Origin of the sequence: Collimonas arenae (assembly GCF_000786695.1) — a bacterium.
Classification (GTDB): domain Bacteria; phylum Pseudomonadota; class Gammaproteobacteria; order Burkholderiales; family Burkholderiaceae_D; genus Collimonas; species Collimonas arenae_A.
Genome location: NZ_CP009962.1, coordinates 2,478,070 through 2,535,740, shown reverse-complemented (window position 1 = coordinate 2,535,740; position 57,671 = coordinate 2,478,070). Strand labels below are relative to the sequence as shown.

Sequence of the window (57,671 nt, the reverse complement as noted above, 5' to 3'; positions counted from 1 at the left end):
AGCCTGTCCGGTGAATCGCTGGTGGAATCACGTTGGCTACCGGCCTTCAACCAATCTTTGCTACACCTCAAACGCTTGCAGCAAAGCGCAGCGCAGGCCGTGGACATATTGCACGACACGCTACGCGACAATAGCCTTGCCTCTGCACAATTGAAGGCATTGCAAGACTCTCGCCAGCAGATTGACGCCTGCCAGAAAGTATTGGCAGAACGGCTAAGCGAACTGGAACTCTTCGAGCGCCGCAACAGTAGCCGTGCGCAACGCCTGTACGACCAGGCGCTGGCTTGCCGTATGCGCCCCTTTGCCGACCGTGTGGTGGGTTACGACCGCATGGTGCGCGATCTCGGGCGCAGCCTAGGCAAACAGGTAAGGCTTGAGATCAGCGGCGAAACTACCCAGGTAGACCGCGACATCTTGGAACAGCTTGATGCGCCGCTGGTGCATTTGCTGCGCAACGCACTCGATCACGGCATCGAACCAGCGCCGCAACGCCGCCTCGCCGGCAAGGCTGACGAAGGCGTGATCACGCTCAACGCACGGCATCATGCCGGTCTGCTGCAAATTACCGTCAGCGACGACGGCAACGGTATCGACCTCGAACAACTACGCGTCAGCATCGTTGCCCGCGGCCTGGTCGACAACGCCACCGCTGCGCGCCTGAGCGACACAGAGCTGCTGCATTTCCTGTTGCTGCCTGGCTTCAGTATGCGCGATACCGTCACCGAAATTTCAGGGCGTGGCGTCGGGCTGGACGTAGTACACAACATGCTCAAACGGATGCGCGGCACGATCCAGATTTTCAGCGAGAGCGGCCGCGGCATGCGCTTCCAGCTGCAACTGCCGTTGACGCTGTCGCTGGTGCGCAGCTTGCTGGTGAGCATCGGCGGTGAACCCTACGCCTTCCCGCTGGCCTATGTGAACCGTACCATGATTGTCGCGAAGGAACAGATCGAATGGCTGGAAGGACGCCAGCATTTCACCTTTGAAGGCCGCCAGATCGGCTTGGTCGCCGCTAGCCAGATTTTACAGAGCGGCGAGAGTGCGTCCAGCGAAGATGGCATCGCATTGGTGGTGATTGGCGACATGGCGCAAACTTTCGGCTTGCAGGTAGACCGTCTGCTGGGCGAGCATATGCTGGTGGTGCAGCCGCTGGATACGCGGCTGGGGAAAATCAAGGACGTTGCGGCAGCGGCGCTGATGGAAGACGGTACGCCGGTGCTGATACTGGACGTAGAGGACATGCTGCATTCGGTCGACAAGCTGATTGCCCATGGACAGCTCGACAAGATTCATGACAGCAGCAGCCAGCAACAAGTACAGGCCAGCAAGCGGGTGCTGGTGGTCGACGATTCGCTCACCGTGCGCGAGCTGGAACGCAAGCTGCTCAGCAGCCGCGGTTATACGGTCAGGATCGCGGTAGATGGCATGGATGGCTGGAACGCCTTGCGTAGTGAGCCGTTCGACCTGGTCATCACCGATATCGACATGCCGCGCATGGATGGTATCGAATTGGTAACATTAATAAAAAACAACCTCCAGTTGAAAGCGATTCCTGTGATGATCGTTTCTTATAAAGACCGGCAGGAAGACCGCCAGCGCGGGCTGGAGGCCGGCGCCGACTACTATCTCGCCAAGGCCAGCTTCCATGACGAGACCCTGCTGCAAGCGGTCGAAGACCTGATCGGAGAGGCGCACGAGTCCTAGAATTACCGGCAGAGTATATATTTTTGTCCAAAGAACCTGATGAACGCGTGTATATTTTCACACAATCAATGTTACCTGTTGAGTGGGGAGCGCTATCGGCGCGATTACACATTTTTTCAAGCAAGGAATCACGGACAATGAAAATAGGTATCGTCAACGATGCCCCGATAGCGGTAGAGGCGCTGCGCCGCACGCTCGCACTGCGCCAGGATCACGAAATCATCTGGATTGCGGAAGACGGCAAACGCGCCATCGAATTGTGCGCCTGGCAAGTGCCGGACCTGATTCTGATGGATCTGATGATGCCTGTGCTGGACGGCGTTGGCGCCACCCGCCACATCATGGCCCATACGCCATGTGCGATCCTGGTGGTGACCGGCGATGTCGGCGCCAATGTCTCGGCGGTATACGACGCCATGGCATACGGGGCGCTGGACGCCATCGACACGCCGACCGCCCTCGCCGGCCATCCTCGCAATGGCGTGAACTCCTTGCTGGCCAAGATCGATTCGATCGAAAAGCTGATTAATCAGCGCCAGAGTCCGTCTGACGACTTGGCCCAGAGTTCGGCGCCAGCCTCGGTTTCGGCCCCGGCAGGCATCGCGAGCAGGAAGCCATCGCCGCAAACGCCGAATTCGAAGCATCTGATTGCGATAGGCGCGTCAGCCGGCGGCCCGGCGGCGCTGGCAACCTTGCTATCGCAACTGCCGGCGGATTTTCCAGCTGCCTTGGTGGTGGTGCAGCACGTCGACGCCCAGTTCGCAGCCGGTATGGCCGACTGGCTGGGCAGCCAATCGAAATTGCCGGTACGGCTGGCGCTGGCTGGCGACAGTCCCACCCCAGGCACAGTATTGCTGGCCGGCACCGACGACCATTTGCGGCTTACCCGGCCGTTTCAACTAGGGTATACCGAACAGCCGAGCGGCTATCCGTACCGGCCGTCGATAGATGTGTTTTTCCAGAGCGTGGTGGAGTCGTGGGCCGGCAAGGCGATCGGCATACTGCTGACCGGCATGGGCCGGGACGGTGCGCTGGGCCTGAAAGCCATGCGCGACAAGGGTTATTACACAATCGCCCAGGATCGCGAGTCCAGTGCCGTATACGGCATGCCGAAGGCAGCGGCGCAGCTGAATGCGGCCGATGCCATCCTGCCGGTAAACAGAATTGCAGACAAACTGGTCAGCCTGATCAGTAAACATTAGCTATAGTGAATCCAGATACGGAGTATTTATGTATAACGAATTAAATCTCGATACCGATCAACCGCCAGACGATTATCCGGTCATGGTGCTGCTGGTTGACGATCAGGCCATGGTGGGCGAAGCCGTGAGACGCGCCCTGGCCAACCAGATCAATATCGATTTCCATTATTGCGCGCATCCCGACGAGGCGATCGAGGCCGCACAACGGACCCGACCCACCGTGATCCTGCAGGATCTGGTGATGCCCGGCATCGACGGCCTGACTTTGGTGCGCCAGTATCGCGCCAATCCCGGTACCCGCAACGTGCCGATCATTGTGCTCTCGACGCGCGAAGATCCCGCAGTCAAAAGTGCTGCATTTACCGCCGGGGCCAACGATTATCTGGTCAAGCTGCCGGACACCATCGAACTGGTGGCGCGTATCCGCTATCACTCGCGCTCCTATGTGAACCTGTTGCAACGCGACGAAGCCTACCGCGCGTTGCGGCAGAGCCAGCAGCAACTGCTGGAAACCAATCTCGAATTGCAACGGCTGACCAATTCGGATGGCCTGACCGGGCTCGCCAACCGCCGTTATTTCGACGAATATTTCAGCGCCGAATGGAAACGTGCCGAACGTGAACAAAGCCCGCTTTCGCTGCTGATGATCGACGTTGACGATTTCAAGCTGTACAACGACACCTACGGACATTTGGCCGGCGATACCGCCCTCAAGCAAGTTGCGGAAAGCATCGGCAATTTTGCGAGGCGCCCTACCGATCTCGCGGCCCGTATCGGCGGCGAAGAGTTTGTGCTGGTGCTGCCGTCGATGTCGCGCGAGCACATGGAAGCTCAGGGCGACAAGCTGCAAGCGGCAGTACATGCCTTGAACATCGCCCATGCGTCGTCCAGCAACGATACCAGGGTCACTATCAGCATTGGCGGCGCCAGCATGATGCCGCAACGCGGCAGTTCACAGGAAAAACTGGTGGAAGCGGCCGACCAGGCGCTCTACCGCGCCAAGCGTGGCGGCAAGAACCGGGTGGAAATCGCGCAAGAAACCTGATTGCGCAGATCTAGGGGACACGACTCGGCATCCTCGACTCGCCCCCTGCGAATTACGCCGCGCTCTTCCGGCCGATGGATTCCAGCTTGTGCGCGGCCTGCATGCGCGGCCCTTTGCGAGCCTAGATGATGACGTCTCAAACAGATCCGTCAATGACAGCTTTATCCATGCACATGCGATTCATCATGCGATTGTCCCGGAGCGCTGTAATTGCAGCCATCCTCTGTATACGCGCATGGCAAAGTCTCGAATTGCAGCGTGGTGTGATACACGGAAAATTGCGAGGCCAGGATTTCCTTCAGCGCCGGGAGCAATTGCTGCTCCGCAGAGTAAGCCGCATCGTAGACCACATGCGCCGTCAGGCTTGCCTTGCCACTGGTAACCGCCCACAGGTGGAAGTCATGCACACTCACCACACCCGGTACCGCGCGCATCGCCGCCTGGACTTTTTCGATATCCATGCCATCCGGCACGCCTTCCAACAAGATATTGACGCTTTCCTTCAACAACACCCAGGTGCGCGGCAGCACCCAGACACCGATCAATACGGCAACGGCGGAGTCGACCCAGGTCCAGCCTGTATAACGAATCAGCAAGGCGCCGGCGATAACCCCGACCGAGCCCAGCATATCGCTCCAGACTTCAAGATATGCCCCTTTGACGTTCAGGCTTGCATCCTTGCCGCTGCTGAGCAGGCGCATGCTGATCAGATTGACGATGAGGCCGACAGTCGCGATGATCAGCATGCCGGTCGACTGGATTTCGGCCGGACTGCGAAACCGTTGATATGCCTCGTACAAGATATAGATCGCCACCAGGAACAGCAACACGGCATTGAAAGCCGCCGCCAATATCTCAAAGCGATGATAGCCAAAGGTACGGCGTGAATCCGCCGCCCTTTTTGCGATACGGATCGCTGCCAGCGCGATCGCCAGCGCCATCGTATCGGTCAGCATATGGGCGGCATCCGAGATCAGCGCCAGGCTGCCGGTAACCAGGCCGCCGATCACCTCGACCACCAGGAAGGTCGAGGTCAGCCCGAGTGCAATCCAGATAAATCTTTCGTTATCGCCGCTAGGTAAGGCATGTGTGTGGCCTGCGCTCATGAACGATCCTTAAAATGTGGCTTGGAAGTAATGTACAGCGTTATTGCGGCATGCCACAATTACCGCAGAATTTCGCTCCGGCGATTTTTACAGCACCACAGCCACCGCAATTTTTCGGCAGCAGCGCGTTGCCGCATTGCTGGCAAAAGCGGGTCCCAGCCTGATTACCTGCATTGCAGTTGGCGCAGATGTTTTGATTGGCGGCGCTGTTCCCCCAATCATTCCGCAGACCGCCGCCATGCGACTGCGCCCTGCCGTGATGCTTCCCGCCTTGCTGATGAGATGTATTGCCGCCATCGTGATGCCCCCGGCCCAGCAGATTTTTAAAGAAACTCATTTGATGCTCCTTCACGGTTAAACAATTTGTGCTTTTTTGTCATGCATGGCGTCATTTAAAACCCTGTAGCTACTACAAGGTCAAGCACATACATAAAAGATTCCATAAAGCCCAAAGCGGACTACACTGTTAATTGCTTCTCCCCAAACAAAACCAAGGAAAACAAATGACTAAGCTGCTAAAAAATCTAAGGCTATCGTTATTCGCTTCTATCACCCTGGCTTTATTGCTGGGAGCATGCTCGACGATGTCGATGGATCAAAGCCATACCAGCGAGGTGACTTTGGATGGCGCCCATGAAGTACCGCCAACCGGTTCAGCGGCAAGCGGCAGCGGCACCATCATGATTGCAGCAGACAAATCCGTGAGCGGCACCGTCAATACGCGTGGCATACAAGGCAAAGTGGCGCATATCCACGAAGGCGCGCTTGGCAAGAACGGTCCGGTACTGATCCCTTTGCAAAAAACAGGGGATGACACATGGGTAGTGCCAGCCGGAGCCAAGTTGACCGATGCGCAATATGCCAGCTACATGGCCGGGAACCTGTATGTCAACGTCCACAGCGCCACTAATCCGGCCGGTGAAATTCGCGGGCAATTGCTGCCTTGATCCTGGCATCCGGTTTCATTTAGACTGTCACACTGCCCGCCAGGCTGTCGCTGCGTAGTTGGCGCCTGGCGGTCAACCAATTATTTTCAACCCACGTATGCATCCAACCGCCCGGATTTTTGCCGCCTTCCTACTTGCCATCGCGCTGGCCAGTGCGGTGCTGTATGCGATTGACCGTTCCATCACTCCCGCCAACGGAAAAGGCCCGGCTCCGGTTACCCAGGCCAAGGCAGATGCCGCCTCCCCTGTCCCCGCCATACACACAGCAGATCCCGTAGCGCCTGTGAAAGCGCCGGCGCCGGTCGCCGCCAGTAGCGCCCCAACGCCGCTACCGGCCGGCGTGCAGCCAACTGTGGCCGGTAACACTATCGTCAAATGCAGCATCGACGGCAAGATTGTCTATACCGACAAAGGTTGCCCCCAAGGCAGCAAGGCCAAGTCCTTGCAAATCATCGACAATGCAGTCATTCCGGGCTATGACCGGACGACGGTTGAAAATGCCTTTCGTCAGCAGCCGCCGGTCCAGGCCCAAGCCCGGCCAACTCCCTCAGGCGGGGTTATCGAACCGGTCACGTCGATCAGCACCGAACCGAGCGTCGATTGCGTGGCGCTGGGACGGCGTTATGACTGGCTGAACGGCATGAGCCATCGCCGCCAATTGCCACACGTGCGCGATCACATGCGGCGCGAACGGGATGAGCTGCAAACCAGGATGTTCTGGGCGCATTGCTAGCGCCTTACCGCACACCATCCATTGATGAAATAAAGACGCTTGTTATTTGTGCTGGAACTGGTGCACTATTCCCGTCCATGAATCGAACTGAAAAATATCAATGCTGCATGGTGATGGCCGGCGGCGGCTTTCGCTTTGGCTACTATCTAGGCATGTATGCAGCAGCGGTGGAAACCAATAACAAGCCGGATCTGCTGCTGGCCAGTTGCGGCGGCGCCATTGCGGCAGCAGTTATCCAAGCTTTACCCGACGATGCGCAGCGCAAGGCTTGGGTCAGTTCGGCGGCGATGTACCAGTTTCTATGCGGATTGCAATCTACCCCCAAGGCAGCTATCGGACGCGCATTTATCCATGCCGTAAAGCGCCGTCTGAATATACGGCCCGCCCCGTTGATTCCGGATTTATTCGACGATTATTTTTTCGACATCCCGTCGCAATTGCCCTTGCCCTCTCCAGTATCGCAGACAGAAAACCCACCCGCCGTCGCCATCATCGGCGGCAAGATGCTATTTTCAAAGGATGAAGTCGGACAACAAAGAGACCAGCGCAAATTGTTTACTGAAGTGGTATTCGGCAATCCACATACCGCAGCGCTACTACAAGGCATGCACTCTCCCCTAAGCGATACGAAATGGGGACAGAACGCCATCGCTCAACAGTTACAGACCGATACCGGCATGCCGCTCAGCGATGCCGTGCGGATTTCCATCTCGGACATGTATTATTTTCCCTGTCACGCGCATCAGGCCGAGCATTACACCGGCGGCGTGGTGGATCTGTTTCCTATCGAATTGGCTAAACGCCTGGCGCAACGCGTGATCATGGAACTGAAAGCGCCGTTCAACCAGGCGCTCTCTGTACCAGCCTGGCGCACGGTACTTGGCATCGACGCCAACCACAGATTGCGCCACGTACATGGTCAACATGCCGACGTCTGGATCGACGCCTCCGATGTCGACGGCCTGTTCGACAAGCGCGGCATGCAAATGAAGGTCTCCTGGATCAGAAACCGCTTTAGCCTGCTGATGCCGGCGCGCTACGAAACCTATCGTGAAGATGTCGAGGCCCAATGGCAGTACGGCTATCAACGCGGACTGGAAGCGTTTTCAAATCCTTCGCCCAATTACAAATTGCATATGCGCCATGCAACCCGACACAACCGGGGCCATCCTGCCACTGAATGAAAATCTGCGATCGTCCGGCTAGTTAGAAAACAAACCCGCCACCGCCATCCGGCGCGGCAAACCATCAATATCGCCACGCACCAGCGTAAGCGAGCGGGTTTCGATATAAGCGCGCATGCCCGGCGCCACCAATAAAGACTGCATCTGATGCAGCGAAGCGATCAATTGCGGCGTCAGCTGGTCCAGCACAGGCCGTACATCGCGGCCAAGATCTGGGGCGTCAGTGAACTTGCCCATGCCCTGCCGCCGCCATTGCGCGTGCAAGCCTAGCTGCAAGGCTTTGCTGGCGTCGAACTGGGCCTGGAAGAACCTCCGCACAAAAACCGCGTCCAAGCCGCTAGCCTGCGCCGTCACTGCATCCAGGATCAGTTGTTCACGCGGAGGATCGTTGATCGCTCCACCGGAATTCCATTTGGCCTTGGCTACCATGGGTGCGACATCCAGGCGCTGGTCGATCAATTGCAGTAGGTGATCCGCTTTCGCCGCATCGGCAGGATCTGGCCCCGGCGTCAGGTTTTGGCATGCCGTCAGCAAAAACAGTAGGCACAGGACAGCAAGAAATTGGCCAAAAAAATGTTTATCAGCAGTTCTCATATGTCCTTATTTAACATTTCTACACATAACAATCGTTCCCATCAAAAACCGGTTTGGTTAAACTGAACGTACACTATCGACTTTGCTTTTTATAAAACTTTACATGCTGTCAACACTAAAACTCATCGCCGCCGATCACAACTCTGACAATATCGATCATTTGGTGGCCTTGATCAATACATTGCGCCCGCGCAAACCGGAGTTCGCTGCAGAAGCGGCCGAGAACCTGCGTATCCTGGTACAGTTGCTGCATGGCGAACCCGCCCAGGCTAGCGCCTTGCGCCATTATGTCCTAAGGCTGTTTTCCACGCGACGCCAGATCAGTCTGTACACCGACACCGGTATCTTGCCGAACGCTGGTTTTTTTACCGAACTGTTCCAGCGCTTGTCGTTTCGCATGCTGCCTCCAGCGCTCGATGAAAACTATCTGCGCGATTGCCTCGACCGCCTGCTGCCAGCCGAAACCGACTACGTGTGGATCAATGCCATACCGACTGCGGACTGGCTCGGTTTTTTTGACCTGCTAAGCCATGCCGCGCCATACACCGACGCGGACAACAACGCTGCCAGCGAGGCCATCGACCGCCATAAGACTATTGGAGAATTGCTGGAAGCGATCCAGACCTTGTCTTACCGCATCAGCGCCATGGGCCTGGAGCCGGCGCTGTTGCGGCTCTATCCCAGCATCGACGAATTCGAATCGCCGTTCCTGATGCAAAACGTAGAATTGCATCTGTATCTGAACAGTTATCGGCATCACCTGGCGGCCGCAGATTCCCAGGTGCCGCTGGCCGATCTGCCGCCACTGGAAGATGCCCGCCACCTGTCGGTGATGCTGGACCAATGCGATACCATCGTCCTCAAGATCCGCAAAAATGCCCTGCGCATGGGCAGTAGCGTTGCGCTCACCTACCTGCTGGTCAGGCTGGAACAAAGCATCGCCCGCCTACGCAAACTGCTGAACCTGGTCGATGTCGGCGAAGTCAGCATCAGCGCGCCGAACACCGAAAAATGGGAGGGTCCGGTCGACCTCCATGAAGCAGAGGCGCTGGCTAGCGTGAAGCAACTGGCCAAGCGCACCCAGGCGCTGGAATTGGGCCGCGAGCTGATCGAAGGCCATAACCGCAAGTACGCGGTACGCGAACTGTTCGCAGACAATATCAACCTGCTGGCGCGTAATGTCACCGAAAACGCCAGTCGCACCGGCGAGCACTATATTGCCGAAGACCGCTCCGAGTACGGCGCCATGTTCCGCTCGGCCTCCGGCGCCGGGGTCATCATCGGCTTCATGTCGATGTTGAAGATCCTGGCTTCCTACCTGCGCGCTGCGCCGCTGGTCGAAGCATTCTTGTTCAGCATGAATTACTCGGTCGGATTCATGCTGATCCACATACTGCATTTCACGGTCGCCACCAAACAACCAGCCATGACCGCCTCGCGCATCGCTTCCGGGCTGCAAAGCCGTGACGGCAGCAACATCGACATCGACAGCCTGGTTGAGCTGATCGTCAAGGTGATACGCACGCAGTTCATCGCGGTGGCCGGCAATCTGTTGCTGGCGTTTCCTGTGGCCTACCTGATCGCGTTCGGCTATCACGCCTTGTTTGGCCACCATCTGGTGACGCCGGACAAGGCTATGCATCTGTTGCACGATATCGACCCGCTCGCCAGCCTGGCGCTGTTCCATGCGGCGATCGCCGGCGTCTGCCTGTTTTTGGCCGGCCTGATATCGGGCTACTACGATAACAAGGCGCTCTACACTCACATGGCGAAGCGGGTGACGCGCGCGCGCTGGCTCGGCAAACTCTTGGGCAAGCCGCGCCTGGCCCGCTTCGGCGAATACCTGGAGCGCAATCTTGGTGGCTTGATGGGGAATTTCTACTTCGGCATTCTGCTCGGCACCATCGGCACTATCGGTTTCATGCTCGGCTTGCCGATCGATATTCGTCATATTACGTTTTCGGCGACCAACTTTGCCACGGCCCTGGTTGGCCTCGATAATCACATGAGCTTGTATACCGCCGTCATCTCGGTAGTCGGGGTGCTGGCCATCGGTACGGTCAACCTGTGGGTGAGTTTCTCGCTTGCGCTATTCGTCGCCCTGCGTGCGCGCCAGGTGCGTTTCCAGCATGGCTTGATCTTGGCGAAGGCGGTCTTTTCACGTTTCCTGAAAAAGCCCAAGGATTTTTTCATTCCGCCCAAACGCGTTCCCATCCAGGAGGAAGACGAGAAGAAAACCAGCGCCTAGTTGGACTGTAACAGTGAAATAGGGGGTGAAGGACGCACAGGCGGCGTGCAGGGCAAGCGGATGGCCGCCCCCAGCGATAGCTGGCTATCGCGAGCATTTGCAACGCCGCCATGCGCGGCTCCTGTGTGGCAAGCACTCTCGATTTCACTGTTGCAGTCCACAAGTGTAGTGATTCGCACTCTTATGTATCGACGAGTGTGAATCACCGCACCAGTGATGTCGGCGGGCTATCTTGCGTTATGCTCGTTTACCCCAGCATCAATCAAGCAAAAATCGATACAACAAGGTAGTATCCGAACGGCAATACACGAAGAGCAATCTCATCAATGCGCGCGCGACATATGGAGCTACATGTTGAATAATCAGCTGCAGTGGCGTTTGCCGCGCCCTCTGCGGTTCTTCTTGGCGGTATTACTGGGCGTCCTGGCAGCAGCCTGCTCCACCTTGCCAGACGTCAGCAATTTGACCGCCACGCTACCCGACATCGCCACGTCTCACGCCGGCACGATGGATCCCTCATCCCAACTGAACACGCTGGCGGCCATGGAAGAAGCCGTCACTGGCAGCCCGCTCATCAAGGGTAACAAGGTCACCTTGCTATTCGATGGCCCACAAACCATGACGGCGATGATTGCGGCCATCGAAAATGCGAAAAGCACCATCAATTTTGAAACCTATATTTTCGACCAGGACCAGCTTGGCTTGCGCTTTGCGGATCTGCTGATCGAAAAGCAGCGCGCGGGCGTCCAGGTCAATATCATCTATGACAGCGTCGGCAGTATCGGTAGCTCTGTTGATTTTTTCGACCGTATGCGTGCAGCCGGCATCAAACTGGTTGAGTTCAATCCAGTCAATCCACTCAAACGCTTCGGTCGTTGGCAGTTGAACCACCGCGACCATCGCAAGATTCTGGTGGTGGATGGCAAGGTCGGCTTCACCGGCGGCGTCAACATCAGTGCGGCGTACGCCAACAGCTCCTTGTTCCGCTCGCGCCGCAAATCCAGCGAAGGCCCTGTAGGCTGGCGCGACACGCATGTGCAGATAGAGGGTCCGGCAGTCGCATCCTTGCAATTGTTGTTCATGCAAACCTGGGCCACGCAACATACGGAAGATTTGCCAGACCTCGCATATTTTCCGACGCTAACGCCAGCCGGTGACAAGACGGTACATGTACTGAGTACTCAACCAGACGGTGACTACAATCTATATAAAGCCTACATCCTGGCGATTCAGCAAGCGCGCAAAAGCATACACATCACCACCCCCTACTTCACACCCGACCGGCAACTGGCGAACGCACTGATCGCCGCCGCCCGGCGTGGCGTCGACGTCTCCTTGATCCTCCCTGGCGTGACCGATATCGGCTTGGCGTTCCATGCCGGCCAATCGTTTTATACGCAACTGCTCAGCGCCGGCATCCATATCTACCAATTACAGGTTTCCGTGCTCCACGCTAAAACCGCCGTCGTCGACGGCATCTGGTCTACGGTGGGCTCGGCTAACATGGATATTCGCAGCTTCCTGCACAACTACGAAGCCAATGTGGTGGTCATTGATGAGCAGTTTGGCCATCAGATGGAAAAGGCGTTCCGTGAAGATATTCGCGGCTCTGAGCAGATCACACCGGAACAATGGCGGCAACGGCCGTTTTCCGATCGGGTAAAGGAGTGGGCGGCTCGTTCGATAGAATATTGGTTATAGACCCAGGCCCGCCCACCTAATAAAATACTTAGAGGCTGTTGCAAACACACCTGACGTTGTTGCCCTTGCAGGGCGCGCCCGGGCTTGCAAGCCCGGGGCGTTCCGCAGGCAGACGACAATGTCGTCTGAAAACCCCGCTACACCCTTCTCGCCGTACTACTCGTACTGTCTTCGTCGGAGCGCCTAGCCATCTGTGTTCGCAACAGCCTCTTAGAACTTCAACCGTAAGCCAAGGCTGCCGCCGATGCCGTTATACTCCCTGCCTTGACCGCCGATACTGAACATGCCGTCGAGGCGCGCATAGATGCTGGTGTTTTGCGTCATCTGCGCTGTCATGCCGATACCGACCTGCCCCCAACTGGTTCCCGATTTGGTTTCGATACCGCCCGCTGTTCCATCTTCGCCGTAGGTCACTGTGTTTTTCGCCCCTGACAAGTTAGACCAAAGATTAGCGTGCAGGTAAGGCTGGAACAGCCTGCCTCCATCTTTCCCGGTATGCTGCAACCGCGCGCCGATACGGCCCAGCAGTGTATTGCTACTGCCAAACCTGACCTCGGAAGCGATGTCAGCCGTACGATCGAGCGACACGCCCTGCCACATCAGCTGCGCTTGCGGTTCCAGGCTCCAGAAGTTGCCCAGGTCAATCGGATAGCCGCCTTCTATCGACATCAACAAGCCCGATCCTTTGATCTTGATACCGGTGTTGTCGGTAGAGGCATTGCCACGGTAAGCGGTAGCTTGCAACACCGTGTCGACATACCAGCCAGATGGTCCGTAATGCGTCCAGTAAGCGCCACCGCTCCAGCCGTCCAGTTTGACCGCACCGGTACGCTGCCGCACATTGCCGGTCGGATTGAGCGATGCATTGATGGCTAGGCCGGAGACATAGCTGTCAGCATGCGCAACGCCAAAATATACGCCTGCATGGTCGCGACTCCCAGCGGCGTCCTGCCGGCGATAGACGTCGGTGCCAGCCTGGAATCCTGAGATGTTGGTACTGGCGGAAGATCCTACCTGGTTGGTATATTTTTCGCGTGAATCCTGGGCAATCACGCGGCCCCATGCACCATTGACGAAGGGATCCTGGGTGACGCCATCGGCCCGCAGGTTTTCCTGCTCACCGACGCGGCCGTGCAAGGTGCCTAGCGTGACCTGACCAAGCCGCATTGCAGTCGGCATCACCGTGCTATAGACCGACCTTTCGGGGCCATACAATTGGCCCCGGTCTGGCTTGATCTCTGGCTTGATCTCTGGCTCGGGATTGCTCGGGTCGACGGGCTTGAGCTCTGGCTCAGGCTCACCCGGCTTGACAGGTGGGTCGACTGGCTTGGGCGTATTCGGATCGACAGGAATTTCGTCAAGCGTGCTGCGCAAGTACCAGTTATCCGCCTGAGCGCTGCTGGCATTTCCTTTGAAGAGGAAATAGTCATAACCGCCGGCACGCACTATCCGGCCCAGCTTGAACGCGTCCGCTGTACTGGTGCCACCATTGACGGCCTGCACTACCATGATGCCGCTATTGGTTTGCGCTCCCGCACCACCCATGTTATTCACCAGCAGCGCCGTGTGACCGCTGGCATGGCCGCCGTCGATGATCAGCTTGTCGGTCGGCGATTTATCATCGCCTAGCCGGGTATTGATGGTAATTTTTCCGTTGTTGCCGACATAATTGTGCGTGGTAAGTGCCTTAAAACCAGCGTTCGGATTGACGCCGAAATTGATGCGACCGGCATTGGTGAGGGTATCTGTCACCGTCGAGCTTCCACTCAGGGTCCATTGGCTGCTGTCATCGATGTTGACACTGCCGACGCCATGGGTGGCGCCGGTCATGGACGCAGCATTCAGCAAACTAACATTCGCTTGCGCCACGGAAGGGTTAACGAAGACATCTCCGTTTAGGGAACTGTTATCCAGACTCAGGTTCAGTGTGCCGCTATCCACCACGACATTGCCACTCTTGAAATTTGAGCCGATGGCGTTAATGTTCGCAACGCCCATTGCGATCGTTGCCACTGAACCATCCGGTTTGGCGATAAGCGCATCCTTGACTCGAATGACATTCCCGTCTGGGGCCTGCAGCGCGACGCCTTTCAGGCTGATGTTTGCGCTGCCTCCCGCCACCGCCAAGGCATTTCCGCTTTGCACATTCAGCGCACCGCCGACGACGGTGACACTGTTGTTGTTGATCCCGTCCATGCTTGCGCCTATCCGCAACGCATCTCCCGCATCACCATTCACTGTGGTTGCCGTCAGCCGGGTGATGGCGTCATTACGACTGTCAACTCCAACACTGGCGGCACCGCTGGTATTGATGGCGCTGCCGGAAATGAACAGCTGCGTGCCGGCGCCGGTCGCCACCGCTCCGCGGCCACCATTGGCGCTGGCGATAAGCAAGGTATCGTCCGCTACACTGAGCGTGGCGGCAGATGCGTAAGCAGCAACCCCGGCCGCACCGTTGGCGGTGATATTGCTAGCGGCTATATTCAGCGTCGCACCACTGCCCGCGAACACGCCGGCTCCCGACGGACCGTTGGTGACAATGCTGCCCCCCGATATGTTCAGCTCGGCTCCTGAACCGGCATAAGCGCCATGTGCCTGTCCGTTGACAACAATGTCCGCATCCTTGACGCTCATCACGGCATGCATCATTTTGCCAGTGGAGTAATCCATCGAGTCTTGGGCATACACACCATGCGCGCTCGCACCATTGGTGGTGACAGTCCCGCCCGTAAAATCGATGCGGCCACCGAAATTGACCACGCCAACCGCACTCTTGCCATCCGTCTGTATATGGCTATTGTTCAACGTCATGCTGCTGGCGGCATCCCATATGTTCAAGCCGCGCGCACCATCACCCATGGTATGCACAGTCACTCCATCAAAAGTAACATTCGCATTTTTGTGAATATTGACACCGTAAGAATGGTCGCCAGCGGTGGTAATTTGTGCTCCTGTCAATTGACCGACTGCCATGGTTGTCGAGGTACCCGATCCAGCTGCAAAAAAGGTCACGGCATGATCCTGACCTGTCTTTACTATGCTGCCGCCATTCATCTCGAACGTGCTTCTCGCGCGTACTTGCACCGCTGCCAGCGGCCCGCCCTGGACAATGTTCACTTGATTCAGCCGGGCTCGAACGTCGTCAGCCAGGTCCAGTGCATAGCTGTTCTCAGCGCTTACTTTGGTCCCGGTCAGGATGGCGGAAGCGCCGTCATACAGTGAGACGGAAGACGCGCCTATGCCGACAGTTGAAATGCTGCCTCCATCTATCGCCAGGTGCGTACCATTACCCTTGCCATAGATGCCGTGAGCATATCCTCCTGTCGTGGCGATCGTACTGTCCAGCAAGCTGATGCCGCCACCGGTGCTGACAAAGGCGCCATGTGCCGCAGTACCGGCTGTAGAGACAGCGACGCGGCTGCCGACGACAAAGGAAGGATTCTTGCCTCCGGCGGCTTGCAGGGCGACGCTACGATTCCCTGCAGTCGTTACCGAACTGCTCTTGCCGGTGGCCGCATTATCCCAGTGGGCATTCAAGAAAATGCCCGCGCCATCGTCGGCCCATACGGCGATTGCATCGTTGCTGCGCGTGGCGAACGATATCCCGTCCAACGGCAGCGCTGCGCCGCCGATCATATGAATCGGATTATCTACCGCCAGCGTCGCGCCGGCAGTCGTTCCCGCTACGCCGAACAGAAAAACCCGTCCCAATTTTGCCAGCGGGCGCTTTGCGCGAGCAGATTTTCCTTTGGCCTTGGTCCGCTCCGATACGGCGACCCATGCGCCCAGCACCTCGTTCCAGATAATTCGATAAACGTTGTTCATTTTTATGCCTAAAAAAATACCGCCACATCACAGTAACGGTGCGGGAAATCAATCATAGTTATCAATATTGCAATTTATTGATTATACGATTGTTACCTACATTTTTAGTAATAAAAAACCAATATTAAGAAAAAGCTGATAATTGGAAATATCCCTTCAGGTCATCGGTGCGATCTGAGTTTGTTGATTTGGATATCGTGGAAAGAAACAGAAATCGAGTGAAATCTTGCGAAGCGGGAATTTCACGCCGTTATAGGAAATGCAGACGATACGTTCAACGACTGGAGGGCAAGATCAAACCAGTCATTTCAGTTCTTGGCCAGGCGGCCATGGTCTGATTTGCGAATAAGCGCAGAACGTAATTGGAGTGAGGGCAGGTAAAAAACTGGCGCGCTAAGCCTGTGCGACCAGCGCGGCCAAGGAATATGTGAAAACACAAGCAGGTCTTATAGCGCGTGAGTCCCGGCCCACGCCAGCATAACTTCAAGAAAGCGGCGCAAGGTCGGCTGCACCAAGGCGGCACGTTGCGGGTCGAAAGCAAACGGCAACTGCTCTTCCATATAAGTGATTTGCGCCTGCTCAAGCTGGACCGCATGGATGTTCTGCTCCGGCTTGCCGTAGTGGCGCGTGATATGACCGCCCTTGAAACGGCCGTTCAACGCGTGGCTGTAACCAGACGCCTCAGCGGCGACTTGCTGCAGCTGCTGCGCCAGTTCCGGTGCACATGAAGCACCCGAGGCTGTGCCCAGGTTCAAATCCGGCAGACGTCCCTCAAAAAAACGTGGCACCACCGACGCGATAGAGTGCGCATCCCACAACATGGCGATGCCATGTTCGGCGCGCATGCGCTGCAGCTCCTGTTCCAGTTGCTGGTGGTACGGCTGCCAATATAGGGTAACGCGGCGCTGTATTTCAGCGTCGTCGGGATTTCTCCCCACTTGATACAGTGGTTCCTTGTGAAAGGTATCCACAGGACAAAGGCCGGTTGTATCCTGGCCCGGGTAGAGATTCACATTATCCTGAGGGCGATTGAGGTCGACCACATAACGTGAATGGGTCGCCACCAACACTGAGGCGCCGAGTTCTTCCAGAAAATCGTACAGCAACGGCATATGCCAATCGGTATCGGCGATGTCCAGCGCCGGCGCGCTCATGTTCTTCCTGATGTCTTCGGGAATATGTTCTCCCGCATGCGGCATAGACACCAACAGCGGCAGGCTACCACGATGAAATATGAATTTTTCCATAAAAATCTCTGTAAATTTTACAATGCGCGTTTTCCGTGCAGGCGTAGCCAAATTACTTCAAGCAAGCAATTTTTTCAGTGTATTCGCATAGGCAGAAACGCTTTGTTCCTGCAGGCGATGTTTGCGGTCATTGATGACCCAATGCCCTCCCACCATGACATCCCGCACGGGGGTCTGTCCGTGATGTGAAAATACAAAACTGTCCAGCAACTGATCGCCAAGCTTACTCTCCACATCGGCGTGCTGCTGGTCCAGCACCAGCAGATCAGCACGTTGCCCAACCTGCAGCCCCGCCACCGGACGACCGCTGGCCGCAGCGCCGCCTTGCAGCGCCTGCCGGTACAGGTAAGAACCGACCGAAGTCCCTTGATTACCCACCAGCACATTGCGCTGACCGTGTTGCAGCCGCTGGCTATATTCATACAAGCGCAGCTCCTCGCTGACGCTGGTGCTGATATGGCTATCCGAGCCAATACCCCAGGCGCCTTGCGCAGCGGTGTACTCGACGCCGTTGAAAATGCCGTCACCCAGATTGGCTTCGGTTGTCGGACAAATACCTGCCACAGCGGCGCTACGCGCCAAGCCCCGGGTTTCTTCAGGCGTCATATGGGTAGCGTGCACCAGGCACCAATGGTAATCGACCGACACATTATCAAGCAGCCACGCCACCGGCCGCGTACCTAGCGCAGCGATACAGTCTTCGACCTCTTTGCGCTGCTCGGCGATGTGGATGTGGACTGGCGTCTGCGGGTCCCATTGCTTGAGCGCAGCCAGCAAACGCTGTAACGATTGCGGCGACACTGCGCGCAAGGAATGTGGCGCAACGCCGTAGCGCAGGCCCGCATGCTGCGGATGCCCGGTTTGGAGCCGCTGCAGCACATCCATGATCCATTCCGGCGAATTGATGAAACGCGCCTGACCGGCATGCGGCGCCTGGGCGCCAAAACCGCTGTACTGATACATCACCGGCAGCAAAGTCAGGCCGATGCCAACTTCCTGCGCTGCCTCGATCAGGCACACCAGATTTTCCGTCGGATTGGCATACGGCTTGCCGTCCTTGTCGTGATGCAGATAGTGAAATTCACAGACCGAAGTGTAACCGGCTTGCAGCATTTCAATATACAGCTGCACCGCTACCGCCTTCAAGTCTGCGGGCGATAATTTTCCGGCAAACTGGTACATCAGGGTGCGCCAGCTCCAGAAACTGTCGCTCGGATCGGAACGATATTCGGTCAGTCCCGCCATCGCCCTTTGGAAAGCATGCGAATGCAGATTCGCGATGCCGGGCAGTACCGTCGCGGCGGCGCGCGGGGCAAGCGCCAATACTTCGGCGTCCGGTTGAACAGCTGTGAGGATGCCTTGCTCATCCCACTCCAGCAAGACGTTGTTGCACCAGCCTTGCGCTAACAAGGCTCTGTCGGCGATCAATTGCCTGATGACCGGTTTCATGACCATGCTCCTTTTTTCGACGCCGGACTCAGGCGGCCGGCGCGCACGATCGCATCGCACGGATTGAGTCCGGACCAATAGGCCAGTTCGGCCAGCGACTCCACGTTCCAGAGGACAAAGTCAGCACCCCGCCCTGCTGCCAGCAGACCATGCTGGCCGGCCTTGCCCAACGCCAGCGCGGCATGAGATGTAACGCCCATCAACACTTCCGCCGTTGTCATGCGGAACAGCGTGCAAGACATGTTCAGCATCAACAGCAAGGATGTGGTCGGCGATGTACCGGGATTGCTGTCAGTGGAGATTGCTATGGGAATTTGATAGCGCCGCAGCAGTTCCAGCGGCGGCAGTTTGGTTTCGCGGATAAAGTAATAGGCGCCCGGCAGCAACACTGCGACTGTGCCGCTCTCGCGCATTGCCTGCACATCTGCTTCGCCCAGATGCTCCAGGTGATCCGCCGATATAGCTTTAAAGCGCGCCGCCAAGCGGGTGCCGCCAATATTCGAGAGCTGGTCGGCATGCATTTTTACAGGCAGCCCGAGCTTGCTTGCTGCAACGAATACTCTTTCGCTCTGCGCCACCGAAAAGCCGATGTTTTCACAAAATACATCGACCGCATCGACCAGCCCTTCCGCGTGCAGCGCCGGCAGCATCTCGTCGCACACCAAAGTTATGTAATCGTCGGCGCGGCCCTGGTATTCCGGCGGCAAGGCGTGCGCGCCAAGAAAAGTGGTGTAGACCGTGACTGGATAGTGTTCACCGAGACGCCGCGCAACCCGCAGCATCTTGCGTTCTGTCGCCAGATCAAGCCCGTACCCGGATTTTATTTCAATGGTCGTCACGCCTTCGGCCAGCAAGGCTTCCAGACGCCGCGCCGCCTGCCCGAACAGATCGTCTTCATCGGCCGCGCGCGTAGCCTGCACGGTCGAGACAATGCCGCCGCCATTGCGCGCGATTTCCTCGTAGCTGGCGCCGGCCAGACGCAAAGAAAATTCGTCGGCGCGGTTACCGCCGTACACCAGATGAGTGTGACAGTCGATCAAGCCTGGCGTAATCCAGCGATTACCGGCATCGTGCTGCGGCCAGTCTGCATTGTTGTACTCGGCAGGCAGATCGGCCGCGCTGCCGATCCAGGCGATCAGGCCATCGCGCACCGCCATGGCGCCGTCCAAGATGACTTGCGCAGGATTACCTGCCGGGGCAATCCTGGCGTTGGTCCAGATACCATCGCACATATCGTTGCACATATCGCCGCAGATACCGTCGGCTTGCCTGGTTTCACTATGCGCCATGTTAATTCCTATTGCAGATTGATATTGACGCCAATCAGAATACTGCCAGCGCTCAAAGAACGCAGGGACACTCTACCCGATGGTGCTTCCCAGACAAGACTCTGACGCGAATCTAGCGTGGCGTGCTCGCCATCTTCAGTCAAGACGTCCCAGCGGCCCCGCGCACAAAACAGCAGATTGCATCCCTGCGGCAGATTTTGGTCGCCGCGCCAGATCTCTACGGCGCCGATAGCAGCGCCGCGCCGTAGCATCAGATTAAAATCTTGGCAGGCACCACCTTCCAGCCGGGCGCTGATCTGCGCTTCGCCCCGAAAACGGTGCGGCTGCAACAATGACAACAAAGCGTGATTGCCGCTATCGTCAAGCAGTTGCATGCCCTCGCCTTCGAGCAAAGTGATGATCCGGTCGACGCCGGGAAAACTGGAAAAGGCACCAGACTGGCTGACGTCGGCAATACTCACACGCCACACAAAGTTGTCGAATGTGGAAGCCGCCGGATAGCTGTATAGCTCTCGCGTAATGCCACCGCCATTTTTCCATCGGGTGGCAGGCAGGTCTTCGAATTGGATTAATTTCATTTTCAGACCACTATTTTCGATTTACCGAGCGTACAGATCGGCAAACAAGGCTTTGCAGCTATCGCTGACTGCGCCTTGCAATACCAACTGCTTGGAGGCTTCGATATCCGGGGCAAAGAAACGGTCCTTGTCGTAGAACGCTACCTGCTCACGCAAGCGTTGTTGCACCTGTTTCAGCATCGGGGAAGTCGTCAGCGGCTGATGGCAATCTACGCCCTGTGCAGCGGCAAGCAGTTCAATCGCAACGATGGTTGCTGTATTGTGCGCCATTTCATGCAGGCGACGGCCAGCAAAGGTAGCCATGCTAACGTGGTCTTCCTGGTTAGCGGATGTGGGCAGGCTGTCAACGCTGGCCGGATGCGCCAGGGACTTGTTTTCCGAGGCCAGCGCGGCGGCAGTCACATGGGCAATCATGAAGCCGGAATTGAGGCCGGACGACTCGACCAGGAACGGCGGCAAGCCGGACAGCGAAGAGTCGATCAACAATGCAATACGGCGCTCGGACAAGGCGCCGACCTCCGCAATCGCCAGCGCCAGCGTATCTGCGGCAAACGCCACCGGTTCGGCATGGAAATTGCCGCCCGAAATGACTTCGTCGTGTTCCACATAGATCAGCGGATTGTCAGTCACAGCATTGGCTTCAATCAGCAAGGTGCGTGCAGCATTGCTGATGATGTCGACACAAGCCCCCATCACCTGCGGCTGACAGCGCAGGCAGTACGGGTCTTGCACACGCTCATCATTGACCAGGTGCGATTGGCGGATGACGCTGCCGCTCAGCAGCTGGCGATAAATCTTCGCAGTGGCGATCTGCCCTGGCTGACCACGCACTTCATGCACGCGCGGATCGAACGGTGCATCGCTGCCGCGTGCAGCGTCGACCGCCAGCGCGCCGGTCACGGTGGCCGCTTCCAGCACCCGTTCGGCCAGGAACAAGCCATTCAGTGTCAAGGCGGTTGAGACTTGCGTGCCGTTAATCAGCGCCAGGCCCTCTTTGGCCGCCAGCACGATTGGCGTGATGCCCGCCTTTGCCAGCGCGTCCTTGGCATCGACCAGCTTGCCATCCACCCTGACCTGGCCTTCGCCGAGTATCGCCAGCGTCATGTGCGACAAGGGCGCCAGGTCGCCGGAGGCGCCGACCGATCCCTTGACCGGAATGCAAGGCATGATGCCTGCGTTGTAAATCGCCAGCAAGGTATCGATGACTTGCGCACGGATGCCCGAAAAACCGCGCGCCAGGCTGCCGATCTTCATGGCCAGGATCAGACGCACTGCGGCGTCGTCGATCAAATCGCCGGTGCCGACCGAATGCGACAGGATCAGATTACGCTGCAACAGTTCCAGTTGCTCGTCCGGGATGCGGGTTTTGGCCAGTTTGCCAAAACCGGTATTGATGCCATAGGCAGCATCGCCGCGCTCAACGATGCGCGCCACGGTGGCCGCAGAAGCGTCGATTGCCGCATAAGCAGATGGCGGCAAAGCCAGCGGAACAGCTTCAGTCCAGATGCTGCGGATTTCTGCCAGGGACATTTTTCCCGGCTGCAAAGTCAACGTTGTTTTCATGGTCATTTCTTTCAAAAGATAGCGCGAAGAATAGTGCAAAAATAGTGTAAAAATCAGCAGGAACAATTATGGAAAAACAAAATCAATTTCGGAACAGGCTCAGTCCAGCGGCAGACCCGCCTTGTCTTGTATCAAGGGCAGCGACAGCAAGGCAATCACGGCGCAGCCGATGACATACCACGATGGTGCAAGATTGCTGCCGGAAAGCGCCATCAGTTCGGTCGCAAAAAACGGTGCGAAGCCGCCGAAGATGGAAACGCCGACACAATACACCACCGACATGCCGGTAACCCGTACCGGCCGCGGAAACATTTCCGGCAACATGACCAGGCTCGGCACCGCAATGAACGTTGTCAGGAAGGATAGCAAGGCAATGATCGGCAACAGTGCGTTGAGACTGGGATGCGCATTGATGATCGCGAATGCTGGGTAAATGACCAGAACCAGCAACATGCAGAATGCGCCGAACACTGCCTTGCGGCCTACCCGGTCAGACAATTTCCCTGCCAGCGGCGCGACCACGGCGGCGACCGCGGCGGCAACACAGGCCGCGGCCAGCCCGGCGGACATCGACATATGCAGTATCTTGGTGGCGTAAGTCGGGATGTAGTACAGGGTAATGTAGATGGCGGCGGTACTTCCCATGGTAAGCAGGATACCGGCGACGATCTGCTTTTTATGCTGCGCAAACACGGAGCGGATGACCCCGCCATGTGTCTGTTTGCCGGCGCCTGCGGGACCGTCGTCAAGCGTCTCATGCAGATTACGGCGAATGAAGACACCCAGCGGCCCCATCAGCAGACCGATCGCAAACGGAATGCGCCAGCCCCAGCTTTCCAGCGATGGCGTGGTCAGGATCGCTGTCAGCAGCAAACCGGTCAGCGCGCCCAGCAAGGCGCTCAGGTTCTGGCTGACTGCCTGCAAGCCGCCGTAAAACCCGCGCGAACGATCGTCGGCATACTCCATCAGCAAAGACGTCGAGGCGCCGATCTCGCCGCCCAGGGCAAAGCCCTGGATCAGGCGTGCCGCCACGATCAGCGCGGGGGCAGCCAATCCGATCTGCGCATAGGTGGGCGCAAACACGATCATCGCCGAACCCAACGCCATCAGTTGCAAAGTCAGAGTCATCGCCGCCTTGCGACCGGCGCGGTCGGCATAAGCGCCCAGCAGCAGGCCGCCAACCGGCCTTGCCACAAAGCCGATACCGAAGGTGGCTGTCACCAGCAGCAATTGGGCGATGTCACCGGTCGCGGGGAAATACAATTTGCCGATGATGATGGCGAAAAAACTATAGGAGGTGAACTCGAAGTACTCCAGTCCATTACCGATGGTAATTGCCGCAACCGCTTTGGCGCGTTTGATCTTCCCTGCAAGCGCCAACGGACGCACCGGCTCTGCTCCGGCATGCGCAAGCGCCGCACTACCCTGACTTATTTCCATACCTTGTCTCCTGCACATTGCTGAATATGCCGCGCCGTTGCCTGGTACTTTTCATGACTACCTTTACAACGGCGCAGGGCTGATCGCGCGGCTATCAGCGATTGATCATCGGCAAATTCAGATAATGGCGTTTGGCGCATTCAATCGCCGCTTCATAACCGGCATCCGCATGGCGCATGACGCCGGAAGCGCAATCGTTGACCAGCACCCGCGCCAGACGCTTGGCTGCTGCTTCAGTGCCGTCGGCGACAATCACCATCCCCGAATGTTGCGAGTACCCCATACCGACGCCACCGCCGTGGTGCAAGGAAACCCACGTAGCGCCGCCGGAAGTATTCAGCAAGGCGTTCAGCAACGGCCAGTCGGAAACCGCATCGGTGCCATCCTTCATGCTTTCGGTTTCACGATTCGGGCTGGCGACCGAGCCGGTATCCAGGTGATCGCGGCCGATCACGATCGGCGCTTTCAATTCGCCGGTGCGCACCATTTCGTTGAAGGCAAGGCCGGCGATATGGCGCTCGCCCAGGCCCAGCCAGCAAATCCGCGCCGGTAAGCCTTGGAAGGAAATGCGCTCACGCGCCATGTCGAGCCAGCGATGAACGTGTTTGTTTTGCGGGAACAGTTCCTTGATCTTGGCATCGGTCTTGTAGATGTCTTCGGGATCGCCGGACAGCGCTACCCAACGGAACGGTCCCTTGCCTTCGCAGAACAACGGCCGAATATAGGCCGGTACGAAACCAGGAAAATCGAAGGCGTTCTTGACGCCGTGATCGAACGCTACCTGGCGGATGTTATTGCCGTAGTCGACAGTCTTGATGCCCATTGCATGGAAATCCAGCATCGCTTGCACGTGCTGTGCGCAGGATGCGGAGGCATCTGCAGTCAGTTTGGCCTGTTGCGATGGGTCGTTTTGCGCCGCCACCCATTGTTCGACGCTCCAGCCGATCGGCAGATAGCCGTTGATCAGGTCATGGGCGGAAGTCTGGTCGGTCACCAGGTCCGGCTTGATGCCGCCGGCCTTGGCGCGCTTGACCAGTTCTGGCAGTACTTCGGCGGCATTGCCGAGCAAGCCGATGGAAATCGCTTCTTTGCGCTCTGTATGATATTTGATCAGCTCCAGCGCGTCGTCCAGGTTCTTGGCTTGCTTGTCCAGATACCGGGTGCGCAGGCGGAAATCGATGCTTGACTGTTTGCATTCGATGGTCAGGGAAGCTGCGCCGGCCAGCGTAGCGGCCAGTGGCTGCGCGCCGCCCATGCCGCCGAGGCCGGCGGTCAGGATCCAGCGCCCGGACAGGTCGCCGCCGAAGTGCTGTCGCCCTGCTTCGGCAAAGGTTTCAAAGGTACCCTGGACGATGCCCTGGCTGCCGATATAGATCCAGCTGCCGGCGGTCATCTGACCGTACATGAACAAGCCCTTGCGGTCGAGTTCGTTAAAGTGCTCCCAGTCGGCCCATTTCGGCACCAGATTGGAGTTCGCCAGCAAGACGCGCGGCGCGTCGGCATGGGTCTGGAACACGCCGACCGGCTTACCGGACTGGATCAGCAGGGTTTCATTGTCACTCAGGTTGGTCAGGGTTTCGACGATCTTGTCGAAACAAGCCCAGTCGCGCGCGGCCCGGCCGATGCCGCCGTACACTACCAGGTCGTTCGGCCGCTCGGCCACTTCCGGGTCGAGGTTATTCATCAACATGCGCAATGGCGCTTCGGTCAGCCAACTCTTGGCTGTCAGTGTGGTGCCGCGTGCGGCGCGGATGGTGCGGCTAGGGTCGCGCCGTGGATCGGTATTGGTAGTCATGCTGGCCTGTCTCCTTAAAAGTGTCTGCATGTTGATCGTAACAAGATCGCCTGAAAACAAAACATCAAGTGGTATAGTCAAGTAAGATATAATGTCTATACAACTTAGTCAACCGAATTTACGTATTAATTTGACGTACATGCGTGACGTATTGCATGACGTATATACGGTAGAAGCCTTTTGCCACCCCGAATCAGGCCGGATCCGTTAATCTGTAAGAAATGTGTTGACTTCAAGTCCACTTGAACTTGCATACTTGGCTGGTTGGCAACTGAGGTAGTATCCGTGATGAATTTTATTAAGTAGGAGCCGGCATATGCATGGCACGTTAGACAAAAAAGCAATTCCCGCATTCCAGCAGGTAAAAGACCACGTTTTGCAGCAAATCCGCAGCGGCGAGTGGAAGCCGGGCGACCTGATCCCTTCAGAGCGCGAACTGATGGCGCAATTCGGCCTGTCGCGCATGACCGTCAATCGCGCCCTGCGCGAACTGACCGACAACCAGCAGCTGGTTCGTATACAAGGCTCGGGCACCTACGTCGCTCCAGGAAAATACCAGTCTACACTGGTGGAAATACGCAGTATCGATGATGAACTGGTCGCGCGCGGCCACCGCTATCGCAGCCAGGTGCTGACCCTGGAGGCCAGCGCCACGCCGGTCGCACAGAAGGCGCTTGGGCTGGAATCGGGGCCCGCGTTTCATTCGGTGATTGTGCATTTTGCCGACGACATTCCGATCCAATTGGAAGACCGCTACACAAATCCTCAGCTGTTTCCCGACTACCTGCAACAGGATTTCCATCTGGTGACGCCGAATCACTACATGGTGCAGATTGCGCCGCTGGACAGGGCCGAATACAGCATTGAATCAAAAATGCCAGAGGCCGCGATGCGCAAGCAACTGCAGATGGAGGCAGGCGAACCCTGTCTGCTGCTGTCGCGGCGAACCTGGGTTCACGATACCGTGGCGACTTCAGTCACCTTGTGGCATCCGGGTTCGCGCTATCAATTTACCGGCGGTTTCTAAACAGCGCTAACGCCGCACAAGACGTGACAAACGGCTGGGCACAGCCAGGCTAACGTGGCGCAGCCTGTCGGATCGGTGCGTCGCCGATCTGACGAAAGCTGCCCTTTCAACTTATCAGCATCAATCAGGACAAATTTGACCATGTCGCTTTCTCCCAGCGCTACCAACACCGATTCGCCACCGGCCAGCTGGGCCGACCTGCTCTCCGGGAAGAACGCCTTGCGCTCCCTGACCCTGGCGGGCGGCATCGGCATGCATGCCACCAATGTGTATATCGTCACCACCATCCTGCCGTCGGTGGTCAAGGATATCGGTGGCCTTGAATACTATGCGTGGGCCACTTCGCTGTTTGTAGTGGCCTCGATCATCGCAGCCGGCCTGGCGTCACGGCTGGTGGAATGGATCGGCTATCGCTCTGCATGCCTGCTTGCCTTGCTGGTGTTTTCCATCGGCTCGGCCGGCTGTGCGCTGGCGCCGCATATGGTGTGGTTGCTGCTGGCGCGCACCATCCAGGGCTTCGGCGGCGGCGTGCTGGTGGCGCTGTCGTACGCCATGGTGCGCCTGGTGTTTGCGCCGCCGCTGTGGTCGCGGGCGATGGCGCTAATGTCGGGCATGTGGGGGATTTCCACGTTATCGGGTCCGGCCATCGGCGGCATGTTCGCGCAGGCCGGTAGCTGGCGCGGCGCCTTCTGGGCCCTGTTGCCAGCGGCGATCGGATTGGCGCTACTGGTGCAATTTACCCTGAAAATTCCCAAAGAAGAACGCAGCGACGACAGTCCTGGCGCCATTCCCCTGCTTAAAATATTTCTGCTGGCCGCCGCAGTGATGTCGGTATCCGCAGCCAGCCTGTTCAGCAGCGCGTGGCTGAATATGGGCGGCATCCTGCTGGGGATCTGCCTGGTCGCGCTGATCGGCTGGATGGAGCAGCGCGACGGCCCACGCCTGTTGCCGACCGGCGCATTTTCCCTTGGCAACAGGATGGGCGCGCTGTATGTCTCCATGATATTGATGATTCTTGCGCTCACCACAGAAATCTATGTCCCTTACTTCCTGCAAGTCATCCAGGGTCATTCACCGCTGCTGGCCGGCTACCTGACCGGAATCATGTCCTGCGGCTGGACCCTGGCCGCCCTGCTGTTCTCCAGCTACAGCGGCACGCGTGCCCGGTTCGTCATGCGCGCCGGACCTGTGGTGGTGGTTGCCGCCCTGCTATCCCTGGCGTTAATGCTGCCTTCGGTAGCGCTATTGCAGCAATACGGCCTGCTGCCGTTGTGCATTGCACTGCTGATGGTCGGCTTTGGCATCGGCATGGGCGCGCCACATCTGATGGCGAAAATACTCAGCAGCGCCGATGCTGACGAAGGCAACCTCGCCGCTTATTCGATCACTACCGTACAGCTGTTTGCGACCGCTATCGGCGCCGCCCTGGCCGGCATGGTGACCTCGCTGGCGGGGCTTGCCCAACCCGGCGGCTTACCTGGCGCGCTAAATGGGGCACAATGGCTATTCATCTGCTTTTCTATAGCGCCTTTGCTTGCGTTTTTCACGATACGGCAAGCCTTGCGCTTAAAAACCGCGGCAATCGCTACGCCTCGTAATGAACAACGTGATACACCACTGCGGGAACCTTTGTCATGAGCAGCACACCTCCCAAGCCTACGGTCTCGCCTCTTAAAGCCAGCACCGAAACCGTCACCAGCGTACACAACTGGACCGATAAGCTGTTTTCATTTCGCACCACGCGCCCGGCTGGCTACCAGTTCACGCCGGGACAATTCGCCCGGCTGGGCGTAACGGTCGGCGAGGAAACGTTGTGGCGCGCCTATTCGGTGACGTCCGCCGCCACTGAAAATGAGTTGGAATATTTTCTGGTGCAGGTTCCCGGCGGCCTTTTCACCGAACAGCTCAAGCATCTCAAGCCAGGCGATCCCGTGCTAGTCGAAAAATTCAGCTACGGCTTCATGACCGCCGACCGCTTTGTCGATGGCGATGACCTGTGGATGCTAGCCACCGGCACGGGGCTTGGCCCGTTCATCTCGATCTTGCAGGACCCGATGGTGTGGCAGAAATTTCGTAACCTGATCCTGGTGCATTGCGTCAGGAATGCTGAAGAGCTGGCATATCAGGATCTGCTGTCGACATTGCCGTTGCGACCGGAACTGGCTGCCGGCGGCGCACGCCTGCAATTGATACGCGCCACCACCCGCGACGCGAAAGCCGTTGCGGGCGATCTGCAAGGCCGCATCACCACCCTTCTAACCAGCGGCGCACTGGAGGCTGCGGCAGGCCTGCCGATCACGGTAGAAGCATCGCGCGTCATGATGTGCGGCAATCCGGAGATGATTACCGAAACCAGGGAAATCCTTCACCAGCGCGGCTTGCGCCCTTGCCGGCGGGCGGTGCCAGGACAGTTTGTGACGGAAGACTACTGGTAATCGACAGGTTGCATCAGACTTCCAGCCATTTCTGCCGCACTGCCGGATTGGCGCGCAATTCGGCCGGCGTCCCGGCAAACACGATCCGGCCATGCCCCATCACAAGTACCCGGTCAGAAATATCGAGCGCGATGCTGAGTTTTTGTTCGACCAACAGCACGCCCAAACCCTGCGTGCGCAAAGCCAGCAGATGCTTTGCAACCGCCCTGACCATCTCCGACGCCAGCCCTTCGGTCGGCTCATCCACCATGATCAGGCGCGGCTTACCCATCAAACTACGGCACAGGCTGAGCATTTGCTGCTCGCCGCCGGACAACAGGCCCGCCGCAACGTGCTTGCGCTCTGCCAGCCGCGGCATCAGGCTCCATGCTTCATCCAGCGCTGCCGGTTTTGACTCTTTCTGCCCCAACAGCAGATTCTGCTGCACCGTCAACGTCGGAAAGATCGCTCGTTCTTCCGGTACGTAAGCCATGCCTTGCCTGGCGACCTGGAAAGTTTTCATGCCTGCCAGCTCGACGCCGCCAAGCCGCACCGAACCGTTGCTGCGCAACATGCCCATGATTGCCTTAAGCATTGTCGAACGGCCGACACCATTGCGCCCCAACAAGCTGACGATTTCACCTGACCGGACCTCAAGGTCGACGCCATGGAGTACATGGCTTTGGTCGTAAAATGCATGCAGGCCACGAATTTCAAGCAAGGCGTTCATGGCTGCTCCGCTCCCATGCTGCCGAGATAGGCAGCCTGCACCACACGATTATTGCGAATCGCCGCAGGCGTATCGCAGGCGATAATCCGTCCATCCACCAGCACCGCAATGCGGTCCACCAGACCGAACACCACATCCATGTCGTGCTCGATCATCAGCAAGGTCTTGCCAACGCTGACGCGCCGGATCAAATCGGCAGCAGCGGCAGCTTCATCGCGGCTCATGCCGGCCGTTGGTTCATCCAGCAAGATCAGGCCGGCATCACCGGCGATCGTGATGCCGATTTCCAGCGCACGCTGATCGGCATAACTAAGGTCTCCGGCAAGCATGCCGCTGCTGGCTTGCAGCCCACATTGCTCCAACAGCTCTTGGGTACGCAGATTCACCAGGCGCAGGCTGGACAGGCGTCGCCAAAAGACATAGCGATCTCCGTGCGCTGACAATACTGCTGCGCGCAAATTGTCCGCAACGCTCAGGCGCGGGAAAATATTAGTGATCTGAAAACTCCGCGCCAGCCCCAGCCGGCTGATCTGGAACGGACTCATACCGCCGATTTGCAGCCCCCGCAACAGTATCTCGCCGCTGCTGGCGGCAGCGCCACCCGATATCAGGTTGAACAGTGTCGATTTTCCAGCGCCGTTGGGGCCGATCAAGGCGAGCCTTTCGCCCTGCCGTAGCTGTAAATCTGCACCATTGATAATGTGCGCGCCGCCGAACCGCTTATGCAGGTTTCGCAATTCCAGGACATGAGGCTGATGTTGATCGCTCACTGGACCGCCGCGCGTCGATACAACATTTCAATCAGAAACACGGCCACGCCTGCAAGCAGCAGCAAGCCCGCCAAGCGTATTAATGACGCCATGCCAATGCCCCGACGGCGTTCAGCCAGCCGCCCCCAGATCCCGGCAATGCCACCCGGCGCAAACAGTACGATCATCACGAACAGCAAACCGAGATACAACTGCCAGCCGCGGGTATAGGTCGAGAGTAAAGAAGAAAAAAGCACGCCGACCACCGCACCTATCATCGGCCCGAAAAAATAGCCGATACCGCCGATAAAGGTAAACAACAGGATTTGCGCCGAGCGCAACAAGCTGAGATTTTCGGCGCTGACGATTTCAAAATTGATCGCTGTCAGCGCGCCGCCAATGCCGGCAAAGAATGCCGACAGCATGAACATCAGATAACGCACGCGGCGCGGATCATGGCCGATGAAGGCGGCACGCTCGGGATTGTCGCGCACGGCATTGGCGATACGTCCCAGCGGAGTTTGCGTTAGCGCATACATGGCGGCAGCGCATACGAATAGCCAGAAAGCGATCAAATAGTAGACCTGCAACTGAGAGGCAAAATCGATGCCGATGAATGGCGCACCCAGTACGCGATCCGTGTTGACGCCGCTCTCGCCGCCAAACCAGCCTGGAAACATCAAGACGCCGGCAGCAATCAGTTCCACCAGCGCCAGGCTGATCATCGACAAAGCTGTGCCTGATCTGCGCGTGGTGACAAAACCGAACGCAGCGCCAGCCAGCATGCCGGCAATACCGCCCACAAGCGGGACAAGCAACAATGCAGCCGCGCTGCCGCCGGCCAGCGAGTTCATCACATGCACACTGACGAATGCAGCCAGGCCCGCATACACAGCGTGGCCAAAAGACAGCATACCACTCTGCCCCAGCAGCATATTGAAGGAAAGCGCCAGGATCATCATGCAGCCGCATTGCGAGAGGATCGATAGCGCCGCGCTTTGTGCAAACACCAAGGGTGCCACGATCAATATCAAGGCAAAGCCCGGCCAGACCGATTTACTACGCAAGGAAGAAAGTGTCATTGATTCGCCTTCAGTCGCGCCTGCCGAGCAAGCCGCGCGGACGCAGCAGCATGACCAGCACCAGCAACAGATAAGGAAAGACCGGAGCGACCTGCGCCAGCGTCAGTCGCAACAAGGGATAGCCTATGGCTTCCGGGCTGACCTGGATTCCCCAACGCGCCAGGCCGCTCAACAAGGAAACGTCAAGCGCCACTGCGTAGGTTTGCAGGATCCCGATCAGCAGCGATGCGATGAATGCCCCCGCCAACGAACCCAGGCCGCCGACCACCACCACCACGAAAATGATGCTGCCAACCCCGGCCGCCATGCCCGGTTCGGTGACGAACGCATTGCCGCCCACTACACCGGCCAGGCCGGCCAGCGCGCAACCGGCCGCAAACACCAGCGTAAATATCCTTGGCACATTGTGTCCGAGCGCTTCCAGCATCTGCGGGTGCGTCAGCGCCGCCTGGATCAGCAAGCCGATGCGGGAACGCTTCAACAGCCAGCTCGCCGTGAGTAATGTCAGCAACGCCAGCAACATCATGAAACCGCGATACATCGGAAACGCCGTGGAATACAAGGTAAACAACGGACCATCAAGTTGCGCCGGAATCGCGTACGGCATTGCCGATTTACCCCAGGCAAGTTGGACCAGTTCAACTATCACGTAGGACAGGCCAAAAGTAAACAGCAGCTCCGCAACCTGGCCATGACGCCGCACATGGCGCAAGCCGAAGCGCTCCACCAGCGCCCCCAGCAAGCCGACCAATAGCGGCGCCAGCAGCAACGCAGGCCAGAATCCCAGCTGGATGCTAATCGCGTAGGCAAAATAAGCGCCCAGCATGTAGAAACTGGCATGCGCAAAGTTCAGCACGCCCAGCATGCTGAAGATCAGGGTCAATCCGGACGACAGCAGGAACAGCAGCAAGCCGTAACTGAGTCCGTTCAGCAAAGTGATGAGGGTAAATTCCATTGTGCGGAGTGGTGATGCCTAGGTCCGGCATTCTACCGGTTTGTCCAAAAAACATATTTTCATTCAATCTACCGCTATTTTTACCAAGGTAATATTGACACGCCAGTTAAGCCCGGGTAATATTTAATCACTCACTTAACTCACTAGAAACAATCCGCCATGAGTACATCGACCAACCCGGTAATCGCCTTCGCCGGAGCGCACCGCATCGCCGCCGGCCAGCTCGCGCTGGTGGCCCTGAAAGCCAAGGAACTGCTGGACCGCAACGACAACGCGACCATCCTGATTTTCGACGACCTCACCAGCGAGCAGGTCGAAGTGGATTTCCGCGGCAGCGCCGAGCAAGTGCTGCAGCGCCTGGCTGCCGACGACGCTGCCTCCACCGCATCTGAAGAAAACCCCGATAGCCATGAACCCGCGCGCGGCCCGGGCCGCCCCAAACTGGGCGTCGTCGGCCGCGAAGTGACGCTGCTGCCCCGTCACTGGGACTGGCTCAACGCACAGGCCGGCGGCGCCTCGGTGGCCTTGCGCAAACTGGTAGAAGATGCGCGCCGCCATAGCGAACAACGCGATCAGCTGCGCCGCGCCCAGGAATACGCCTATCGCTTCATGTCGGCGATGGCAGGCAACAGTGTGAATTTCGAGGAAGCGGCACGGGCTTTGTTTGCTGGCGACCTGGCTGGATTCGAGTTGCTGATTGAGGCATGGACGCCGGATGTGCGCGATCATCTCAAGGTCTTGGCGACGCGAGCGTTCGCGGCTTAAACAGGCTAAAAACAGCATTACTGCAGGCGAACCGCATAGGCAAGTGCACTAAACAACACTAAAGCGACCTCGCTCAGGATCACGGAAGGCTGGATGCTTCCGGTGCAACCGATATAGGCTAGCTGCGCTACAACCTGATCTGCAATTCGCCATTGCTATGAAAGCGATGCGCCAAACCAACTGGATTTGTGATCTTGTCACGATAAAAACGGAAAGCGATGTACTGCTGCGCCGGAGTCAGCCAGTGTTCCTTCTGCGCATCCAGCAAGCGCCAGGCGCCGTCGATATGCAGTTCTGCCCAGTTGTGATAGTCCTCCGCCCGTGGTGCAATGTTGCGATCAGTGACGTAGCCGCCGACCATGCGCGCAGGAATGCCGTTAGCACGCGCCAGAGCCACCGCCAGATAAGCGTACTCGGTGCAGTCGCCGCTACGCTGCGTCACCGCATATAACGCCCCCAGGTCGTCGGCTATATAGCCGGCATAGTGCATGTTCTGGCGCAGCCATTCGTAGATCGCGCGTCCGCTGGATTGTGCCGTCGGTTGCCGGAGTTGTGCAGCCAAGGCTTGTATGTGCGCGTCCGAGGTTTCTATATAGCGCTCGGTCGTCAGCCAATCACGAAAATCCTTCAATGGCGCGGGTTCGCTGGCGTCATGCAGCAGCACGTCCACAGCAATGCTGACGACCTTGGTCGCAAGCGGCGCAATGCGTGTAAAACTGAGCTGTAGAATATTGTGCCCGAGCGCATCGGACAACATGTTGTGCTTCGCAGATACGCTGACGCTGTCAATTTGCTGGATCGGGCTTTCGCTGGCGGGCAGGTACAGCCATAACTGCTGGTCGCGCAGCTCGCTTGGATGTGGATTAGACAACACGATGGAAAAACGCAACTGGCGGCGCACCGCTTGCTGCGCGGAAGCTGCGCACGGCATCAATGCTGCCGTCAGCATGCCGCCGGAATGGCGCAGCCAGGACCGTCGTTTCAAATTCGTCATTGCTCGGCCGCTACAAGCCGCAGCCAAGCTGCTTCGGGCCGTTGGCTTGCGCCAGCCATATCGCCTTTTGCTGGGCGACCTGACGCAAATAGACGTCGACGCTGCCGGAATAAAACAACAAGGGTGTCGGCAGCGCCGCTTCGCGCAATTTCTGGATAGCGTCGGCCGTCAGGCTGACCGCGCTCGCCACCACGACAGCGGCCAGAGGAGATTTTCCGCCTTGCCTGCGGCGTTGCTCAAGCGCGCGTTTGATCTCTGCCGCGTTTGCTTCCGGAATTGCCTGGGCCGACAACTGCTGTTGCATGGCAGCCTGGCCACGCACCAGCAACACCAGATTGGCATCGAACTGACTCTCGCCCCACAACTCAGATGAATCCAGGTGGGTATACTCCATTACATCTGCAGGCTTCCCCAAGACGGCATGGCGCGCCGACAGCCATACCGGCATGCCGCCGCGCAGCACCCTGACCTGCTTGAAACCCTCTGCCTTAAGCGTTGCGCAGGCAGCATAAAGCTCTCGTTCAGCCTTGCCATTGCCGATCAGGACTACGTTCTTACTATGCAAAAACGGCTTGGTGCGCAATTCGGAAACGCTCATATTGAGAGTCTCCGCAATGCGGTAGGCCGAATATTCGGCGGGCAAACGCGTATCGACCAACGTAGTTTCCGTATGACCAAGCTGCGGCAGCAGCTCGGCAGCGCCGATCGCGCAAGACATATCCGGCTGCCGCTCCGCGACTATCGTGCCTGAGGCAGATTTGGCCGGCAGCGCATCGGTGCGCATGCACATGCTGCCGGCCTGCTTGATATTCTTCAAGGCCTCAGGCATGCCATCGGCAGGCTGCGCCGCGACGGTCGCAGCGGGGCTGAATAACAGGATCGCCACAACATACATACAGCAAGCGGCGGGCGGCAACTTCGAAAATGGCTTCATTTGCGCTCCATTTGATATTGATTGCTATTGATTGGCGCTTGATTCGGGACTGCCGCAGGCAAGACTGGCGCGCCAATGGGCTGATCGAGGCTAACAGCCTTGAGCTCCTTGCCACCGCCGGCACCCTCAAGATCGCCGCGCAACAACAGGTCAGCAGGATAGGTAAAAACCCAGTCGCTATATTTTTCCTTGCCGCGGAAGGTCATGTCATCGGCTTCGAAACGGTCTTGCTTGATCGGCATCAATACAGATGTCGAATGCACGCCGACGATGCGCCCGCCCACTCGCACCAGGCCCCACTCCGTACCGCCGGTCATCGGGTCGATGAAAATCTTGCGCAGATGGCGCCTGAGGCCGGGGCTGCGATTATCCTTCAGCAAATCCTCCAGGCTGGCAGGATAAACGCGGCCGCTCGCGGCTTGCACAGCGCCGGCTGGATTCGTCTGCCCCGCATTGCCAAGACTGCCGACGGACGCCGACGCACCTCCGGCCTGGCTTTCATAGTAGCGCCCTATGGCTATCCGGAACTGCCTGCCGATGGCCAACAGCTCGGCCTCCTTGTCGCGCGTGACCGAGGTCGTATAAATGTCAGCTCCCAGCGTCAGGCTCAACCCCATCAGCGCCACCACCGCAAGCACCCAGAGATAGGCGAAGCCGCCCTCTGCGCCAGACTTAGAACGATTCATACTGCCTGCCGTCATAGGCCTGGCCGCTGGCACCGCTCTTTACATCCGCGATGCCCTTGACCTCGGCATCGCGCGGCGGAATCAGTATCCAGCTTGAATTCAAGTCAGTGACCGGATCGACCGGCACCGCCCGCAAATATTTCTGCTGCACCAGCTCGTCCAGCGTATCCGGATAGTGCCCTTTATCAGCATAAAACTTGTCCAGGGTCACACGCAGCACCTGCAGGTTTTCTTGCAGGGCGACGTCCTTGGACTTGTTGAGCGAACCGAAATAGCGCGGCAACGCGATAGTCAACAGCAAGGCAACGATCGCCATCACTACCAACATTTCAATCAGCGTAAAGCCCCGTTCGCAGCGCGCCGACAACGCTCTACCATTGTCTGTATGAGACACCATTCAATCCTTGCTTTTCTGATTTTGAATAGACGTCGAAAACGTCGTCGCCTTCGTTTGGATCGTCCGGCGGCGAAGCATAGCTGCGCAGGCCCCAGGTTTCGGCCGGCTTTGCCGTTGCGCCCTGGTACATCGGGTCCGGCGGCAGGCTGCGCAAGAAATACAGGTTCTGGCGTGACGGGCTACGCTGGTCCGGCACGCCCTCCACCAGTTCATCCAGCTTCTTCGGATAACCGGACTCGCCGATCTTGACCACAATCCTCCCCTGGTCGGCGGCCCGCTTGTAGGCATCCAGTCCTTCGCGTATCTGGATCAGGGCGCGCCGCAGTTCATGCTCCTTATCGCGCTGCAAGCTGATCTGCGCCATCGGCACCGCGACCAACACCAGCACGCCCATGATGGCAAGCGTCATCATCAGTTCGATAAAGGTGAAGCCGCCTCGAGCAGCAAACCGGCGGCAGGCTGGGGTGTTCACGGTACGATCTGCACCAGTTGTTCCGGCGGCATGGCCAGGGGTGCAGCAGAGGTCGGTTCAGGGTTTGCCGACAGCAGCTGCAGTTTGGCGGCGGCTGTCGCGGTGGACTTCAGCGCCTTGAAATTGACCGTCACCAGCGCCCCGTTGCCGTTGACGCCGGCATCGCTGCCGCTGGCATTCTGCCGTACGGCAGCGACGAATACCTTGCCTTGGGCAGGATCAATGCGATGGCTGAAATTGGTGGCGCCGCCGCTTTGCTTGAAAAAATCTCCTTCCTGCACATTCACCACCTGCAACAATTGCGGGTCAAAACCTATTAGCATCGGCATACCACGCACCGCGCCCTGGCTACTCACGCGTAACACCGCGCTGAATTGCTCGCCGACCTTGACTTGGGTCGGCGCTTGCCAGTTCAGGCTCATCGGACCACCGGCCGCGGCGGCGGGAGCAGCGCTCGCGGCAGGCGCAGGAAGTGCTGCAGCCGGCATCGGGCTGGCTGCAGGAGCAACGGCAGCGGCAGCTGCAGGCGCTGTAATTGGTGCAGCTATTGCCGCCTTCGCTCCGCTGTCCGTAGCTTCAAGGGTATTGAAACGCATCGACTCAGCGCCGATGCTGCTTTCGGTACCGGATTCGAACTCAGCCGCCAGCAAATCAGGCCGCCGGATCGAACGCACTACGCGTGGCGTGATCGACAACAGGATTTCACTACGTTGAGTATCATCTTTCTGGCTGCCAAACAGGCGGCCGACCAGCGGCAACTCTCCCAGCGCAGGCACCTTGTTGGCGGTGGAGCGGTCTTCGTCGTTGATCAGGCCGGCCAGCACCTGGGTTTCGCCATCCTTCAGGCGTAGCACGGTATTGGCGCCGCGGGTGCCGATCTGATACGACAAGGTGCCGGCCTTGCTCAAGATCTCGCGCACAATGCTAGACACTTCCAGGTTGACCTTGATCGCCACCTCTTCATCCAGATAAATGGTCGGCTCCACTTCCAGCTTCAGTCCGACGTCGACATAATTGACCGATTCCGACACAAAGCCGGTCGAGGTCGAGGTCGTCGTGATCACCGGCACGCGGTCGCCGATCAGCACCTTGGCTTTTTCCTTGTTACGCACCCGGATGCGCGGATTGGCGAGGATATTGCCGTCCTGGTCTTCCTTGCGGGCGTTGATCACCATGCTGCCGATTGTGGCCTGGGTGGTTTGCGCCGTCAGATGCTTCAAATCGTCCAGGGTCAGCGGCACGCCGCCGATCTGTAATGGCGACAAGGTCAGCTGGCTCGGCAACTGGACACCCAGCTCCATCAGGCGCGAGCGTTTGATTTCCATGATTTCGACTTCCAGCATCACTTCCGGATCGCTCAGATCCTGCAAAGCGACAATGCGTTCCGCCATGCGGATCGCCTCGGGCGTATCGCGCAGAATGATCAGGCCTAACCGTTCGTCGATCACCATGTCCTTGGTCTTGACGATGGTCTTGATGGTATTCGAAACCGCCTTGACATCGGCATTGGTCAGATAGAAGGTGCGTACCGCCAGCGTCTGGTAATCCTTGAGCTTCTGCGGCGTACTGGGATAGATCAGGATCGAATTTTCATTCAACACCTTTTGTTCCAGCTGATTGGTGACCAGCAGCAGCCGCACCACATCCGCCATCGAGGTGTTTTTCACCAGGATCGAGGCCTTCAAGTCAGGCCGCATATCCTTGTCAAAGAAAAAATTCAGGCCGGAGACCTTGGCGATCACCTCAAAGACCGTGCGCAGAGGCGCATCGCGGAATTCCAGCGTAATCGGCTTCATGTACGCGGCCGCCAGCTTGGCGTCCGGCTTGGCCGCCTTGGCTCGTGCTTCGTCGATGCGCGACTTCAGATTCAGTGCGTCTTTTTGATTGGGATTCTCCGACAGCACCGGACGCAGCTTTTCCAGCGCTTCGACCAGATCGCTGCGGCCGCCTTTCTTGAACAGCGCCTCGCCTTCCGCCAGCACCAGCCGATGACGGCGTTCCATCACCAGGGCTTCGATGCCCTGGCGCGCCATGGCATTGTTCTGATCCAGGTTCAGCGCTTGGCGGTAGTTCTTTTCCGCCTCCGCCAAACGCCCTTCGCGCCGCGCATTTTCGCCGAGTGCGACCAGCTGATTGATGATCGAGGAACGGCGGCTAGACAGCGCGATCCGGTATTCGGCATTTTTCGGCGCCAGCTTGACCGCTTCTTCCAGCTTTGCCAGTCCAGGCTCGACTTTACCCTCAGCCAGCATGGCATTACCTTCGCGGAATTCACGGGTACCGGCGCAGCCGCTCACCAGCACGCCCATCAGCACTAGGGAGAGTAGCTTGGGCAGCCGTGCTTGCTGGATGTGCCGGGCCAATTCAGGCGCATAGGTTGGTGTTGCTGCAGTCTTCATATTCTTCTCAGTTCGGCTCGTCGGCCAGGACACCGACATCCATCGTCTGCGGCTGGTTCAGCGGGGTGTACAACAAGGTCAGCAAGGGACCTTTCAAGCTTTGCACCTTGTAGTGATCGGCAATTGTGTCGCCTACGCGCACGACCAGGTTTTGATCATTGAATTGCAGGAACACCAGGTCCTGGCCGTCTTCCTGGTAGCGGCCGAGCAATTTGAACGGCAGCGGCGGCAGTTGCGCTTCCGCCGAAACTGGCGGTGCGGCATTCGCAGGCCCCACCGTAGTCTTGGGTATGGCTGGGGTCCACTGGGTCGAGGCAAAGACCTTGGCGCCATCGTCGTCTTCATCAACGTCGCGCGGACGAATCCGTAAAACATCGATCGCGCTGGACTTCTTGATTTGCTGCGGTTGAGCCGCGGAGACTGCGCTGCCGGCCTTGCGCGCCGCCAAGGCAACGCCGTCGTTACCCGGTGCCGGCGCAAAAATTACCGCCAGCACCGTCGCCAACAAGCTCACGCCGAGTATCACCCTGCCTTTATTGAATTTCATCAGAGTTCTCCCACTGCCGCATGGGCGCCGCGGCTGCCGCTGTCCGTCGGCAAGCGCGTCAACAGCACCCACTGGATGCGCGCCTCCACCACGGTCGCCTCGATGCGCTCACGCTTGAATTGCACGCTTTCCAGCGCCAGAGCTTTTTGCGCGCGCAAAGCGCTTTGCAGGAAACGATAGATCGCCTGGGCATCGCCCTTGACGGGTAAAGTCATGCGGTAACGCAGGAACTGCCCTTGCTGGTCAACCTGCGGCCGGTACTCACCGCGGGTAATCACCAATTGTTCGGCCTCCGCCAACTTGAGCAACTCTTGCACCACCATGGGAATATCCTCATGCGGCAGCAGGAAATCCTCGAAATCCTTGAGCCGGCTGCGGCCGTTCGAGTTGTTTCCGGCCAGCGGCTGCGATGACAGCTGCTGTTGGGTATGACGCGCGGCAAGCAGCTCGGTATTGGCACGTACCAGCTCACCGACCTGCTGCCGTTTGATCTGCCAGGCGGCGATGCAGGACGCAGCCGCTACCAGCAACACTAGGCCAGACCAGCCGCAACGTCGCATGAACAGGCTGGCAGCACGCTTAGACTCCCAGCTCATCTGGTCTGGCAGGCGCTGCAGCCATTGCAGTTTCACTCCGTCCATAGCGCCTCCACCGTAAAGCGATAAGGGCGTTCCGGCGAGGTTTCGACAATTTCATGGCGCGCCAGATAAGCCCCGGTAAAAGGCCGGCGCTCGGTGACAAAGGCGACGTAGCGCGCCATGTCGTCGCCGCTATGCGCTTCAGCCATGATCTTGACACCGGAACCACCGTCCGCGCTGGCGGGCGAGCTGCCCATGACTTCCACGTTCAGCACGCCAACCAGGATATCTACCGGCGGCTGTAGAGCGCGCAGCAAGGTCGAGATCGGTAAATTCAGCTCGCGCACCGCCAGATTGACCGCTTGTACGCGGCTTATCTCATCGCGGCTCCAATTGACTACTGCTGGAGGCGGCTTGCGCCCCGCTTGCACTGTCTCCAGCTGGTACTGCAGTTGCCGGACCCGGTCGTGCATTTTCCAGGTCTGGAACGCCATGGCGCCGCAGAGCAAGATCGCAATACCGGCAATTGCCCCCTGCTTCAGGGTCATGGCATTTCTGGCAGAGGCGGCATCAATCGCAAGCCGGCATCCACGCGCCAGCATCGCCAGATGCAAACCGGATGACACCTGGACGGCACTCGCCTGCGGTGGCAGCGCGACGCGGTAACGGTCAGACGCTGCCATAATCGCATCCGGGGATAGAAAGTCGAGCACGGCTACCCGCGCTACCTGGGAAAAATGTGGATCGCGCAAACGCAGCCGTTCTATATGCTCGCGCAAGCCGCCGAGGTCAGTTTGGCCATCTACTTGAGGACGGGCATTGATCTCGGTAATACGATCCGCACCCAGCACAGTCAACAGCCAGCCACTGTCCAGCACCACCAGCGCATCCGCTTTACCGCGTTGCAGGCGCGGAGCGATTTCCCAGGCCGCCACGCTGAAAGGTAGCAGCGAGCTCAGCTCAGTGCGCAATGTTGTCGTCAAGCTGGAGAGCGCCGCCAACAACAACGTAGGATAGGCAAGCGTCAGGCGCGGTGCGCCATACGGCGCATCGTCCAGCTTGACGGTATCGGCAGCGCTGAGCTCGAAGCCCGCTGCTTCCAGCTGACCGCGAGCGAATGCCGCGGTAGTATTGGCGCGCTTGAACATGTCGCTCCAGGGCAAACTCGCAGCGGAGAGCCAGATGTCGGCGACCAGCACGCGCACATCGGCCAACTGGAGTCCGGCTTCGCCAGTCTGCGTCTCCTGCCAGCGCGTCAGCGCCAGCTCCATCTGGGCCAAGGCAGCGATCGGCGCATTAACGCCTTGTGTCAGATCAAGCGGCACTTGCTGCAGGCTGCCCTTGCGCCATTGACCGCCTGCGTGCACGCCGGCCTCGACGCAGCGCGCGCCAATGACGATGAACAGCGTGCTGCGCTTCTGCCGACGCAGCGCCATGGCGACATGCCTGGCAAGCCGAGGCCGGATTTCTTTAACCCGCAACACGCGCCACCTCTTCCAATGTGGTTTCGCCGCGCGCCACCCATTGCATCGCGGTGTCGTGCAAGGCGCGCAGTCCGGCCTGCGCCGCCCTCTCTTTCAATACCGAAATCGGCGCTTTGCCGGCAATCAGTTCACGCAACGTGTCGTCCAGGATCAGCACCTCCGCCACCGCCTTGCGCCCCTTGTAGCCAATGCCACGGCAATGGCCGCAGCCGGAGCCTGCCTTGAATGTCCAGCCAGCCACTTTCTCCAGCGTCAAGCCCAGCAGCGCCAGTTCTTCGTCGCCAGGCGTCACCTCAACGGCGCAGTGCGTGCAATTGATGCGCAGCAAACGCTGGGCGACGATGCCGTTGAGCGCAGCCGCAAAACTGTAAGCATCGACTCCCATGTGCAGGAAACGCCCCAGCACATCGAATACATTGTTGGCATGTACCGTGGTAAACACCAAATGACCGGTCAGTGCCGCCTGCACCGCGATCTGCGCCGTTTCATCGTCGCGGATTTCGCCGACCATGATCTTGTCCGGATCGTGCCGCAGAATAGAACGCAAGCCGCGCGCAAAGGTCAGACCCTTCTTCTCATTCACGGGAATCTGCAAAACCCGCGGCAAGCGATACTCAACCGGGTCTTCGATCGTCACGATCTTGTCGCGCCCGGTATGGATTTCCGTGATCGCCGCGTACAGGGTGGTGGTCTTGCCTGAACCGGTCGGCCCGGTCACCAGCAGCATGCCGTGCGGCCGCGCCGCCAGCTTGCGGATCGCCGCGATGGTGTGGGCATCCAGTCCCAGATTATCCAGCTGCAGCGCGCGCGCCTCCTCCGTCAGCGATTGCCGGTCCAGCAAGCGCAGCACCGCATCCTCGCCAAAGATATTCGGCATGACTGAAACACGGAAATCGATTTCACGATTATTGACGCGGACCTTGAAACGGCCGTCTTGCGGAATCCGGCGCTCGGCGATGTCCAGCTCCGCCATCACCTTGATGCGCGAGATCACCTGCTCAGCCATGTCCTGCCCCTGCACCTGCGTGATCGGCACCAGGGCACCATCGATGCGGTACAGCACATGCAGACAGCCAGCATCGCATTCCAGGTGGATATCACTGGCCTGCAGTTTGAGGGCGTCGTAGATGGTCGAATTGACCAGCTTCACCACTGGACTGGCGTCATCGCTGATGCTCGCCAGCGTGATCACCGCCGCCACCTCCTCGTCATTGCGTGCAGCGCTGGCGCTGTCAAAGCCATCCATCGCTCTTAATAAGTGTTCCTGCTGGATGAAATACGCCTGTAAATCATCTAGATGCACCAGCACCACGCGCGGCGCCGGCGCGTGCACGCCATAGCGCCGCACAGCCCAGCTCTCGGCCGCGCCATCGAAGGGATCGCCCAGCACCAGATGCGGCACATCCGCCTCATCGTTCGCGATCAGTACGCCGCGCTGCACGCAGTCGGTGTACGAAATCCGTTCGAAATCCGGGCGCAAGGCTTGCAGCTCACGCATAGGCAGCAGCGGATAGCCGAAGCGCAGCGCCAACGCGCTCATCAGATGATCGGACTCCCACCCGGTGGCCTGCTGCAGGCTGCTGATCAGGGTTGCATCGTTTTGCGCAGACAGCAAACGTGCCTGGTCGATCAAGGCGGCGCTCAGGGTCACTATGCGTCCTCGCCTGAATTCCGCGGGAATGTGCGTCCGGTTTCTGCGTGCCTGCAGCCTACGAACATCGGAGTTTTAGCGGCCTGCAGATCGAGGCATCGGCGAACAGATGAAGCAAAAATCATTTAGGCGCCACGCAATCGACAGAAGCGAAGAATGTTGAAAAATGCGACTTTGCGAGGCCTGTCGAGGATGGCGGCACAGTGTGCAGAAAAAGCGAAGCACACACGCTCGCCTACACCACGCGTTTCCGGTGCCGGATAGGCGGCAAGACAAGATTCCCTCCCTGGGAAGCACTGCTTTGTTTCTTAATTAGTTACAGATGTAACTTTTTGTAACTTTAACATGCCGCTTTTTCTTTATCAATGCAGGAGGGAAACTTTCCTTCCTGGAAAGCAAATTAACAACAGTCACAGGATCATTTCACTCAAGACTTCCCGCCAGATCGAAAATTGGCATGTACATCAGCACCACCACCGTCCCAATCACCAGCCCGATCACAGTCATCAGAATCGGCTCAAGTAACCGTGAAGCCCAGTCAACCCATCGCGCAAAATCTTCGTCCTGGAAGCGTGCCGTGCGTTCCAGCATTTCGGCTAGTTGGCCGGAACGCTCGCCTACCTTGATCAAGGATTCCGCTACCGGACTTGCCAATCCAGTCGCCAGCAAGGCAGTCGACAGACTCTGCCCCTGCTCAACCATCAAACGGCTTTGCGCCAGCCGGCTCTGCTGCCCGGCGCTGAGCAAACCGGTGACCATACCCATGGCGCGCGACAAGGCGATCCCCGCCGCCAGCAGCAAGCTGACCGCGCGATAGAAGCGCGCCAGGCGAAACTCGTCGGCCTTGGATGCCAGCCACGGCAGGCGCAGTACCTGATTCAGCATCAAGGCGCGCCCCTCTGGCCGGCTGATCCACCAGCCCAACACGGCAAAGACGCTGAGCAGTCCGGCCAAGGCAAGCTGCCAGTGCTGATAAATGCTTTTGCCGAAAGTCAGTAGCATGCGCGAAAGGAAAGGTATTTCACGTCCGGAGGATTCGTAGACGGCACTGAATCGCGGCACCACGTAACCCAACAAGAACAGCGTGACAAAGCCGCCTACCACCAGCAGCATGACGGGATAAATCGCCGCGGAAATCAGTTTTTTCTGGATCACGTCGAACTGCGACTGATACGCGATATAACGTGCCAGCGACTGCGGCAAGTCACCGGTGCGTTCGGAAGCCCGCACGATAGCGACATAGACTTCAGGAAAATGCTGAGGCGCGATTGCCAGCACATCGGAAAAACTGCGCCCTTCGCGCAAGGTTTGCAGCAGATCTCCCAGCACGGCGCGCACCGCAGGCTGCCGTTCCTTGTTATGCAACGTGGTCAACGCCTCGGTCAGGTTCAGGCCGGCATCCAACAGGGCCAGCAGTTCCTGGCTGAACAGCAGCAAGGGAAAACGCGTCTTGCCATTGCCGCTCGCGCTCCCCGTGACGACATCGGCAGACTCGATCGACAATACGCGCAAACCACGCGCCACAGTTCTGCGTATGGCCTCGGCTTCAGATACATCCGAAAACTCCAGCGTCTGGGCGCGCCCATCCATGCCTTGCACCTGCATGCGCAAACGGCTGACAGGAACATTCATGGTGGAGGCTGGAGATGGAGTTGTCGCGTGTGGGGGTAAGGCCGGACGCGTCATGTCGGCACCACCCCAAGTTCATCATTCGAGGTGGTGCGAATTTCAACGATAGGAGACATCGGCATTGTCTCCTTCGCCACCGGCCTGGCCATCTTTGGCGTAGGACATCAAATCAAAATCGCCACCCTGTCCCGGCGAGCGGTATATATAGGCATTGCCCCAAGGGTCCGGCGGCACTTGCTTTTGCAGATACGGACCGTTCCATTTTGATTCGTCGTTAGGCTTTACCACCAGGGCATTCAAGCCCTGCTCGGTGGTCGGGTAGTGGCCGGTATCGAGACGATAGGTATCGAGCGCCTTGCCCAATCCTTCGATTTGCGCCTTGGCCGTGCCGCGTTCTGATTTGCCGAGCTGGGCAAAATAGCGTGGTCCGACGTAAGCCGCCAGCAAGCCGATGATGACGATCACCACCAGCAATTCCAGCAGGGTAAAGCCGCCCGTACGCCGCGACGATGATTTATAGGTGTTTGTTCTCAGAGGACCGTATATCATTTTTGCACCGTCACATTCCATTTAAAACCTATACCGAGCCGCAATATTTCCTTGGGAATCGGGAATCGTGCCCGCACCGTCACCGTGCTCTTGCTCTTGGCGGTTTCACCTGAATTGACCGCACCGAATTGCATGGTGTCTTCGCTGACCTGTATCCCAAAAGGCAATTTGTTCAGATGCGCCACCACGCCGGTGACGTCACTGCCGGTATTCGTCAATTCTGCGGTAAGCGAATATTCCCAGATAAAGCGGCCGACCTTGCGCTCACCAGTCACCGCCAGGCCGCATATATGAATGGTGGCGCTGTTGGTGGTGCGATTGAAGTCAGAATTGTCCTGATTGGTGATCTGCACCGGTGCGCCAGACAAGCCAATATAGTTCGGATCGACAGTAACCGCAGCTCCCGACAGCACCTGATACACCTGCGATCCATCCGGCGCGCAATCGTTTTGCCCCGTGACAGTCACGGTCTGTGTAGTCATCCAGTTCTTCGGGGTAAAAGTCAGGCTGGCAGGCATGGCGATGCCCTCACGCGGGCTGGTGCTGCTGACCGGCACAATCACGTCGCTGGTCGGTGCGCCGCCCAGGCGCACCACGAAAGCAGTCTGCTTGCCGCTCTCCGACGTCACCATGTGATTACCTGCAATGACTACGACCTTGCCAGTCTGCTTCGCCGGTGGAATCACCACTGCGCCTGCCGCATAAGCCTTGCCGACGCCTTTGACGTCATAAATCATGGCGTAGACGTAATACGCGCCCGGCGCCAGATCGGTCACATCCCAGACATAGCTGCCGGACTGCTTGCCGGCGCTCTGGCGCAGGCCGTCAACGATCAGGTTGCCAGCGAAACCAGTGCTGCTGGTACCGTAGTACAGCGCAACGGTAGGTTCGATATTCGGGTCAGTGCCTTCCCAGCGGATGGTGGCCTGCTTGCGGTCGCCGGTTGGCGTCGCAACTAACGTCGGCAAGACGGGGGTAGCCGGCGCTGTCACCTGGATCGAGGGATCCTGATAGGGCGCAGTGCTGACATACATGACCGCCAATGCCGACCAGGCGCTGCTGGCGCCCTGCGGGTCGAGCGCCCGCACGCGCCACCAGTGTGTGGTCTTGTCGGCCAGCGGCAGCGCTACGATCCAGCCGGTATTGGTAGACATGCCATCCACCACCTTGTTGCTCATGGCCGCATCACGATATACCTCGAACTGATACCGCACCGGATCGCCTTCGGGATCGAGCACCGGGTTCGCTTCCAGGCTCGGCTGCTGGGTCGCCGTCCAGGCACCATTGCCTGGATTCTTGACGGTTGGCGCTGGCGGTGGGTCATTGACCGCATTCATCAGGAAATTCGCCACTATCCACGCCGATTCGGCGCGACCGTCCTGGGCCTTGACGCGCCAGTAATAACGTTTGTTTTCAACCAGGTTGCTGATCGTCCAACTGGTCATCGCGCCAGCGCTCTGGATCACCTGGCCGGAGGCATGCTTGTCGCTGGAATCGAAGGTATTGACCGTATCGATCTCGAACACATAGGTAATCAGGTCATTTTCTGCATCGACGCTGTTCTGGATCGTCAGTGCGGTATTCGGATTAGCGCTCTGGCCGCCTACCGCCGGGCTGACGATCATGGGCGCCGATGGCGGCGTATTGCCGGTGTTGACCACGAACGGCCTGGCAATCGACGGCGTCTGCGCGCCCAGCGCATCCTTGGCGATCACCTTCCAGTAATACTTGCCATGATTGAGCAAGGGTACGGCCACGGTCCAGCTGGTGCTGCCGTCTGTTCCTTCCGCCAAATCAGCAACGGTCGTCACCACCTCGGTCAACGCGGCGTCCTTGTATAGCGTGACGCTATAGGTCACCACGTCGCCATCCTTGTCCAACGCATTGGTCCAGGTCAACACAGGCTGTAGCAAAGCGACCTCGGCATTCGGCGCCGGGCTGGTCAGGTTGAAGCTGTCTGGCGGATCGTTGAACAGATTGACGAAGAAGCGGCCGTTGACCCACGGGCTGTACATTTTGCTACCGTCGAATGCACGCGCACGCCACCAGTAATGCGTGTTGTCGATCAGATTGTCGGGCGGCTGCCACGAAGTAGGCTGGGCCACATCTCCGGCCCCATTACCAGCACCGGGCACGGCCTTGTCAACTAACGCGCTGGCGACCAGTTGGGTCAGCGCCTGATCCTTGTAAACCTCGAACTGCACCTTCACGGTCGGATCCTGCGCTGCCGTTGCGGCCTGCACTCGCAGCACCGGCGTCAGCGTCGTCACCTGGCCGCCCGAAACAGGACTATCGATAGTCGGCGTGCCAGGTCCGGGCGGCGGGCTATTGGTTTCCACCTTGATGCTGGCCGAACGGGTCGCGCTCAAGCTGCCGTCCGTGGCGGTATAGGTAATCAGATAGTTGCCCGCCGCACCCTTGGCCGGCGTCCAGTCGAACACGGTGCGCGAAACGCCAGGCGCCTTGGGATCGCTCGCCTGCGCTGTAAATCTGGCGCCCACTGGCAGCGGCACGGCGCTCACGGTAACTGCCTTGCCATCGGGGCTGCTGGCTTCGACCAGAAACGAGACCTGCTGGCCTTCCTTGGTGACGTGGTCCGGGATGAACTGGATTTGCGGCGGCCGGGCGACCGCTGGCGGCGCATCGAAGCCGGCATCGTAAACACCCGGTGTATTGACGTCGAAAAAATTGACCCAGTATTCCCACTGTTTGCTTTGCGTATTGCGCGTACGGGACAGCCATACATTTTCCGGCAGCATGATCTTTGCATCGGACCGGACGATCTGGCCAAGCGCTTTCTGGCCATGGAAGGGATCCGGCAATTTGACATAGATAAAGCCAGCCGTAGGCGGTATCAACAGGTGATAGCTGGCAGTGTCCGGCGGTGCGCCCGGCACGGCGGCGCCGACCGTGAGTTGCGCGACGGCGCTATGATCCGTGACGACGGTATCCGGACCGTCTGATTCATAGACGCGGATCACGTCGCCGTCCTGGGCCAGGAAATCACGCACGTAGTCGCGGCCTGGCAGGTCTACTCGCACGTCATGGATCAGGAAATGCGCGTTGGCGGCTTGCAGGATCGAGGTCAGCGATCCACCCAGTTCATCGGCGTGGCTGAACTTGGCCGTGAATTCCGTAAATGTTCCTGCCAGCGTACTTTCCATGATCCAGCGCGCCATTTTGCTGGTGCCGGGGGCGACGTCGCCGAAATTCGCCAGCAAGGTATTTTGTACCGGAGCATCGTTGATGTAGCTGCCGGTCAGCTTGAAGTTGATCAGCAAGCCTTGTTTGTTCTCAATGATCTTTGGCTGCGCGGAATCGATTTTGAGATTCTTGGCAATCGCCATCCCGTTGTTCTTGATGCGTACACCGAGCGTGAATGGCACCACGGGTTCAATTTCGGGGGTCAACGGATCGTCGCCCTCGACATTCTTTGTAAGGAAATAATCGAGCGTAAGCAATGGCAACGGCTTGACCGTGATCACTGCCGGCGACACGTTCAGGGTCTGCTCTTCGCCGCCAAATTTGTACTTGAGCGTAGCTCCGACCAAATATTTCTTACCCAACGGCGTATTACCGGCAGATCCTGGCGCCGGAATCAGCAGCCAATTGATGGATGCGGTAGTGGCCGGACTTACGCTGCCAGTGCCATCGACGTTGGAAATGTTTTTCTTGTTCGAGATTCGGACAAAGAACTTGGCGCTGCTGCTGTTTGGATCATCGGTGATCTCCACGGGCGTGCCCTGCTCGTCAGTCACCTTGACCACCACCGAGACGTTTTCAATCAGACCGGTGTCGGTCGTGTTATTGATTCGCATCTCGGCGTCGAAGGCTTGACGCTCCAGCGTCAGCTCCTGCTTGATCTCGATCTTGACGCTGGCGCAGACGGTTTCCTGAGCATTCGTTCCTTGAGGAGTAACGCTGATCGCCGCAAAAAACGCAACTACCGGCAAGGTAGTAATAGCTTTTTTCAGAATCAAATTGACGGCCTTAACCAATCGGCAATTGAGCCTATTCTTCGCCGCACAAGCATGCATCTCTTGCTCAGTTGTTCGTTGCGTATTCTTCATCTGCGGTCAATTGAGGTATAAATTTCAGATTAATCAGATCATCCAAATCGAAAGGATTCTTATATCAACTATCAAACATTAACTATTTCCACCATTCGCCAATTCGCGTACAAGAATCATCATTACGTCCGACTGCGCCATTCCCCAAACCGGATCAACTTCAAATTTCCCTCTCAAACAGGATGAATCCACTTTTGCTCTATCACGTAGGTCAAATTCAACAGGAAACACCTCGTCAATTTTCTTTCCCAGGAGATCACACAAAATCTCAGGGCCTCTAATTTCTTTCAATTCACGACTATCAAAATATTGTGCGAGACGAAACCAGCCATAATTGTCGATTGCAATTATCAGTTCCTTGTTATGTTTTGAAAATTCCGGAGTCTCCACATTGATCCCTTCAATCAACGCCCACATGCTGCTCCCGTCGGCGAGCGTCACTTGGCACCCAGCCAAGCGCTGGGAAAATTTATCCGTCTTCTTTACGTGAATCGGCTTCACCCAGAGTTCACCGTCCTTTGACGGCACATATTGCCAAAGCCAATTCTTGCAAATATCGTCCGGAGTCACGTCACGCAATCGCATGTACATTGTCGTCATTTTGGAAACCCATTACTGCGTGCACCATTCAATAAATCGGTGCCGTGCGTTTTATCGAATCCCTCGGTGTAATCTTTAAATTTATCCAAAACCTTGTCCTTTTCCGCAGCAGGCAATCCATCGTAATGTGCCTTTCCCTTCCATCGAGGAGCAACCTGATCAAGCCCCTTGTGATAGAGCTTGTGCAAATCCTCAGAGAGCTTTGTCAATTTTTGCTTTACAGCGCCGCCAAGGTATTTCGGGAAACAATGATGGCCATGCGCGTTATGTACTAACTCTCCGTCTACTCCAACAAAGTAAGTGTGCGCATTCGCAACTTCAATATTGAAAACAGGTAAAACTTTTTGTTCGGATTGAACATCAGTGATGATAGCAAGCGATTTAGCGTCTGAATCACCCCCATCTCCCATCAGTAGCAACCTGCCCCCTTTTTTGAGCAAGATGGCATCGCGCCAACCGTCTGTAGTCTTGAAGGGATGGCCTTCAGTCGCTGTAATGGATTCCCCGCTGTCCAAGAAAATATGAACTAAGGTTTGCGATTTGTTACTGACGAATACATTAGTAACCTTCTCATAGCTCAAACGCGAGTCAAGTTTGGGATTAGCACCCTTGGATTTAGACTCAGAAAATGCTAGAACTTGATCCCCTACCTGAATCTTATTTATGGGTCTAACATTAGATTTAGCCTGTTGAGCACTAAGCCTATTCGCATTAGCAGGCTTCACATGCACCAAAGTATCCGAAGGAAAGCTATTAATGGCGCAGGCAGCTTCTTCACCACGCTTAAACCATTTTCCGAGCCTTCCAAAAGGCCCCACTAAGCAACTCAACGCGCAGCTCTTTGCGCTTTTCCCAAAATTATTGCATTCACCTGTAATTGCATTGGCTGCAACATCCTCTAACATGCACTCCGCGACGCACCAAGCATAGGCTGCGCACATCGGGCACTCACCCGTTGGATCGCTCAAGTTCGCAGGATTGGCATCAGCATAACGGTATTGATTATCGCCGCCAGCTAAGCCGATCGGATCCTGGGTAATATAGCGCCCTGTGCTCGGGTCGTAATAGCGTCGATAGTTGTAGTACAGCCCCGTTTCCGCATCTTCGATTTGCCCTGGCAGACGCAGGTTGCTAATGATCGTAGGCTTGTCTGCAGTAGCTACAGGTGTGGTGATCGCAGCCTGACCAAACACATTGTAATTGGCCGACCAAACTACATTTCCTTGTTTGTCCGTGGCTTGAATTGGCGTACCGAGCTGGTCAAGATGGTAGTAGGCAATGGTGTCTTGACCATTGCTGCTCTTTGTTTTTATAAATAAATTTGCTGTGCCAAAATCGCTATTCGGTCTAGGTCCATATTCCGTGACAATATGCGATGGGCCGCCTGCACTTACGCTCCCATCAGCATTCAATGCGATGTCTTGCTCGCTTTCGGCAATCAATCCTTCGTCGCTGTACAAATAGATCGTGCGTTTGGCTTGTGGCAAAGATTGCGCTCGCACGTCGCGATATTGCTCTTTCCAGATGCGACGGTCTTGCGGATCGTAACCATATCTTGCTATGACGCTGCCATTACCATCGGCGACTTCGATCAGACGGTTCTGCGTGTCATAGCTGTATTGCGTTATCTTATTTCCGCCTTCTATTTTCTTTATCAGATTGCCGGCCGGATCGTACTCATAATTGGTAGCGTTGCCGCCAGTTCCGCGCTGCGTCAATCTATTATTGGCATCGTATTGCCAGGCGCCGTTGACCTTGCTGTGGGCAATCCGGTTACCAGCAGCATCCAGCGTAAAATTTTCCGTATCGCTGCCGAACAAGCCGCCGGCGTCAGTAGTTACCTCGGTCAACCTGGATTCGTCATCGTAGGAAAAGCTGCTGGCTCTTGTAGTGCCGCCCCCTCCAGCACTATCAGTACGTACGCTTTTCTGCAGCTCTTGTATCTTGCCAAAGAGATTCTGGACGCTGAGCGTGGTTTGCTGTCCTGGGCTCCTGACCTTGACACTTTCAAGATTCAATAGGCCGTCGTACCCCAATTCCTGCGTTGTACCACCCGGCAGTGTTACTTTAGCAGGCGAGGTCCACTTAAATTGCGTAACACTGATCAGCCCCTCTCCTGGTACGTTGACACTCTCCAGCTCATCGTGCGCACTGTAGCCATAGTCGAGACTGACGCCGTCTGGCCAGGTCAACCGCGTTTTGAGACCAGCGGCACTGTACGCATAGGCATACCCAAGGGTGACACCATTTGGATAGGTAACTGTTTCAGTTGTTTTGCGATCAGCGTCGTCAAAAGTCAAACTGCTGCTGGCGGTCTGATTGCGGATATGATCGGTGTCTTTCCAGCCGATCGCATTACTTTCATTGTCCCAAGTTATTGACGTGGTCCGTGCCAGCAAGCCAACTGCATTGGTTTGTTTTACTTCGATGAGACGATCCGCCGCATCGTAAGTAAAGACGCTCTTATTTCCATTGGGATCCACGCGGCTGGCCAGATTGCCTGCCGCGTCGTATCGATACGCTGTCACCTGCCCCAGCGGCAGAATTTCCTTGACAACTCGATTGTCGCGATCATATTCAAAATTATTGACATTTCCCCTAGCATCTTTGATCTGCAGAAGATTGCCGCGGACATCGAATTTGGCACTGGTCTTGTTTCCCAAACTGTCAGTACTTTCGACCAATTGACCAAATGAATCGTATTTTGAGAAACGAGTTTTGCCGTTGGCATCCGTATCGCTGCTGACCTGGCCACGTTTGTCGTAAACGCTGCTGCTGACCAATGTTTCGATTCCCAATGCATTTGGGTTGAGGAGAGCCTCCGTCGTTGGGCGTTCACGGGCATCATATTTGGTTTGCTGAACAAACGTTGGATACTTGACTTGAGTGGCGGTTGCGAGGCTGCCGAGTTGTCCCGAGCTACTGCCATCAGGAATCTGATAACCGTATTGGGTAGCATTACCCAAGGCATCAATCTGCTTAACGACACGCAGGAAATTGTCAAATTCAGCCTGACTGCCATGCCCGTCCTCATTAGTTTCCCGAATCGGCAAACCTTGAGCGTTATACTCGATTTTATAACTGCCGCCGGCAGGACTATTGATCTGAATGCGGCGATTCATCGCATCGTATGCCGACTGGGTAGCCTTGCTGCGGGCGTCGGTAAAGGTAACGAGATTCCCTACCTTGTCATATGACATGTGGCGCACATTGCCGAGTGCATCAGTAGTCTGCAATAGATTTCCCATTGCATCGACTTGATAAGCAGTGCTATTGCCGCGTGCGTCCGTTCTATTGACCAGGTTGCCATTGCGGTCATACACTGTTTTGCTGAGATTGCCCTCAGGATCAATGGTTTGCGCCAATTGCCCCGTGCCGTCATAGGTGAATTGCCAAACCGCGTCTTGCGTTACAACGCCATTTTCTTCCGCACGACCTCGCAAAGTCGCCCGGCTCACACGTCCAGCATTATCGAGCTGATAGTCAGTAACTCGCTCATCCGCAGTACCTGCGGCCTGAGTACGTTGGATCAGATTGCCTTTGGCATCGTAGGCAAATTGATTCTTGATGCCGGCTTCATCGACAGTTTCAATCGGATTCAGATTGCGAGCGTCGAACTGGGTGCTGGTGAAGGTGCCGTCTTCATTTTTTACCTGCACCACTTGCTCGAATTCGTTCTTGGTCAGCACCGTTGTGAAACCGCGTGCATTAACGCGCGTTTCTGTACGTGCTCCCGGATCCCGGGTGACCGCAACGTCAGTGCGACCGTTCACCTCATACTTGACCAAATCTCCGGCACGATCATGCGTGTAGTCTTCAACCCGGCGACCACTTGCTGTAACTGGTCCCTGCAGTTTGCTATAGAAGAATTTTTTGGCGTCGTCGTAACTGAAAGAATAGTCATTCTGACCGCCATCTGCAGCAATCAGCTTGGAGACGCTGCTGGACTCGCCGTCGTAGCTGATGGTCGACGCTCGCTGCTCCGGGTCGGTGATCGTACTCAGCCGGTGCTGTGCGTCATAATTGTAGTTCGTGACAAAACCACGAGCGTCGGTGACGCTTATGAGTTGACCGTCAGGGTCATAAGCATACTTGACGCTACGTTGAGGTAAATCAAGCCCATTGCCTGTCAAAGAATAATCTCTGATTTCGACCAGATAACCAGCGCTATTATAGTGCAAGGTAAATATCGTCTTGCCACTGCTACCCTCGATGAGGCGCTCTATCCGCCCTTGGGTGTCGCGCTGCATCCAAACGACGTTGTCGTTTTTATCGCCATAACGCGAAATCTGTCCCTGACTATCATATTCAACCCAATCGCCCTTGCGATCTTGCCAGCGCCAGCCTTGTACCGTGATAGCACTCGAAACACTGACACTCCCGCTTTGTGGATTTCCACCTGGCACCGTAGCAGTAATCGGCAGTTTAAGGGAAGACTGCTTTTTTAATGTGTAGCGATTCTTGAATACATAGCTGCCGTTGCCCCCCACATACAGGCCGGACAGGCGCCGATAACCTTCAAATATTTCCGAGCTGGCACCTAACGAAGCACAGGAATTTACATTGAATACCTGAAGCGGTTGCCCCTGTTGTGAGTAGACTTGATTAAACGGAATGTAGCTGATGGCGTCAACCTTAAATGCGCCACCGGCCACCGCAGCCCCCGGACTCCAGTCTTCGTCAACCCATACCCAGCATCCGGACTGTCCACCGCCAGACATATTGCTACCTGCGCCACCGCCGGTACTTTGCGTTGACAATGGCTTATAACTTGCGGAGATGCCATCCCAATGGCGATTGAAACGCCAGCCTGTGCCATTAAAAACCCTGCGCCAACTGACTTCACCTGCTGGAGTCTGCACCTGCAAATCAACAATTTCCTGGCTGAACGTGCCGTTTGGCGGGCTGACGACACCAACTGATGGTGTTTGTGCCTGCGCTATCGCACAAGCCATCAGGAAGCCCAGGATTGTCATGCCGACCCGAGAGCCGATTCTCCGCGTGCGCCAATGCTGCACAAATGATATTGCCATGTTTGTTAATCGCTTTGTGATAGTCAAATCGGTATTTGAAAATTGATGCGGGCAGGTACGATTAAGCATTAGCAGTCGCCTCCCTTGCCATCTGGTACCTTTACACACTTCTTGCCTTTGATACTGATAGGCGTGGCTGGGGTGCCTGTACCGCCACCGCCAAAGCCACCGCCAAAGCCACCACCGGCTCCGCCGCCCCCCACCCCGCCGCCGGCAGGGCAGGAACTATTGCTGACAGCAAACCATGAGGCCGAAGCTCCGCAAGAAGACTCAGCACCGTTGGCACAGGTGAACTGGCAACTCACACTCGTCGTGCTGCTATAGTTGTAGCAACCGCCTCCACTGGCACTTCCGGTGCTTGCCGCAGCGTCCAGTGCTTGCAGCGCAATAACGCGATATGGGATCGTCACGCGCTGTTTGGCGTTGAGAACAGGAGGAACTTCAACCAGGAATTCATAGCGGAAAAATGTGTCGCTCTGGGGCAGCTTCTGACGCACATTGTCGGCACGGATCAAACCATAATTTTGCAGGGCAAGCTCACCGTAATACACGTCGCCTGAATTCATTTTTGGCAAATTGATGCTGGGTGGCTGCATCACTACAACTGCCGCCGGGACATCTGTCTCGAACGTCGCATTGAGAGTAACGTCATAGCGATCCTGGATCGACACTTCACTGACACTCCATTCCACTTTGATCAGGTTGTAGTCCAGGAACACCGATTGGTTTGTAGTGATACCCGGCTTGATCTGCAACCTGCCGCCCAGTTCCTGATGATTGTCAGCCTTGGCGCGATAGGTGTAGCGGCCTGATGGCAAGTTCTGGAACAGTGCTTCGCCCAGACTGTCGGTGACCAGCTCTTGCGTCACCGTGATGACATCTTCGTTCTGCAAGGTGACGCTGGCGTTCGCCAGGCCTGGAATCAGCTTGCCTTGTTTGTCGACCGTGGCGGTATAGAGATCGCTGGCCTTGAACAGCACGTTGCCCTTGCCGCTTTGCGTCAGGCTGACGTAAACGTTGAGCGTCTGTTGTGGCACGTTGTCGCCTTGCACCTTGAGCTTGAACTCGTACACGCTTTCCTGCGTGCCTGCAGGCGGTGTGAAGGCTAAGTCGATCGAACGCTTCTCGCCGATTGCCAGCGTGCCGTTGGCCTGGCTAGCGATGCTGGCCCAGCTTGGCGCAGCGGAACCGTCGGCCTTGGTGAACGAGAATTGCAGATTCAGCGCTTCTTGCAATCCCTTGTTCTCTACAACCACCGATTCGATATCGCTACCGCCTTGTGCCATACCTGTTTGCACAAAGCTCGGGATGGTGATCAAGAACGGCTTTGCCTCGGACAAGGTGTAGTCAATCTTGACCTGCCCTATCGGGGAGCTTGGATGATCGTCACTCATGACATTAAGAATCAAATTACCGGAAGGCTGAGCGTCGTTGTTCGCACTGAAAACCACTGGAATGTTGAGGGTCTGTTTTTCTGCTAAAGATACCGGCGCGGACAATTGCGCTATGACACCAAGCGGCAACTGCCCGGTCGACTGACTACCGGCATCAAGTATCAAGCGGAGGTTGGTTGCGACAGTGCCAACGCCAGCCTTGGCCGTGAACGGGATCGTGAACGGATAGTTGCGCGGAATATCGAGCTTGTACGGCGTTGGGCTGACCGTCACGCGGTTGATACTGAACGCCTTCTGCTCCGGACGATCCGTAATATCAGGATGCACGGCCGACACCTTGTACAAGCCTGCATCAGTGACGGTCGGCTTGAAGTTGTAGTTGAATTCGCCGGATGCGTCGGTCAACACGCTGAAGGTGCGCTCGAAGCCCTGCTGGTTCAGAATCAGCTTGAGCCGTGTATTAGGCAAGGCGGCATTGGTCTTGCGGTCGAACGCACGGCCGCCGATCAGGATGTCCTGGTCGCCGAACGAGCTGATCGGGTTGACCTTGGTGACTTCACCGACATAGGCGCTGTCGACCAGCGACACGGTCTTCTCGGAGCCGCGGCCGCTGATCAGGATCTGGTCGTCCTGGCCGCTGTGATAACGCAGCTGATCGACGTCGAGCCTGACCCGGATGCTGTTCGGGCTGGACGCCGGCACACTCAGGTTGAACACGTCCGAGGTATAGCTGGACCCGGCAGGAATCCGCGCCACGGTCTGGCCGTTGGTCAGCGTCACCACGTTGGCGCCGAATACCTGTTTGTATGCCTGGGTTGCCAATACGTTGCCGTCCGCATCGAGAATTTTGAAACGCAGTTCCGACGAATCTGCGCTGCCATT

Annotated in this window: 43 protein-coding genes (2 of these 43 only partly in view); 12 read left to right on the top strand and 31 right to left on the bottom strand. The window is 57.4% G+C overall.

Going from position 1 to position 57,671, the window contains the following annotated elements; genetic code table 11:
* From LT85_RS11275 to LT85_RS11265, 3 genes are all read left to right on the top strand, one after another.
* Positions 1-1,704, top strand: the 3' portion of a protein-coding gene (locus LT85_RS11275) for a hybrid sensor histidine kinase/response regulator (protein WP_038488682.1). The gene continues 558 nt to the left of window position 1, outside the view; only the last 1,704 of its 2,262 coding nucleotides appear in the window; its start codon lies off the left edge, out of view; its stop codon occupies positions 1,702-1,704.
* 137 nt (positions 1,705-1,841) lie between these two features.
* Positions 1,842-2,906, top strand: a complete 1,065-nt coding sequence (locus LT85_RS11270; protein WP_038488680.1) for a chemotaxis response regulator protein-glutamate methylesterase — start codon at positions 1,842-1,844, stop codon at positions 2,904-2,906.
* A 28-nt stretch (positions 2,907-2,934) separates the two neighbouring features.
* The gene (locus LT85_RS11265; protein WP_038488677.1) at positions 2,935-3,951 is read left to right on the top strand and encodes a GGDEF domain-containing response regulator; all 1,017 of its coding nucleotides are present in this window, start codon (positions 2,935-2,937) and stop codon (positions 3,949-3,951) included.
* Positions 3,952-4,112: 161 nt separating this feature from the next.
* Here LT85_RS11265 and LT85_RS11260 read toward each other — a convergent pair whose 3' ends face one another.
* Both LT85_RS11260 and LT85_RS27525 read right to left on the bottom strand, forming a co-directional pair.
* Positions 4,113-5,057, bottom strand: a complete 945-nt coding sequence (locus LT85_RS11260) for a cation diffusion facilitator family transporter (RefSeq protein WP_038488674.1) — start codon at positions 5,055-5,057, stop codon at positions 4,113-4,115.
* A 40-nt stretch (positions 5,058-5,097) separates the two neighbouring features.
* A complete protein-coding gene (locus tag LT85_RS27525) occupies positions 5,098-5,394 on the bottom strand; it encodes a zinc ribbon domain-containing protein (protein WP_081992274.1) in 297 nt (98 codons plus the stop codon).
* Positions 5,395-5,560: 166 nt separating this feature from the next.
* On the opposite strand from LT85_RS27525, the gene LT85_RS11250 reads away from it, so the two are divergent.
* The 3 genes from LT85_RS11250 to LT85_RS11240 all read left to right on the top strand — a co-directional run bounded on the left by LT85_RS11250 (position 5,561) and on the right by LT85_RS11240 (position 7,921).
* Positions 5,561-6,004, top strand: a complete 444-nt coding sequence (locus tag LT85_RS11250) for a CHRD domain-containing protein (RefSeq protein ID WP_038488668.1) — start codon at positions 5,561-5,563, stop codon at positions 6,002-6,004.
* Positions 6,005-6,101: 97 nt separating this feature from the next.
* Positions 6,102-6,737, top strand: a complete 636-nt coding sequence (locus LT85_RS11245) for a hypothetical protein (protein ID WP_038488665.1) — start codon at positions 6,102-6,104, stop codon at positions 6,735-6,737.
* 77 nt (positions 6,738-6,814) lie between these two features.
* The gene (locus LT85_RS11240) at positions 6,815-7,921 is read left to right on the top strand and encodes a patatin-like phospholipase family protein (protein ID WP_253273717.1); all 1,107 of its coding nucleotides are present in this window, start codon (positions 6,815-6,817) and stop codon (positions 7,919-7,921) included.
* Positions 7,922-7,939: 18 nt separating this feature from the next.
* Here LT85_RS11240 and aroQ read toward each other — a convergent pair whose 3' ends face one another.
* The gene (gene aroQ, locus LT85_RS11235; protein WP_253273716.1) at positions 7,940-8,455 is read right to left on the bottom strand and encodes a gamma subclass chorismate mutase AroQ; all 516 of its coding nucleotides are present in this window, start codon (positions 8,453-8,455) and stop codon (positions 7,940-7,942) included.
* Positions 8,456-8,618: 163 nt separating this feature from the next.
* On the opposite strand from aroQ, the gene LT85_RS11230 reads away from it, so the two are divergent.
* Together LT85_RS11230 and cls are read left to right on the top strand one after the other, a co-directional pair.
* Positions 8,619-10,763, top strand: coding sequence for a site-specific recombinase (locus LT85_RS11230; RefSeq protein ID WP_038488657.1), 2,145 nt, complete (start codon positions 8,619-8,621; stop codon positions 10,761-10,763).
* 351 nt (positions 10,764-11,114) lie between these two features.
* Positions 11,115-12,464, top strand: a complete 1,350-nt coding sequence (gene cls / locus LT85_RS11225) for a cardiolipin synthase (RefSeq protein WP_038488655.1) — start codon at positions 11,115-11,117, stop codon at positions 12,462-12,464.
* A gap of 210 nt (positions 12,465-12,674) precedes the next feature.
* Here cls and LT85_RS25400 read toward each other — a convergent pair whose 3' ends face one another.
* The 8 genes from LT85_RS25400 to hutU form a co-directional block, all read right to left on the bottom strand.
* Complete coding sequence (locus tag LT85_RS25400; protein ID WP_052135087.1) at positions 12,675-16,289, bottom strand: autotransporter outer membrane beta-barrel domain-containing protein; 3,615 nt, start codon at positions 16,287-16,289, stop codon at positions 12,675-12,677.
* A 446-nt stretch (positions 16,290-16,735) separates the two neighbouring features.
* Positions 16,736-17,536, bottom strand: a complete 801-nt coding sequence (gene hutG, locus LT85_RS11215; RefSeq protein ID WP_038488652.1) for an N-formylglutamate deformylase — start codon at positions 17,534-17,536, stop codon at positions 16,736-16,738.
* Positions 17,537-17,593: 57 nt separating this feature from the next.
* A complete protein-coding gene (locus LT85_RS11210; protein WP_038488649.1) occupies positions 17,594-18,985 on the bottom strand; it encodes a formimidoylglutamate deiminase in 1,392 nt (463 codons plus the stop codon).
* A complete protein-coding gene (hutI, locus tag LT85_RS11205; protein WP_038495881.1) occupies positions 18,982-20,217 on the bottom strand; it encodes an imidazolonepropionase in 1,236 nt (411 codons plus the stop codon). The genes LT85_RS11210 and hutI overlap by 4 nt, the downstream gene beginning before the upstream one ends.
* A gap of 65 nt (positions 20,218-20,282) precedes the next feature.
* On the bottom strand, positions 20,283-20,852 hold the full coding sequence (locus LT85_RS11200) for a HutD/Ves family protein (RefSeq protein ID WP_052135086.1): 570 nt from the start codon (positions 20,850-20,852) through the stop codon (positions 20,283-20,285).
* A gap of 21 nt (positions 20,853-20,873) precedes the next feature.
* A complete protein-coding gene (gene hutH, locus LT85_RS11195) occupies positions 20,874-22,421 on the bottom strand; it encodes a histidine ammonia-lyase (RefSeq protein WP_038495879.1) in 1,548 nt (515 codons plus the stop codon).
* A gap of 93 nt (positions 22,422-22,514) precedes the next feature.
* Complete coding sequence (locus tag LT85_RS11190; protein ID WP_038488643.1) at positions 22,515-23,855, bottom strand: MFS transporter; 1,341 nt, start codon at positions 23,853-23,855, stop codon at positions 22,515-22,517.
* A 94-nt stretch (positions 23,856-23,949) separates the two neighbouring features.
* Entirely contained in the window at positions 23,950-25,650 is a 1,701-nt protein-coding gene (hutU, locus tag LT85_RS11185; RefSeq protein WP_038488640.1) for a urocanate hydratase, read from the bottom strand.
* A gap of 316 nt (positions 25,651-25,966) precedes the next feature.
* On the opposite strand from hutU, the gene hutC reads away from it, so the two are divergent.
* From hutC to LT85_RS11170, 3 genes are all read left to right on the top strand, one after another.
* Positions 25,967-26,677 carry a histidine utilization repressor gene (gene hutC / locus LT85_RS11180; protein ID WP_081992272.1) on the top strand — a complete coding sequence of 237 codons (711 nt, stop codon included), beginning with the start codon at positions 25,967-25,969 and terminating at the stop codon, positions 26,675-26,677.
* A 141-nt stretch (positions 26,678-26,818) separates the two neighbouring features.
* Positions 26,819-28,315 carry an MFS transporter gene (locus LT85_RS11175; protein WP_038488638.1) on the top strand — a complete coding sequence of 499 codons (1,497 nt, stop codon included), beginning with the start codon at positions 26,819-26,821 and terminating at the stop codon, positions 28,313-28,315.
* On the top strand, positions 28,312-29,112 hold the full coding sequence (locus LT85_RS11170; RefSeq protein ID WP_038488635.1) for a ferredoxin--NADP reductase: 801 nt from the start codon (positions 28,312-28,314) through the stop codon (positions 29,110-29,112). Before LT85_RS11175 ends, LT85_RS11170 begins: the two co-directional genes overlap by 4 nt.
* Positions 29,113-29,125: 13 nt before the next feature.
* On the opposite strand, the gene LT85_RS11165 is transcribed toward LT85_RS11170, so the two are convergent.
* The 4 genes from LT85_RS11165 to LT85_RS11150 are packed head-to-tail and all read right to left on the bottom strand — an operon-like array spanning position 29,126 to position 32,607.
* Positions 29,126-29,821, bottom strand: a complete 696-nt coding sequence (locus LT85_RS11165) for an ABC transporter ATP-binding protein (protein WP_172656971.1) — start codon at positions 29,819-29,821, stop codon at positions 29,126-29,128.
* Positions 29,818-30,591 carry an ABC transporter ATP-binding protein gene (locus LT85_RS11160; protein ID WP_038488632.1) on the bottom strand — a complete coding sequence of 258 codons (774 nt, stop codon included), beginning with the start codon at positions 30,589-30,591 and terminating at the stop codon, positions 29,818-29,820. Before LT85_RS11160 ends, LT85_RS11165 begins: the two co-directional genes overlap by 4 nt.
* The gene (locus LT85_RS11155) at positions 30,588-31,652 is read right to left on the bottom strand and encodes a branched-chain amino acid ABC transporter permease (protein WP_052135071.1); all 1,065 of its coding nucleotides are present in this window, start codon (positions 31,650-31,652) and stop codon (positions 30,588-30,590) included. The genes LT85_RS11160 and LT85_RS11155 overlap by 4 nt, the downstream gene beginning before the upstream one ends.
* A gap of 10 nt (positions 31,653-31,662) precedes the next feature.
* The gene (locus tag LT85_RS11150; RefSeq protein ID WP_038488628.1) at positions 31,663-32,607 is read right to left on the bottom strand and encodes a branched-chain amino acid ABC transporter permease; all 945 of its coding nucleotides are present in this window, start codon (positions 32,605-32,607) and stop codon (positions 31,663-31,665) included.
* Between the two features lie 159 nt (positions 32,608-32,766).
* On the opposite strand from LT85_RS11150, the gene LT85_RS11145 reads away from it, so the two are divergent.
* Positions 32,767-33,372: a DUF2239 family protein gene (locus LT85_RS11145; RefSeq protein ID WP_038488626.1), complete on the top strand. Its 606-nt coding sequence runs from the start codon at positions 32,767-32,769 to the stop codon at positions 33,370-33,372.
* A 127-nt stretch (positions 33,373-33,499) separates the two neighbouring features.
* Here LT85_RS11145 and LT85_RS25395 read toward each other — a convergent pair whose 3' ends face one another.
* From LT85_RS25395 to LT85_RS11065, 16 genes are all read right to left on the bottom strand, one after another.
* The gene (locus tag LT85_RS25395) at positions 33,500-34,366 is read right to left on the bottom strand and encodes a transglutaminase-like domain-containing protein (protein ID WP_052135070.1); all 867 of its coding nucleotides are present in this window, start codon (positions 34,364-34,366) and stop codon (positions 33,500-33,502) included.
* A 10-nt stretch (positions 34,367-34,376) separates the two neighbouring features.
* On the bottom strand, positions 34,377-35,300 hold the full coding sequence (locus LT85_RS11135) for a rhodanese-like domain-containing protein (protein WP_038488621.1): 924 nt from the start codon (positions 35,298-35,300) through the stop codon (positions 34,377-34,379).
* Positions 35,297-35,986: a type II secretion system GspH family protein gene (locus LT85_RS11130; protein WP_052135069.1), complete on the bottom strand. Its 690-nt coding sequence runs from the start codon at positions 35,984-35,986 to the stop codon at positions 35,297-35,299. Before LT85_RS11130 ends, LT85_RS11135 begins: the two co-directional genes overlap by 4 nt.
* Entirely contained in the window at positions 35,973-36,383 is a 411-nt protein-coding gene (locus tag LT85_RS11125; protein ID WP_052135068.1) for a type II secretion system protein, read from the bottom strand. The genes LT85_RS11130 and LT85_RS11125 overlap by 14 nt, the downstream gene beginning before the upstream one ends.
* Positions 36,358-36,795, bottom strand: coding sequence for a type II secretion system protein (locus LT85_RS11120; RefSeq protein WP_081992761.1), 438 nt, complete (start codon positions 36,793-36,795; stop codon positions 36,358-36,360). Before LT85_RS11120 ends, LT85_RS11125 begins: the two co-directional genes overlap by 26 nt.
* Positions 36,796-36,851: 56 nt before the next feature.
* Positions 36,852-39,254, bottom strand: a complete 2,403-nt coding sequence (locus LT85_RS11115; protein ID WP_052135067.1) for a cohesin domain-containing protein — start codon at positions 39,252-39,254, stop codon at positions 36,852-36,854.
* Positions 39,255-39,261: 7 nt separating this feature from the next.
* Positions 39,262-39,801, bottom strand: coding sequence for a hypothetical protein (locus tag LT85_RS25390; protein ID WP_052135066.1), 540 nt, complete (start codon positions 39,799-39,801; stop codon positions 39,262-39,264).
* Complete coding sequence (locus LT85_RS11105) at positions 39,801-40,442, bottom strand: hypothetical protein (RefSeq protein WP_038488616.1); 642 nt, start codon at positions 40,440-40,442, stop codon at positions 39,801-39,803. Before LT85_RS11105 ends, LT85_RS25390 begins: the two co-directional genes overlap by 1 nt.
* On the bottom strand, positions 40,430-41,815 hold the full coding sequence (locus LT85_RS11100; protein ID WP_038488613.1) for a hypothetical protein: 1,386 nt from the start codon (positions 41,813-41,815) through the stop codon (positions 40,430-40,432). Before LT85_RS11100 ends, LT85_RS11105 begins: the two co-directional genes overlap by 13 nt.
* A 34-nt stretch (positions 41,816-41,849) precedes the next feature.
* On the bottom strand, positions 41,850-43,514 hold the full coding sequence (locus LT85_RS11095; protein ID WP_301280499.1) for a GspE/PulE family protein: 1,665 nt from the start codon (positions 43,512-43,514) through the stop codon (positions 41,850-41,852).
* 423 nt (positions 43,515-43,937) lie between these two features.
* The gene (locus tag LT85_RS11090; protein WP_081992269.1) at positions 43,938-45,146 is read right to left on the bottom strand and encodes a type II secretion system F family protein; all 1,209 of its coding nucleotides are present in this window, start codon (positions 45,144-45,146) and stop codon (positions 43,938-43,940) included.
* A gap of 96 nt (positions 45,147-45,242) precedes the next feature.
* Positions 45,243-45,692: a type II secretion system major pseudopilin GspG gene (gene gspG / locus LT85_RS11085; protein WP_038488604.1), complete on the bottom strand. Its 450-nt coding sequence runs from the start codon at positions 45,690-45,692 to the stop codon at positions 45,243-45,245.
* Positions 45,689-49,672 (bottom strand): Ig-like domain-containing protein, encoded by a 3,984-nt coding sequence (locus tag LT85_RS11080; protein WP_156117496.1) that lies wholly within the window; start codon positions 49,670-49,672, stop codon positions 45,689-45,691. The genes gspG and LT85_RS11080 overlap by 4 nt, the downstream gene beginning before the upstream one ends.
* 168 nt (positions 49,673-49,840) lie before the next feature.
* Positions 49,841-50,347 carry a hypothetical protein gene (locus LT85_RS11075; protein WP_156117495.1) on the bottom strand — a complete coding sequence of 169 codons (507 nt, stop codon included), beginning with the start codon at positions 50,345-50,347 and terminating at the stop codon, positions 49,841-49,843.
* 11 nt (positions 50,348-50,358) lie between these two features.
* The gene (locus tag LT85_RS11070; RefSeq protein WP_081992267.1) at positions 50,359-55,464 is read right to left on the bottom strand and encodes an RHS repeat-associated core domain-containing protein; all 5,106 of its coding nucleotides are present in this window, start codon (positions 55,462-55,464) and stop codon (positions 50,359-50,361) included.
* Positions 55,464-57,671, bottom strand: partial view of an Ig-like domain-containing protein gene (locus LT85_RS11065; protein ID WP_038488591.1) — the final stretch only. It continues 4,161 nt past the right edge of the window; only the last 2,208 of its 6,369 coding nucleotides appear in the window; its start codon lies off the right edge, out of view; it ends in the stop codon at positions 55,464-55,466. The genes LT85_RS11070 and LT85_RS11065 overlap by 1 nt, the downstream gene beginning before the upstream one ends.

Coding starts and splice junctions, on each gene's coding strand:
- LT85_RS11270 (WP_038488680.1), top strand. CDS start 1,842: ATGAAAATAGGTATCGTCAACGATGCCCCGATAGCGGTAGAGGCGCTG.
- LT85_RS11265 (WP_038488677.1), top strand. CDS start 2,935: ATGTATAACGAATTAAATCTCGATACCGATCAACCGCCAGACGATTAT.
- LT85_RS11260 (WP_038488674.1), bottom strand. CDS start 5,057: ATGAGCGCAGGCCACACACATGCCTTACCTAGCGGCGATAACGAAAGA.
- LT85_RS27525 (WP_081992274.1), bottom strand. CDS start 5,394: ATGAGTTTCTTTAAAAATCTGCTGGGCCGGGGGCATCACGATGGCGGC.
- LT85_RS11250 (WP_038488668.1), top strand. CDS start 5,561: ATGACTAAGCTGCTAAAAAATCTAAGGCTATCGTTATTCGCTTCTATC.
- LT85_RS11245 (WP_038488665.1), top strand. CDS start 6,102: ATGCATCCAACCGCCCGGATTTTTGCCGCCTTCCTACTTGCCATCGCG.
- LT85_RS11240 (WP_253273717.1), top strand. CDS start 6,815: ATGAATCGAACTGAAAAATATCAATGCTGCATGGTGATGGCCGGCGGC.
- LT85_RS11230 (WP_038488657.1), top strand. CDS start 8,619: ATGCTGTCAACACTAAAACTCATCGCCGCCGATCACAACTCTGACAAT.
- cls (WP_038488655.1), top strand. CDS start 11,115: ATGTTGAATAATCAGCTGCAGTGGCGTTTGCCGCGCCCTCTGCGGTTC.
- LT85_RS25400 (WP_052135087.1), bottom strand. CDS start 16,289: ATGAACAACGTTTATCGAATTATCTGGAACGAGGTGCTGGGCGCATGG.
- hutG (WP_038488652.1), bottom strand. CDS start 17,536: ATGGAAAAATTCATATTTCATCGTGGTAGCCTGCCGCTGTTGGTGTCT.
- LT85_RS11210 (WP_038488649.1), bottom strand. CDS start 18,985: ATGAAACCGGTCATCAGGCAATTGATCGCCGACAGAGCCTTGTTAGCG.
- hutI (WP_038495881.1), bottom strand. CDS start 20,217: ATGTGCGATGGTATCTGGACCAACGCCAGGATTGCCCCGGCAGGTAAT.
- LT85_RS11200 (WP_052135086.1), bottom strand. CDS start 20,852: ATGAAATTAATCCAATTCGAAGACCTGCCTGCCACCCGATGGAAAAAT.
- hutH (WP_038495879.1), bottom strand. CDS start 22,421: ATGACCATGAAAACAACGTTGACTTTGCAGCCGGGAAAAATGTCCCTG.
- LT85_RS11190 (WP_038488643.1), bottom strand. CDS start 23,855: ATGGAAATAAGTCAGGGTAGTGCGGCGCTTGCGCATGCCGGAGCAGAG.
- hutU (WP_038488640.1), bottom strand. CDS start 25,650: ATGACTACCAATACCGATCCACGGCGCGACCCTAGCCGCACCATCCGC.
- hutC (WP_081992272.1), top strand. CDS start 25,967: ATGCATGGCACGTTAGACAAAAAAGCAATTCCCGCATTCCAGCAGGTA.
- LT85_RS11175 (WP_038488638.1), top strand. CDS start 26,819: ATGTCGCTTTCTCCCAGCGCTACCAACACCGATTCGCCACCGGCCAGC.
- LT85_RS11170 (WP_038488635.1), top strand. CDS start 28,312: ATGAGCAGCACACCTCCCAAGCCTACGGTCTCGCCTCTTAAAGCCAGC.
- LT85_RS11165 (WP_172656971.1), bottom strand. CDS start 29,821: ATGAACGCCTTGCTTGAAATTCGTGGCCTGCATGCATTTTACGACCAA.
- LT85_RS11155 (WP_052135071.1), bottom strand. CDS start 31,652: ATGACACTTTCTTCCTTGCGTAGTAAATCGGTCTGGCCGGGCTTTGCC.
- LT85_RS11150 (WP_038488628.1), bottom strand. CDS start 32,607: ATGGAATTTACCCTCATCACTTTGCTGAACGGACTCAGTTACGGCTTG.
- LT85_RS11145 (WP_038488626.1), top strand. CDS start 32,767: ATGAGTACATCGACCAACCCGGTAATCGCCTTCGCCGGAGCGCACCGC.
- LT85_RS25395 (WP_052135070.1), bottom strand. CDS start 34,366: ATGACGAATTTGAAACGACGGTCCTGGCTGCGCCATTCCGGCGGCATG.
- LT85_RS11135 (WP_038488621.1), bottom strand. CDS start 35,300: ATGAAGCCATTTTCGAAGTTGCCGCCCGCCGCTTGCTGTATGTATGTT.
- LT85_RS11130 (WP_052135069.1), bottom strand. CDS start 35,986: ATGAATCGTTCTAAGTCTGGCGCAGAGGGCGGCTTCGCCTATCTCTGG.
- LT85_RS11125 (WP_052135068.1), bottom strand. CDS start 36,383: ATGGTGTCTCATACAGACAATGGTAGAGCGTTGTCGGCGCGCTGCGAA.
- LT85_RS11120 (WP_081992761.1), bottom strand. CDS start 36,795: ATGATGACGCTTGCCATCATGGGCGTGCTGGTGTTGGTCGCGGTGCCG.
- LT85_RS11115 (WP_052135067.1), bottom strand. CDS start 39,254: ATGAAGACTGCAGCAACACCAACCTATGCGCCTGAATTGGCCCGGCAC.
- LT85_RS25390 (WP_052135066.1), bottom strand. CDS start 39,801: ATGAAATTCAATAAAGGCAGGGTGATACTCGGCGTGAGCTTGTTGGCG.
- LT85_RS11105 (WP_038488616.1), bottom strand. CDS start 40,442: ATGGACGGAGTGAAACTGCAATGGCTGCAGCGCCTGCCAGACCAGATG.
- LT85_RS11100 (WP_038488613.1), bottom strand. CDS start 41,815: ATGGCGCTGCGTCGGCAGAAGCGCAGCACGCTGTTCATCGTCATTGGC.
- LT85_RS11090 (WP_081992269.1), bottom strand. CDS start 45,146: ATGAATGTTCCTGTCAGCCGTTTGCGCATGCAGGTGCAAGGCATGGAT.
- gspG (WP_038488604.1), bottom strand. CDS start 45,692: ATGATATACGGTCCTCTGAGAACAAACACCTATAAATCATCGTCGCGG.
- LT85_RS11075 (WP_156117495.1), bottom strand. CDS start 50,347: ATGCGATTGCGTGACGTGACTCCGGACGATATTTGCAAGAATTGGCTT.
- LT85_RS11070 (WP_081992267.1), bottom strand. CDS start 55,464: ATGCTTAATCGTACCTGCCCGCATCAATTTTCAAATACCGATTTGACT.